General features: G+C 34.4%; 34 protein-coding genes and 1 tRNA gene (1 of these 35 cut by a window edge). 20 read left to right on the forward strand and 15 right to left on the reverse strand.

Features of this window, described 5'->3' with window-relative positions; translation table 11 throughout:
* The 3 genes from DCO46_RS05070 to DCO46_RS05080 form a co-directional block, all read right to left on the reverse strand.
* Nucleotides 1-619: the 5' portion of a glucosaminidase domain-containing protein gene (locus DCO46_RS05070; protein ID WP_116751483.1), read on the reverse strand. It extends 281 nt beyond the left edge of the window; only the first 619 of its 900 coding nucleotides appear in the window; its start codon is at nt 617-619; its stop codon lies off the left edge, out of view.
* A complete protein-coding gene (locus tag DCO46_RS05075; protein WP_116751484.1) occupies nt 612-1,520 on the reverse strand; it encodes a 1-aminocyclopropane-1-carboxylate deaminase/D-cysteine desulfhydrase in 909 nt (302 codons plus the stop codon). The genes DCO46_RS05070 and DCO46_RS05075 overlap by 8 nt, the downstream gene beginning before the upstream one ends.
* A gap of 70 nt (nt 1,521-1,590) precedes the next feature.
* Nucleotides 1,591-1,923 (reverse strand): hypothetical protein, encoded by a 333-nt coding sequence (locus DCO46_RS05080; RefSeq protein WP_116751485.1) that lies wholly within the window; start codon nt 1,921-1,923, stop codon nt 1,591-1,593.
* 116 nt (nt 1,924-2,039) lie between these two features.
* Here DCO46_RS05080 and DCO46_RS05085 point away from each other — a divergent pair, with 116 nt between their 5' ends.
* From DCO46_RS05085 to ilvA, 4 genes are all read left to right on the forward strand, one after another.
* On the forward strand, nt 2,040-2,225 hold the full coding sequence (locus DCO46_RS05085; RefSeq protein WP_073418076.1) for a DUF5522 domain-containing protein: 186 nt from the start codon (nt 2,040-2,042) through the stop codon (nt 2,223-2,225).
* Between the two features lie 378 nt (nt 2,226-2,603).
* Entirely contained in the window at nt 2,604-4,580 is a 1,977-nt protein-coding gene (locus DCO46_RS05090; RefSeq protein ID WP_116751486.1) for a urocanate hydratase, read from the forward strand.
* Nucleotides 4,581-4,626: 46 nt separating this feature from the next.
* Nucleotides 4,627-5,163 carry a DUF4136 domain-containing protein gene (locus DCO46_RS05095; protein WP_116751487.1) on the forward strand — a complete coding sequence of 179 codons (537 nt, stop codon included), beginning with the start codon at nt 4,627-4,629 and terminating at the stop codon, nt 5,161-5,163.
* A 265-nt stretch (nt 5,164-5,428) separates the two neighbouring features.
* The gene (gene ilvA / locus DCO46_RS05100) at nt 5,429-6,673 is read left to right on the forward strand and encodes a threonine ammonia-lyase IlvA (RefSeq protein ID WP_116751514.1); all 1,245 of its coding nucleotides are present in this window, start codon (nt 5,429-5,431) and stop codon (nt 6,671-6,673) included.
* A 71-nt stretch (nt 6,674-6,744) separates the two neighbouring features.
* Here the strand turns inward: ilvA and DCO46_RS05105 are convergent, their stop codons facing one another.
* Nucleotides 6,745-8,895 (reverse strand): RICIN domain-containing protein, encoded by a 2,151-nt coding sequence (locus DCO46_RS05105; protein ID WP_116751488.1) that lies wholly within the window; start codon nt 8,893-8,895, stop codon nt 6,745-6,747.
* A gap of 385 nt (nt 8,896-9,280) precedes the next feature.
* Here DCO46_RS05105 and DCO46_RS05110 point away from each other — a divergent pair, with 385 nt between their 5' ends.
* The 3 genes from DCO46_RS05110 (at nt 9,281) to DCO46_RS05120 (ending at nt 12,118) form a co-directional block, all read left to right on the forward strand.
* Nucleotides 9,281-9,688 carry a group III truncated hemoglobin gene (locus DCO46_RS05110; RefSeq protein WP_116751489.1) on the forward strand — a complete coding sequence of 136 codons (408 nt, stop codon included), beginning with the start codon at nt 9,281-9,283 and terminating at the stop codon, nt 9,686-9,688.
* Between the two features lie 89 nt (nt 9,689-9,777).
* Entirely contained in the window at nt 9,778-10,224 is a 447-nt protein-coding gene (locus tag DCO46_RS05115; RefSeq protein WP_116751515.1) for a hypothetical protein, read from the forward strand.
* 127 nt (nt 10,225-10,351) lie between these two features.
* Complete coding sequence (locus tag DCO46_RS05120) at nt 10,352-12,118, forward strand: aromatic amino acid hydroxylase (RefSeq protein ID WP_116751490.1); 1,767 nt, start codon at nt 10,352-10,354, stop codon at nt 12,116-12,118.
* A 70-nt stretch (nt 12,119-12,188) separates the two neighbouring features.
* Here DCO46_RS05120 and DCO46_RS05125 read toward each other — a convergent pair whose 3' ends face one another.
* The 5 genes from DCO46_RS05125 to DCO46_RS05145 form a co-directional block, all read right to left on the reverse strand.
* The gene (locus DCO46_RS05125; protein ID WP_116751491.1) at nt 12,189-12,818 is read right to left on the reverse strand and encodes a DUF4230 domain-containing protein; all 630 of its coding nucleotides are present in this window, start codon (nt 12,816-12,818) and stop codon (nt 12,189-12,191) included.
* A gap of 131 nt (nt 12,819-12,949) precedes the next feature.
* Nucleotides 12,950-15,265, reverse strand: a complete 2,316-nt coding sequence (locus tag DCO46_RS05130; protein WP_116751516.1) for a BamA/TamA family outer membrane protein — start codon at nt 15,263-15,265, stop codon at nt 12,950-12,952.
* Nucleotides 15,249-20,351: a translocation/assembly module TamB gene (locus DCO46_RS05135; RefSeq protein ID WP_116751492.1), complete on the reverse strand. Its 5,103-nt coding sequence runs from the start codon at nt 20,349-20,351 to the stop codon at nt 15,249-15,251. The genes DCO46_RS05130 and DCO46_RS05135 overlap by 17 nt, the downstream gene beginning before the upstream one ends.
* 176 nt (nt 20,352-20,527) lie before the next feature.
* On the reverse strand, nt 20,528-21,484 hold the full coding sequence (locus DCO46_RS05140; protein ID WP_116751493.1) for a GSCFA domain-containing protein: 957 nt from the start codon (nt 21,482-21,484) through the stop codon (nt 20,528-20,530).
* Between the two features lie 100 nt (nt 21,485-21,584).
* The gene (locus tag DCO46_RS05145; RefSeq protein WP_116751494.1) at nt 21,585-22,388 is read right to left on the reverse strand and encodes a hypothetical protein; all 804 of its coding nucleotides are present in this window, start codon (nt 22,386-22,388) and stop codon (nt 21,585-21,587) included.
* A gap of 302 nt (nt 22,389-22,690) precedes the next feature.
* On the opposite strand from DCO46_RS05145, the gene DCO46_RS05150 reads away from it, so the two are divergent.
* Nucleotides 22,691-23,689 carry a matrixin family metalloprotease gene (locus DCO46_RS05150; protein ID WP_165828836.1) on the forward strand — a complete coding sequence of 333 codons (999 nt, stop codon included), beginning with the start codon at nt 22,691-22,693 and terminating at the stop codon, nt 23,687-23,689.
* An 86-nt stretch (nt 23,690-23,775) separates the two neighbouring features.
* Here DCO46_RS05150 and DCO46_RS05155 read toward each other — a convergent pair whose 3' ends face one another.
* Nucleotides 23,776-24,567 (reverse strand): hypothetical protein, encoded by a 792-nt coding sequence (locus DCO46_RS05155; protein ID WP_116751496.1) that lies wholly within the window; start codon nt 24,565-24,567, stop codon nt 23,776-23,778.
* Nucleotides 24,568-24,697: 130 nt separating this feature from the next.
* Entirely contained in the window at nt 24,698-25,483 is a 786-nt protein-coding gene (locus tag DCO46_RS05160; RefSeq protein ID WP_116751497.1) for a hypothetical protein, read from the reverse strand.
* Nucleotides 25,484-25,867: 384 nt separating this feature from the next.
* Here DCO46_RS05160 and DCO46_RS05165 point away from each other — a divergent pair, with 384 nt between their 5' ends.
* Nucleotides 25,868-27,613 carry an ABC transporter ATP-binding protein gene (locus DCO46_RS05165; protein ID WP_116751498.1) on the forward strand — a complete coding sequence of 582 codons (1,746 nt, stop codon included), beginning with the start codon at nt 25,868-25,870 and terminating at the stop codon, nt 27,611-27,613.
* 314 nt (nt 27,614-27,927) lie between these two features.
* On the opposite strand, the gene alaS is transcribed toward DCO46_RS05165, so the two are convergent.
* Nucleotides 27,928-30,564, reverse strand: coding sequence for an alanine--tRNA ligase (alaS, locus tag DCO46_RS05170; RefSeq protein ID WP_116751499.1), 2,637 nt, complete (start codon nt 30,562-30,564; stop codon nt 27,928-27,930).
* A 272-nt stretch (nt 30,565-30,836) separates the two neighbouring features.
* Between alaS and DCO46_RS05175 the strand changes: the two genes are divergently transcribed.
* From DCO46_RS05175 to DCO46_RS05210, 8 genes are all read left to right on the forward strand, one after another.
* Nucleotides 30,837-31,814, forward strand: a complete 978-nt coding sequence (locus DCO46_RS05175) for a M23 family metallopeptidase (RefSeq protein ID WP_116751500.1) — start codon at nt 30,837-30,839, stop codon at nt 31,812-31,814.
* Between the two features lie 48 nt (nt 31,815-31,862).
* Complete coding sequence (locus DCO46_RS05180) at nt 31,863-32,195, forward strand: MerR family transcriptional regulator (RefSeq protein ID WP_116751501.1); 333 nt, start codon at nt 31,863-31,865, stop codon at nt 32,193-32,195.
* 44 nt (nt 32,196-32,239) lie between these two features.
* Entirely contained in the window at nt 32,240-32,824 is a 585-nt protein-coding gene (locus DCO46_RS05185; RefSeq protein WP_116751502.1) for a LemA family protein, read from the forward strand.
* A 70-nt stretch (nt 32,825-32,894) separates the two neighbouring features.
* Entirely contained in the window at nt 32,895-33,332 is a 438-nt protein-coding gene (locus DCO46_RS05190) for a TPM domain-containing protein (RefSeq protein WP_116751503.1), read from the forward strand.
* Between the two features lie 3 nt (nt 33,333-33,335).
* Nucleotides 33,336-34,160, forward strand: a complete 825-nt coding sequence (locus DCO46_RS05195; protein ID WP_116751504.1) for a TPM domain-containing protein — start codon at nt 33,336-33,338, stop codon at nt 34,158-34,160.
* Nucleotides 34,161-34,245: 85 nt separating this feature from the next.
* Nucleotides 34,246-34,659, forward strand: a complete 414-nt coding sequence (locus DCO46_RS05200; protein WP_116751505.1) for an RrF2 family transcriptional regulator — start codon at nt 34,246-34,248, stop codon at nt 34,657-34,659.
* 254 nt (nt 34,660-34,913) lie between these two features.
* Nucleotides 34,914-37,460, forward strand: coding sequence for a TonB-dependent receptor (locus tag DCO46_RS05205; RefSeq protein ID WP_116751506.1), 2,547 nt, complete (start codon nt 34,914-34,916; stop codon nt 37,458-37,460).
* 175 nt (nt 37,461-37,635) lie between these two features.
* Complete coding sequence (locus tag DCO46_RS05210) at nt 37,636-38,367, forward strand: DUF2490 domain-containing protein (protein WP_116751507.1); 732 nt, start codon at nt 37,636-37,638, stop codon at nt 38,365-38,367.
* Nucleotides 38,368-38,483: 116 nt separating this feature from the next.
* On the opposite strand, the gene DCO46_RS05215 is transcribed toward DCO46_RS05210, so the two are convergent.
* Nucleotides 38,484-41,237 carry an outer membrane beta-barrel protein gene (locus DCO46_RS05215; protein ID WP_116751508.1) on the reverse strand — a complete coding sequence of 918 codons (2,754 nt, stop codon included), beginning with the start codon at nt 41,235-41,237 and terminating at the stop codon, nt 38,484-38,486.
* A 336-nt stretch (nt 41,238-41,573) separates the two neighbouring features.
* Here DCO46_RS05215 and DCO46_RS05220 point away from each other — a divergent pair, with 336 nt between their 5' ends.
* Entirely contained in the window at nt 41,574-43,433 is a 1,860-nt protein-coding gene (locus DCO46_RS05220) for a hypothetical protein (protein ID WP_116751509.1), read from the forward strand.
* Nucleotides 43,434-43,514: 81 nt separating this feature from the next.
* On the opposite strand, the gene der is transcribed toward DCO46_RS05220, so the two are convergent.
* On the reverse strand, nt 43,515-44,825 hold the full coding sequence (gene der, locus DCO46_RS05225) for a ribosome biogenesis GTPase Der (protein ID WP_116751510.1): 1,311 nt from the start codon (nt 44,823-44,825) through the stop codon (nt 43,515-43,517).
* A 415-nt stretch (nt 44,826-45,240) separates the two neighbouring features.
* Nucleotides 45,241-46,122: a GTPase Era gene (gene era, locus DCO46_RS05230; protein ID WP_116751511.1), complete on the reverse strand. Its 882-nt coding sequence runs from the start codon at nt 46,120-46,122 to the stop codon at nt 45,241-45,243.
* 116 nt (nt 46,123-46,238) lie between these two features.
* On the opposite strand from era, the gene DCO46_RS05235 reads away from it, so the two are divergent.
* Both DCO46_RS05235 and DCO46_RS05240 read left to right on the forward strand, forming a co-directional pair.
* A tRNA-Met gene (locus DCO46_RS05235) sits at nt 46,239-46,311 on the forward strand.
* A gap of 273 nt (nt 46,312-46,584) precedes the next feature.
* A complete protein-coding gene (locus DCO46_RS05240) occupies nt 46,585-47,085 on the forward strand; it encodes a GNAT family N-acetyltransferase (protein WP_116751512.1) in 501 nt (166 codons plus the stop codon).
* Nucleotides 47,086-47,412: the final 327 nt, after the last annotated feature.

Here is a 47,412-nt window from a genome sequence, read left to right on the forward strand (position 1 = left end):
AACTGATTAATTTATCCGGATAATTAGGATCTGTTGCGTAACCCGCAGCGCGTAATCCTTTGGACCAGGCTTTATAATCGTCTTTTTCGTAAGTAAATAATGTGGCATACCTTTTTTTGCCAACCAAAAACAAAGCATGATCTTTGTAAGATTCTGAAGCTTCGGGATATTTTCTAAAACATTCCTGTGACGAATCATCATCATGACGAACACTTTCGCCCAGCCAGTCGCTATGACATTTTATTCCAAAATGGTTATTGGCTTCAATTGCCAGATCGCCTCTCCCTGCACCCGATTCTAAAATTCCCTGCGCCAGAATAATACTTGCAGGAATGCCATATTTCTGCATGTTGACCATTGCAATATCTTTATATTGCAAAACATAATTATTGATTAAATCGCTGGTTACAACTGTTTTTGAAGTCGATTGAATAACTTCGGTTGTATTATTTGTAGAAGGATAATTTTTACCGATGGGTTTAACCGGGGTACTTCTTTTTGTCGAAGCTGTTCTGGTTTGAACTGCTGCCGCTTTTTTAGTCGTCGCTATGGCAGGCTTACTGGAAGAGCAGCTTGCTAAAGCTAATATTACGGCAAGTAATACAATTCTTTTAATCATTTGTTTTGAGTATTGGTAATTTTTTCTGCTTCAATTTTAAATTCATTCCTTCTATTCCCTGCAGTCCACCGGTGTGAATGAGTAAAATTTTTGAATTGGCAGGAAAATAATTTTTGTGTATTAAATCTATAACGCCAAAAACCATCTTTCCTGTATAAATTGGATCTAAAGGGACTTTATTTTCTTCAAAAAAAGTATTGATAAATTCGATTAATTCTAAATTTACCTTCCCATAGCCTCCAAAATGATAGTCAGAAATTAAATTCCAGTTATCTTTTTTTGCAAAAATACGAATTTCATCGGTTAAAAAGTCACCTTTTAACGCCGGAAATCCTAAAATTTTCTGATTTGGCAATGCACTATTAATTAATCCGGAAATTGTACCACCGGTTCCAACTGCGCAGCAAACGTAATTAAAAACCGCATCTTCATCGGTTAAAATCTCTTCACAGCCTTTTACCGCCAATTCATTTGTACCGCCTTCCGGTACTAAATAAAAATCACCAAACTTTTCTTTTAATTTTTCTATAAAAGGAAATTCATTTTTAAGCCGATAATCTTCTCTTGTGACAAACACAAATTGCATTCCGTTTTCCTGAGCGAATTTAAGCGTTGGATTTTCTTCTATTTTATCAAAAAGTTCATCGCCCCGGATAATGCCAATGGTCTTAAAACCCTGTTCTTTTCCGGCAAAAGCCACAGCCGCAATATGATTGGAAAATGCTCCGCCAAAAGTCAGTAAGGTTTGTTTATTTTCGGCTTTCGCCTGAACTAAATTGTATTTTAATTTCCTGAACTTATTTCCTGAAACAAAAGGATGAATCAGGTCTTCACGCTTTATTGTCAAAGAAATATCATTTGGGAAATTGATGGAAATATGTTGATTAAAAACTGGATTCATTTTTTAAAGTTGAAAGTCGAAAGTGACAATTCTTATCTTAGTATTTTTAAAGCTTAAAGCCTATAGCATATTATTTTTTTATGTAATGTAAAAACTGAAAAAACGATCGGTTTTTCAAATAATTCATATCCGTTTCTTTGGCGTAAGCTTCTCTTTCAAAACTGATATTTCGATAGGCCAAAGCTGTGTTTTTATATTGAATTAACCGAATCAAGTATTCTAAAAAATACCAGATAAAAAACGGGATTATTAAAAGTTCTGACTGCTGTCTTAAATGTATTTTTTCGTGATTGACAAATACCATATTCTTTTTATCAAAGTCATATTTCATCAAAACAAACGGAAAAACAGCCATTCCCCTATATCCTTTCGGAATTAAATATTTGGCAACAATCAGAAACATTGGCTGTAAAATTTATAAATTTGTAGCTATAAAATTGTTCAATTTCAATAAAATCATAATCAAATATTCTTATTTTTGATTTTTAAGTTTATTAAAACGGAACCCGAAGCAGATTTATGAAAGAGCAAAGTAATGAAAATAAATTAATCGAAGGCGAAGATTTTTACTATACGCCCGAAGGTTACAAATGCTTTACTGAAAAACACCACTTAAAACGCGGTTACTGCTGTAAAAGCGGCTGTCGTCATTGCCCATACGGATTTGACAAAAGAACCGGGGAGATAAGAAAGAAAGCGAATTAGGCAATTTGAAAAATGTGTCAATTAGATAATTAAAATAAATTCCAAATTTTAAAATTCCAGATTCCAAACTAAGATCAACAATCTAAACTCTAAAATCATAAATGGATATCCATTCAAGAAAATTCAGGATTAAAATCCACAAGTCTTATCACAGGTCGGATATCCGTTATCCTTAGTTTTTTAATTAGAAAATTTGTCAATGTGCCAATGCGTTAATTTGAAAATGAGATAATTATTTCAGATCAAATTTTACATTGATCAGAATTTAAGTCCCAGCGGGACGACATAATCTAAAAAAACAAAAAATTAATCTGTTGTTAATCTAACCGCAATATCTTAGCATCTTAGATCCTCAGCACCTCAGAATCTTAAAAAAAAATGACTTTCAAAGAACAAATACAACAAGGAATTCCTTCTATACTACCTCAAAAGGCAGCATATGATCCTGCTATTAATCACGCTCCGAAACGAAAAGAAATCCTTTCGGCAGAAGAAAAAAAACTGGCTCTCAAAAATGCTCTGCGTTATTTTGATCCCAAACACCATGCTGAATTAATTCCTGAATTTTCAGAAGAATTAGAAAAATACGGGCGTATTTATATGTATCGCCTGCGTCCTGATTATAGAATGTATGCTCGTCCAATAGACGAATATCCTGGAAAATCATTACAGGCAAAAGCGATAATGCACATGATTCAGAACAATCTGGATTATGCCGTGGCGCAGCATCCGCATGAATTGATTACATATGGCGGAAACGGAGCTGTTTTCCAGAACTGGGCGCAATATTTACTGACCATGCAATATTTGTCTGAGATGACAGAGGAACAGACTTTAACCATGTATTCAGGGCATCCGATGGGATTATTTCCTTCGCACAAAGAAGCGCCGAGAGTTGTGGTTACCAACGGAATGGTAATTCCGAACTACTCAAAACCGGATGATTTGGAAAAAATGAATGCGCTTGGAGTTTCTCAATACGGACAAATGACGGCAGGAAGTTATATGTATATCGGTCCGCAGGGAATTGTACACGGAACTACGATTACGGTTTTGAATGGTTTCAGAAAAATAAAATTAAATCCTGAAGGCAATTTATTTGTGACATCAGGTCTTGGCGGTATGTCGGGTGCACAGCCAAAAGCCGGAAATATAGCCGGTTGTATTACGGTCTGCGCCGAAGTAAATCCGAAAATCACCAAAATCCGTCACGAACAAGGATGGATTAATGAAATTGTAACTTCTACAGATGAATTAGTCAAAAGAGTTAATTCGGCGAAAGCTAATAAAGAAGTGGTTTCCATCGCTTATCTAGGAAATGTGGTTGATGTCTGGGAATGTTTTGATAAAGAAAACATCAAAATTGATTTAGGTTCTGATCAGACTTCTCTTCATAATCCGTGGGCGGGAGGTTATTATCCGGTTGGAATTTCTTTTGAAGATGCCAATAAAATGATGGCAGAAAATCCGGATTTATTCAAAGAAAAAGTTCAGGAAACGTTACGCCGTCACGCAGATGCCATTAATAAACATACGGCAAAAGGAACTTACTTTTTCGATTACGGAAATGCCTTTTTACTGGAAGCTTCACGCGCCGGTGCAGCTGTAATGGCCGAAAATAATATTGATTTTAAATATCCAAGTTATGTTCAGGACATAATGGGACCAATGTGTTTTGATTATGGATTTGGGCCTTTCCGTTGGGTTTGTACTTCCGGAAAACCGGAAGATTTGCAAAAAACCGATTTAATTGCAAGTCAGGTTTTAGAGGAAATGTCGAAAACGGCTCCAAATGAAATCCAACAGCAAATGCAGGATAACATCAAATGGATTAAAGGCGCACAGGAAAATAAGCTGGTTGTAGGTTCTCAGGCGAGAATCCTTTATGCTGATGCAGAAGGAAGAATTAAAATTGCAGAAGCTTTTAATCAGGCAATTGCCAAAGGTGAAATCGGCACTGTTGTTTTAGGACGCGATCATCACGATGTTTCCGGAACTGATTCGCCTTACAGAGAGACTTCAAACATCTACGACGGTTCCCGTTTTACTGCCGATATGGCGATTCATAACGTGATCGGAGACAGCTTTAGGGGAGCAACCTGGGTATCCATTCATAACGGCGGAGGAGTTGGCTGGGGAGAGGTAATAAACGGTGGATTTGGTATGGTTCTTGATGGTTCTAAAGAGGCTTCAAACCGTTTAGCATCAATGCTTTTTTGGGATGTTAACAACGGAATTTCAAGAAGAAGCTGGGCTAGAAATGAAGGTGCTGTTTTTGCAATAAAACGTGCCATGGAAGTTCAGCCGTTATTAAAAGTAACTTTACCCAATATGGTTGACGAAAGTTTGCTTTAGGTAAAAGTTTCTTGTTTTGAAACATGAACATTTAATCCTTAAAAATATGAAAACATTCAAATTAATTCCTGTCTTTTTGCTTTTAATACTTGCCTCATGCAGTACGGTTAGTGTATATTCTGATTATGATAAAAATGTAGATTTTGCGCCTTATAAGACTTACGCTTTTTTTAAAGCCGGAATTGATAAGGTTGAAATTTCTGATTTAGACAAAAGACGTATTCTGCATGCCATAGACCAACAAATGCAGGCAAAGGGTTTTACCAAAAGTGAAAACCCGGATCTGTTAGTAAATATTTTCACGAAATCGAGAGAACAGGTAAACGTAAACCAATTTAGCGCCGGATGGGGTTATGGCTGGGGATGGGGCTGGAATCCTTACATGATGTACGGCAACCAGACTTCTGTTTCTACTTCTACTGAAGGAACTTTGTATATTGACCTGATCGATGCTAAAAAGAAAGAAATGATCTGGCAGGGTGAAGGAATTGGAAACCTAACTAAAAACGTCGATAAAAAAGACGAAAAAGTAAATGAGTTTGTATCTAAAATTTTAGCTCAATATCCGCCTGTAAAAAAATAATTTAAGTACATTTGTTTTTCAGACAAGAAAATATGACGAATTTTAATAACATTATTATCGCTATTATTAGCATTATTGCAATTCAGCAATGATGGCGAGGTGTTATATAAATAAGTAAAATATAATCTATAAACCTCCCACATCGGGAGGTTTTTTTATTTTAAAAAATAACTAAAAGCTGCCATGAATTATACAAATTAGCACAAATTGTTTTTGTCTTATTAAATAATAATTCGTGCAATTCGTGGCAAAAAGAACAAATATTATGGAATTATTCAACGAAGTACTCGCCGCAAAAAAACATTTAGAAACTGTAGTTGCCGCTACCCCACTCACTCAAAATCTCAATCTTTCGGATGAATTTGAAGCTAATATTCTTTTAAAAAGAGAAGATTTACAAATTGTCAGATCTTATAAAATCAGGGGAGCTTACAATAAAATTTCATCTCTGACTGAAAAAGAAAAAGCAAACGGAATTGTTTGTGCAAGTGCGGGGAATCATGCGCAGGGAGTGGCATATTCCTGTAACTTACTTAAAATAAACGGCAAAATTTACATGCCTAAAACAACTCCAAAACAAAAGGTAAAACAAGTACAATTGTTTGGAAAATCTTTTGTAGAAATTGTTTTAACAGGTGACACTTTTGATGATGCGTATGCTTCGGCAACGGCAGATGCCATCAAAAACCATAAAACCTTTATCCATCCTTTTGATGATATAAAAGTCATAGCCGGCCAGGGAACTGTGGGCTTAGAAATTCTTGAGACTTATAAAGATCCTGTCGATTATGTTTTTGTTCCGATTGGCGGCGGCGGACTGGCTTCAGGGTTATCTGAAGTTTTTAAACAGCTGAGTCCAAATACCAAAATAATCGGGGTAGAGCCAAAAGGAGCTCCTTCGATGAAAACTTCCATTGAGGAAAATAAAAACACGGCATTAAAAACCATTGACAAATTTGTTGACGGCGCAGCTGTTAAGCAAGTTGGCGATATGACTTTTGAAATCTGCAAACACAACCTTGAAGACATAATTCTGGTTCCCGAAGGAAAAGTCTGCACGACCATTTTACGATTGTACAATGAAGAAGCAATGGTAGTAGAGCCTGCAGGTGCACTGACAATTGCAGCTTTAGATTTTTATAAAGATAAAATAAAAGGCAAAACTGTAGTTTGTGTGGTAAGCGGTAGTAATAATGATATCGAAAGAACTGCCGAAATAAAAGAACGTTCTTTGCTTTACGAAGGGTTAATGCATTACTTCATGATTCAGTTTCCGCAGCGTCCGGGTGCTTTAAAAGAATTTGTGAATAATATTTTAGGCCCTGATGACGACATTACGTATTTTCAGTTTCACAAAAAAAACAATCGTGAAGTAGGCTCTGTGGTCGTTGGATTAGAACTGAAAAATAAAAATGACATCATGTCCATCAAACTGAATATGACTCAAAATGGTTTTGAGTTCCAGTATCTGAATGATAACCAGGATTTGTTTACACAGCTTATCGGGTAAAATAAAAAGGCTGTCTGATATTTCAGGCAGCCTTTTGTCAAATAAAATTACTAACTAATTATAAACTTGACTTATTGTTTAAGAACTTTTTTAGAATAAGTTCCTTTATCATCTTTGATATTAACGATATAAAGCCCTTTTGGTAATCTTGAGATTTCGATTTCAGACTGATTTCCTTTTGTGAAATTTATAGTCTTTTTCAATACACTTTGTCCAGTTATCGAATAGATTTCAACTTCTCCATCACCTTCATGGTTTGTATCAATTTTTAAAAAATCATTGGTTTTATTAATAAAGGCGGTCATTTCATTTTCGCTGTCCTTTTCCGGCTTTGATATACCATTTTTTGCAGTAGATTCAACTTGTACTAATTGCCATTGCTGATTTAAATTACCTGTATAAGACCAAACCTGTATATTGGCACCATTCGCAGTTGAAACATTTTCTACGTCTAATGATTTTCCGCTATTCACATTGATAATTTTATAATAGCCATCACCAAGACTCGTAACTGTCCACTTAAATTCATTAGAAGCTGAAAAAGTTTTTTGCTGTACTTTTAGTCCGTCTCCAGTTCCATTGTTTTCAACTGCCAGATACATTCCGGTCGATTTTACTATTATGTAATAATTTCCTGCTCCATCAGAAACAAACTTCCAGCGCTGGTTATTTCCGCCTCCGCCTGTTACATCATATTGCTGAATTCTGCTTCCGCTGGTAGTGGCATTATCTGCGACATCTAAACCCTTATTGCTGTTTCTTGAGATAATATTATAATATCCCGGTAAACCTGTAACAGGTGGTGTTCCCGCTCCCCAATTAAATGTAACTGCCGATGAAGCCGGAACTGCATAATTGAATGCTGATGAGCCTGAAACTACTTTTATAGTATTCGAAGATCCGCCTGTGTTGTATACTAAAAGTGCAATTGATCCGTCAGGGTTTTTAAATCCAACTGAAAGGATGCTTCCGCTGGTACTCGAAGAACCGATTCTTACCGCTCCGGGTTTTACAAATTTTGAAATTTGCCCAATGATATAAAATGCTACATTTTTACTGTAATTTGTACTATTATTAACGGTAATTGCTCCTAAACAAGTATTGCATCCGCCAGGAGTACGCGGTCCTAAAGCTGAATTATTGGCAGCATTCCATTCCAAAACTGTTTTTGACCAGTTTGTTGTACTTCCAATAACCACATTTTGCATATGCCAGCCAAAATCTCCGCTAAAACTTCCGCCGGAACCTGTATATTGTTCTGTAAAATAAACGTTTTTGTTTGTTGCATTGCGTACCGTTGACATAGCCGAGATATTTCCTAAATACAGGTGAAATGCTGCTCCATCAACATAACTACTGTTGTTCAGCACATCAATCGGATACGCTGTATTATCACAGTTATGATCGAAGGCGATGATTTTTACACCTCCATAACCTGCAGATGCCAGTTGAGGCCCAAGTTGTTGATTAATAAAGTTCTTTTGCTCTGTAGAATTCATCAGCATACTTGGTTCATTGTGCGGATTTTCAGGTTCGTTTTGCGGTGTGATTCCCCAAATCGGAATTCCCTGTGCCTGCATGGCTGCAATGTATTTTACAAAATATTTAGCATAAGCCGCATAATATTGTGTTTGCAGACTTCCGCCAATCCAGGAACCATTGGTTTTCATCCAGCGTGGCGCTGACCATGGTGTTGCTAATATTTTTATGTTTGGATTAATCAGCTGAATCTTTTTGATAATCGGAATTAAATACGTCAAATCCGGTCCGTTCAGACTAAAATTATTCATATTGGTATCGCCTGACGTTTCGTTATAGCTATAAGAAGAACTACTTAAATCTGAAGCTGCAATACTAATACGAATTACACTTGCATTTAAACCCGTGGCTGGATTGTACAAATCATTCAATAATTGATTTTGTTGTGTTGCTGCCATTCCGCTGATTACTTCGGCACTTCCTTCTGTAAGTGTGTAACCAAATCCGTCCATTGTTTGATAAGTCGTTCCTGTATTAACTGTAACTGTTGAAGGATTAGTTCCTGAATTTGTACCAAAACTTATAGTTGCCTGTTGTTGGAGTAATTTGGTCTGATCCCCGGACGTGATCCATGGAGTAACAGTCTGTGCGCTGATCCTGGTAACAAATAAAAACAATATAATGATTGGCACCATTATATTAAGTCTTAGCCGGTTTGTGGTTTTTGGGGTAGTTTTGTTCATTTTTTTTAAGTTTCTAATAATTTAATTTTTCTTTATTTTTAAGATTAATTTTATTAATTACACTCAAAATTATGTTAATTTTAATTAATATCACATTTTAATAACTTAACAAAAACACATCAAAAAAGACATAAAACCTTATAAAAACTTATCTTGTTAAAAATCAAAATGCTAATAATCAGTAAATTACATACAAATATTAACTTCTAAAAAAGTAAGTAAATTCACAGACTTCCTTACAGGTTCAATTTTAATTAAAAACTTTACTGTTTCGGACCTGATTAGGCAGAATTATAAATTAAAAATTGCTGTTAAATGATAAATATCAGAAAGCAAAACCTTAGTTATATTGTATTTTTGTGCTTCATTAATATATTTAAAGAAAATGGCAAATCGAGATATTTCTACTATAGAGGACATACAACAAATGGTGAATAGTTTTTATGCAAATATTAGAAAAGACAATCTTATTGGTCCTATTTTTAATGATAAATTGCAGGACCGCTGGGAGCCACATTTACAAAAAATGTACAATTTCTGGCAGACAATCTTATTTGATGTTCGCGCTTATTCAGGAACCCCTTTTCCGCCACACAAACAATTACCTGTTGACAAAACTCATTTTGACCGCTGGATCAGTATTTTTAATACTACAATTGATTCCCAGTTTGAAGGCCCTGTAACGGAAGAAGCCAAAATGCGCGCAACCAATATGGCATTTATGTTTAGCCATAAAATTGAGTATTTCAGAAATGCTGAAAATGAATTAAGAAATCAGTCCAATAAATCTTAAAAAATAATTGACGTAGCAGAATTGTTTTTTCTTTTAATTAAATAAATTTGATCAGCTCAATAAGCAATAAACCGATCAATAAATTATCTATGAAGAAATTAATCCTGTCTTTTTTAATCTGCCTGTCTTTTTTTAACCATTTAAATGCTCAGTCACAAGCTCCAATTTCTAATTTATATACAGGAACTGTTGACGGAAAAACGCCCGTTACTATTTATATAAAAACAGAAGAAAATCAATGTACTGCTGATTTAATGTACACAGCCATGTACCGATATAATAAATCAAATAACTGGATTCAGCTTGATATTACCCAAAATACCAAAAAAGAAAATCAATTTGTACTGGTAGAACATGGTTTTAGCGGTCTTTTAATTTTGGCTAAATCAGGAAATACTTTTACAGGTTTATGGATCAGTCCCGATACTAAAAAGCAGTTGAAGGTAGATTTAAAAGAAACTCCTATGACTAAAAAAGACATTGAAAAATACGAAAAAACAATGGAAAAAGTCAACTATAACAATAATGACTGTTAGATTTTCTTTTTTACAAAATCTACAAAAATGCAATAAAATATACTTTCGGATAAAAATATTGTGATGAATGATAAATTATAGGCACATAAATTCGTAATTTTACATTTTAATCTACAACGTTTTCGAGATGAATCCAAATATTGAAACAAATCCGTTATTAGACCGATTGCCGAAACATTTAAAGCAATTTATAAAACCTCAGGATTATAGTGATTACACACCAATTAATCAGGCGGTTTGGCGATATGTGATGCGTAAAAACGTGGATTATCTGTCAAAAGTTGCCCATCATTCTTATTTGGACGGATTAAAGAAAACCGGAATTGAAATTGATTCGATTCCGAGTATGTACGGCATGAACCGAATCCTGACAGAAATTGGCTGGGCAGCCGTTGCTGTTGACGGATTTATTCCGCCAAATGCTTTTATGGAATTTCAGGCTTATAATGTTTTGGTTATTGCATCAGACATTCGCCAGTTAGAACATATAGAGTATACTCCCGCTCCGGATATCATTCACGAAGGTGCCGGCCACGCTCCTATTATTGCAAACCCGGAATATGCTGAATATTTGCGACGCTTTGGAGAAATTGGCTGTAAAGCAATATCTTCTCATAAAGATTATCAGATGTATGAGGCAATTCGTCTGCTCTCTATTTTGAAAGAAGCAGAAGATACACCACAGGAAAAAATAGAGGAAGCCGAAAAAGCGGTTGCTGATTTACAGAATAATATGGGTGAATTGTCTGAAATGGCTCAAATTAGAAACCTGCATTGGTGGACTGTTGAATACGGTTTGATCGGAACTGTTGAAAACCCAAAAATATATGGTGCCGGGTTACTTTCATCAATTGGGGAAAGTGCTTGGTGTATGACGGATAACGTAAAAAAAATCCCGTATGATATTTCGGCAGCGAACCAGAATTTTGATATTACACAATTACAGCCTCAACTATATGTAACTCCCAATTTCTCTTATTTAAGTTTGATTTTAGAGGAATTTGCCAATAAAATGGCTTTGCGTACCGGAGGACTTTCGGGAATCAAGAAATTAATTCAGTCGAATGCTTTAGGCACTATCGAATTAAGTACAGGATTACAGGTTTCCGGTGTATTTACGAATGTAATTGAAGAAGAAGGTAAACCTGTCTATATCCAGACTACCGGAAAAACAGCTTTATCATACCGTGAGAAAGAATTGGTGGGTCACGGAACTTTAACACATCCGCATGGATTCGGAAGTCCGATTGGAAAATTAAAAGGTTTCAATCTGTCTATCGAAGATATGAGCCCAAAAGATTTACAAGCTTATAGTATTGTTGAAAATGAAACTGTAAAACTGGAATTTGAAGGCAATATTATAGTGGAAGGTGAAATCATTACCGGCTCAAGAAATCTTCACGGAGAAATTATCCTGATCAGTTTTAGAAATTGTACGGTCACTCATGGGGACGAAATTTTATTTCAGCCGGAATGGGGCAATTACGATATGGCAATCGGTAAAAAAGTCGTTTCGGCATTTTCAGGCCCGGCAGATGTCAATAGTTTTGATCTGATAAGTATTGTTCCTTCCTCTAAAACAATTAAAGCCAAACATACAGAAGAACGCGATGAATTGGAAAATTTATACGCTGCCGTTCGAAATATTGGAACTAACAACGGTTCTAAAACAGAACTGAAATCAGTTTTTGAAAAAGTAAAAAATAATCATTCCAATGATTGGTTATTAAGTATTGAAATTACAGAACTTCTCAAAGATTCGGACGAAAAACAGCTTTTACAGGAAGTCTTGGTTTATCTGGACCAACTGAAAGAAAAACGTCCTGAAATTGCCCACTTGATTTCGGGTGGTTTGGATTTGATTTTTGATAGTCCTTTGCCACAAAGCCACTAAATCACAAAGTTTTTTTATTTTATGATCAAATTGCAAACCCTCTGAACCTTTGTAACTTTGAACCTAAAAACTAAAGCTTCAAATCGGCATTAAAATCTGTATCAGATTCAATTGTTTTTCCTTTATATTGTAGTTTCCAGCCCATTGAATTTGTCAGGATTAAAATCTTGGACAATTCGCTGATTAATCTGTTTTGGGCATTGGATTTAAGTGAAGATTTTTCGATTTTTTTTGCCAGGTTCGCTTTTACCGACTTATTGATTTTATTGTAATCATCACCCGTAAAAGGATTCAGTTTACTTTGTTCGACATCATAAAACTGAATATCAGGATTTATTTTAATTTCTTCTTTTGGAATATTTAAAATTGTTATCGTTTTGTTTTTTTCATCAATATCATATTTCATCTGATGCAGATCGTACGCAACAGTAACATTGGCATTTACGACAATCAGCGCTTTTTTCTCAAAAGAAATCATATCCATTAGATATTTCTGCTGATTCTTATAGGTGATCACTTCAGAAAAATGTCCTTCGGTTACAACCAGTTTTCCAACATTTAAGATTTGCTGCTGAATTAAATTGGTATTATAATCAATTGTTGAGTCGTCGTCTTTTTTGAACCCGCAGTATTTGAAAGCGAGAACAATTAATAAAACAATAACACCAATACCTATAATTCTTTTGATCAAGTTTTGCATTCGAGTAAAATATTTAGACCAATTTACTTCTTTTTTTTGAACTTTTTTGCGACGAATTTCACTAATTATACTAATTATTTCTTTTCCTTAAATAGTAATTAACAGATGAAAAATAGTAGCAAAAAACTTTTCTAAAAAGGATATCCGATCGCAATATTCAAGATCAGGTTGTCTTTTCTCCAGGAATTACTTCCAAAATCTATATCATCGATTACCCATCTTTGACCGTCCGGAAGTGCCGGGTTCCGAAGCGGAATTGCCAAATCGGTTCTTAAAACCAAGAATGACAAATCAAAACGTAAACCTACCCCGGCCCCAACCGCAAGTTGTTTCATGAAATCTTTTGATATTTCTGCTCCCGGCTTGTTCGGATCTGCGTTAAGAAGCCAGATGTTTCCGGCATCAAAAAATATGGCACCACGAACAACGCTGAAAAGTTTTGCACGGTATTCGGTATTAAATTCCAGTTTTAAATCTGCAGACTGATCCGGTATATAATTAGAATTTGTTGTTTCCGGCACATAACTTCCAGGCCCTAATGATCTTGCCCTAAAAGCACGGATACTATTAGTTCCGCCGACTACAAACTGTTTTGAGGTTGGCAAAGTACTGGAGTTTCCATAAGCAAATCCGGCACCTACAATTATCCTGCTGGCCAGTTCGCTTTCTTTACTTAATTTTAAATAATGCCTGAAATCTGTTTTGACTTTGACATACTGGCTAAAGGGTACATCAAATATTTTTATCGTATCATTTTTCTTGATATTGGCACCTGTTGCTAAGCCTGTTATGTTTCCTGCAAGATCTAATTCTCCATTAAAATAGATGGTGTTTTTTCTTCGCTTTTGCATGGTATTGGTATACGTATAACTGTACGTTGGTCCAAAAATCAATTGCTTTTCGATTACCTTTTCTAATGCCGGATCTTGTTTGATATCTTCTAAATATTCAGGAGTTACATGATTTGGACTTACATAAGTAATATCAATAACATTTAACTGATGTTCTTTTCTAATATTTTCTTTCCATAAGTAACCAAAAGTGCCATTAAAAGAATTTAAGGCATAGAGCTGCGTTCTTTTTTGATATTCATACCTTAAAGTTGCTTTGGTTCTCGGTACAAATTCGCTGTTTCCTTTTATATTAAATGGTGATATAAACCTTGGCCAGGTCAAACTGGTTTCTGCTCCGAGTTTATATATATTTTTTCCCTTATTGGCACCGCCCAATTGAAAATCGGCACCACCAAAAACAGACACAGTAAACAATTCAGCTCCTTTAAAAAAGTTTCTGTTATTCCAGTTCACGTTAATTTCGGAACCTGTATAACTCGCTGAATTGGTTTTTCCCAAGACCTCAACCCGTATAAACTTTTTTGGCAAAAGAGTTAAGTAATAATACGAGTCTAAGGTTTTTGGTATACTGTCTGAAGGTTTAAATTCATTCTTTACAAAACTAAATGTGCCGAGGTTTACAAATCGGTTTAGTGTTAAATTATGATCTTTTCTGTTGTACAAATCTCCTTTTTTGAAATAAATCGTGCGGTCAAAAATTCTGGGCTTAAAGGTATCCGCGGTATCTATAATGGTAAAATCATGATATTGTTTGATGTCTTTTTTTCTGTAAACTACGCTGTCGTTTGACAGGGAATAATTTGGGTAAACAAATATCTTATCGATTTTATAAGCTGTCAGGGCTTTTACAGGCGCTTCATCTTTTATCACTAATCTGATGTTAACTTCATGATCGCCTTTACTGCTGTCTACTTTAGCCAGGATATAATCGGGATTGAAATAAAAGTATCCTTTTTCTTTTAGTCTCGCATCAATTCTTTCTCTTTCGGCTTTTATAACATCCAAATCATAAGGCCTTCCCACTTTTAGCAAGCTTCTTCTGTGTGATTTTCCTATAATTCTGGATATAGCCAAAGAATCATCTGGAAAAGTGACGCTTTTTATGATGTATTGTTTTTTTGGAATTACAGTATATTCTGCAGTCACCCTTTGGTTTCTCACCGTAGAATCTGCACTCACACGGGTCTTAAAATACCCGCGGTTTTCTGCAAAATTTCGCAATACAGAGGCATTATAATCCAAATCTACTTTGCTGAAAAGTACCGGCTCTTCGCCCACTTTATTTCGCAGCCAATATCTAAATCCTTTTTCTTTTTTTGGTTCGCCGGCGATATTATAAATCCATAATTTAGGTCGTAGGCCAAGGATTTTTTTATTGGGCTTTGGTCTTAATAAATCTTTCATTTCTGCTTCCAGTGCTTTTCTGTCTTTCTTTTTAATGACAGAGTCTTTTACGGTAACAGAACCTCCTGTATATAATAAATCACCTTCCGGAAGATATTTGGTATTACTGCATCCAAAAACAAAAAATAAGGACAGCAATACAAAATACGTTACATATTGATTTTTTATATGATTATGTTTTTTGTTCATTTCCTTTAATTTCATTTTCGGGTTGATTTTCTTTTTTCTCTTTATCTTCCTTTTCTTTTTGCTTTCTTTTTTCTTTGCGAAGTTTTTCCTCTCTGATCAATTCTTTTTCTTCTTCTGTACGATGAAAAAGTTCTCTGAATTTATTATAGCTCATGGTAATCACAAAGGCAACTCCGGTTTCTACCACCTGGCCTTCAACGGCAACCTGATATTGATTTTTTCTATATGCTCTCACCATATAGCGGCCATCTTTTGTAAGCTGATAATCCAATGCAACGTCTCCGGCAATATTGGTACTTTCTTCATTGGCACGTTCCTGTCCTTCTACACCAAAGCTGCTTCCGACGGTAACTTTCAATCTGTCGTCCAGTAATCTTTTAGAAACTTCAACATTCAGATCGGTTCTGTTTTCCATTGTTCCTGTTGTATAATCTTCAGTAGAATCTAAATCGAAATTTAGTTCGAAACCACTGACCAGCTGACCTGCCAGATTATTTAATTGCTGCGAAAGGATTTTGCTCACACTTTGTCTGGCTAGGGATTCTGCACTCGTGCCTCCACTTTCACTTGAAAATGGATTTTCCCCAACAAATCGGCCTAATAATAAAAGTGCAAAAACCTGTTTATTTAATTCTGCAGGATCCTGTTCTAACTGTTTAAGTTTTGTCTGGGTAACTTCTACAACATTTGATGAAACGTTATAATTTCCGTCAGGTAAATCGATTCCAAACGAAATTTCCGGTTTCAGCAATTCTCCTTTCATTTTTAATAAGGTCTCAAACGGAAGTTTTTGTTTGTAGGTATTTTTTATTGCCGAACTTTCTGCAGAAAGCTGCGTTCCCAATAAATCAATTGGTGCGGCATCTACTTTATAAATCGCTGTAATGTTTACGTTTGCCATTGTCGGCTCGCCGTTCCAGGTAATAAAACTTCCTTTCTGAAGTTCAAACTTTCTTTTGATACCGTTAAAGTTAATTTGGTAAGCTCCTTCATTGAACTCATATTTTCCGGTCAGCGTTGTTTTTCCGGACTGGTCAATTCCACCTACAAGTTCGGCTTCACCCTTCAGTTGCAGATAATCTCCATTTCCTTTATCAATAATAAGATTCAGCTCGGCTTCTTTATCGATTGTGATTCCAACATTCACATCCATACCTTTCAGCTCCGATTGATTCAACTGATTTTTCATCTCAACCGTTTGTTTCAGGTACATATTATCTTCGTTCACAAATTCTACAATCCCTTCTCTGTCAGCAATTGACGGGTCTGATTGTGGTAAGACAACAGAGAATTTTGTTTCTTTATTGATTTTGATTGTACCATCAATAACAGGACTGTCCAGATCTCCTTTGACATTTAATTTGGTATCCAAAAATAAATCCCCGTAAAACAAATCATTATCTTTTGCTTTAGAATTAATGGCTCTGAAATCATTTGCCTGAACCAGCAAATCAAAATTAAAATCCGTAAAATCAGTCGACTGGATATTTCCGTCTACAAACAATTCGTTATCATTTTCGTCCAAAAGAGAAAACTTATCAAATGAAATATTGCCATTATTAAACGAGATTTTTTCTTTCTTTATCTTAAAGTAAGAATTAAGCTTGGTAACCCTGAAAGCGGCATCATTAAAATTTAATTCTCCATTAATTTGTGGTGCAGAGGTATTTCCTGTTACTTTAAAATCTCCTGATAAATAACCACTTCCTTCGGTAATATTGTCCATACTGAAACCTTGTATGCTTTTGATGTTCAGCTTATTTATTGCCACATCAAAATCAAAAGTTCCTGCATCCAGTTTATAATCTCCGGTAAGATTTAAGTCGTTGCCTTCGTCGCTTAGTTTTACATTCGCGGCAAGCGTATTACTGGTTTTATTATCTACTTTAATTTCCAGATCCCCTACTTTTTCACCTTTAAAAGCAAAATCATCGATTTTTAAGTCTGAAGTAAAAGTTGGTTTTGTCATGACATTTTCTACTACTGCATTACCATTTATAAGGCCCTGCATTAATAATTTGTCTTTTTTGACAATATTTAAAATGGTCTCAATATTAAAATTTACAAAATCGACTTGTAGCGGCGCATTATTCCCATTTCCCTGAGACTGAATTTTTAATTCATTTCCTGCATTAGCCAGATAAAATTTATTGATATATAATCTTTTATCTCCAAACTCAACCGCATTTTCCGGATCGATAGTCCATTTTTCATAATTAAGAACAAAACTTTCGGCATCGATTTTAAAAATGTTTTTAGCATTTTCGCTCGTTAAATTTCCGGCAACATAATATTGCTGTTTTTCTTTTGCATCCTGAACTTCAAGCGCATAAGTCAGAATATTATTCTGTACCTGACCTGATAAACTCGTAAACGGAATTTTTAGCGAACCACTTTCAATAGTCGCCACCGATACCCGATACTCTAACGCATTTTCTTTTGCTTCGATATTTATTTTTCCGTCGGCAATCGTATTATCCGCATACACAATTCTCGGAATTGTTCCACTAACCTGAAGTGAATCTGTTTTGTTATTATATTTTCCTGTAATCGTAAAAGGCTCTAAACCTGTTAATTTTGGCACTAATTTCAAAAGCACAGGGTCATTATCTACTTTTAGGGTAAATGCAAGTCGCTGCTCATCTGATTCATTATTAACTTTTGGGGTATGAAGGTCAATATATTTAGAAATTGTTTTTTTGATCGCTGTCGTTAAAGTCGTCAACTTATATTTTCCTGTCACTTCTGCTCTCAAAAACTGAGACGAAATTTTGATACTGTTACTATCTTTATCAGCAAAAGCCAAAACTCTGATAGAGTCTAAAACAATCGGTTCCTCTTTTTGTAAAATCTGAATATTGGAAAGGAAAACTTTTCCGTTCAGGAAATCAGGATTACTGTTTGCAATATCAGCATCAACATTTCCGCGTAATTTCATCGGACCTGCATGAAGGTTTAATTTTTCAAGATCGGCAATATCCAGGTTCAGCTTTAATTTTACAGATGGATATTTATCTTTAGTATTACCGCTGGCCGTTAGATCAAAATTAAGATTCGGATCTTTCATACCGGATTTTACTGCAAAAGATCCGTTTTCTATATTTCCTTTTAAAGCTAAATCTTTGTAGGTATATCGGTTAAAAACTGCTTTTTGTACTAAACCGTCTACTCTTGCATCTGCCGTTTTTGGATCCAGTCCTTTTCCTTTTACTTTCGCTTTAAGTGAAATTTTTCCAATTGAATCATTTTTGATTAATCTCCCCAAATCAAAATCAGTAAAAGAAACTTTTGCGTCATATACTTCTCTTTTTTTAACACGTTGGTCAAACATTCCGTCAACGGTGGCATTTCCAAAACTGCTGTTTAGTGCTAAATTGGTTTTGAAGTTTTGAACCGAACCTTTAAATTTTCCTTTCAGATTGATCTGCGAAGGCAACTGAATATTTTTCGGGATGGTTCCGGCCGGAATAAACGAATTGATGTCTTTTGATGTGCTGGAAAGATTTTTAATCGCTAAATCATAATACGATTTTTGAGCATCTGGAAGTCCTTTTATTTTCCCCGAAAGGGAAACTTTTGTCGAACCGATTCCGTTCATTTCAAATTTCTGAATATTCAGGTCTTTTACTTTTCCATTTACCCTCGCATTCACATACAAAATAGCATTTGGATTACTTTTAAACGGATTTTGATTTTGTAAAGTCGGTACAAAGAGCAAAATATCTTTAAATCCTACTTTAGACTGATTTAAATTGGCATCTATAGCAAGTTCTCCTATATTTTTTGAAAGCGACGCAATCGATGGATAACCCGCTTTTATTTGATTTTGAAGCAGTGTTTGCGGAGTTCTCAGATACAAATCATTCAGATACGCATTTTTTGGACCGTAGAAGAAATTTGTTTTGAGCGACTGGATTTGTAAACCGCTTTTATCGTTTACTGTTAAGGTTTTTATATTTCCTGAAATTGTATCATTTCCATAGTACAATTTTTCAGCTTCAAAATTGAATTTATTTAAATCAAGATGCTTATAGTCAATCCCTTTTGACACTGCTTTCGACTGCATGTCGTCAAATTTAAACGCGATATTCTCCAGATCGACCTCATTTAATTTTACTTTCCATCCGGATTGCTTTATGGAAGTCGAGTCGAGACTTGGTGCCTGAATTTGCTTGTCTTTTGCGCCCAGACGCAGATTCCCGCTAAGGTTTTTAACTTCAAAATTCTCAAACTCCAAAAGCTGTTTGTTAAGATCAACTTCGTTTACTTCCAGGTTCAAATTTCCAAGACGTATTCCGGAGTCTAATTTTGAGTCTTTATTGTCGTATAAAATATGAATTTTAGACAAAGAGATTGTACCTAATTTTAATTTGAAATCCGGGCGTTTCGAAATGGTATCCACTGTTTTTACGGAAACTTCTGCAATTTGTTCTACCACGTCCTGATTTAAAACCAGTTTTAACCCTCTCAAATCAATATTCGGAATATTAAAGTCCATTTTATCCAGATCAAATTCCTTAAACCTGGTGTCAAAATGGGTTAGATTTACCCGAATATCATTTTTAGAATAATCATCTTTAAAATTGAATTTAATATTATCCAGATTTACTTTTACAACTGAGATCTTGAAAGGCTTGCTGTCGGGATCTGCTTTTTTAGGTTCTTTTGATTCGAATGCTTTTATAATGTAATCGAAGTTAAATTCTCCTTTTTTATTTCTGGAAATATTGGCTTTTGTATTTTCTAATGATACTGAATTGATTTCCAATTCACTGCTGATAAGTTTGAACAAATCTACATCAACCACTAAACGTTTACCGGCCAACAAAGTATCTTTTTTTTGATCTTCAAAATAAAAACCTTCAAGAACTACATCTTTAGGGAATTTTATCAGGATTTTGTCTAAGGCAACTTTGGTTTTTATCTTATTATGAAGGTAGGTTATCGCCTTATCCTTGGCGAAATTCTGAATGGACGGAATCTGAATTAAAATGGTAATAAGAAGTAAAAGTGCTATTACAGAAACCACGCACCAAAGAAGTACACGTAATGTTTTTTTAAGGAAATGAGTGGTTTTTTTATTCATACGTTAGTAAAAAAACGTTTTAATAAATTATTTTTATGTAAAAAAAATACGGCTTATACAATTTACAAAAATGTAAAAAATATACCTCAATTATTTACATAATTCCAATCATTTGTTCTAAAATTTCACTTATTTATAGGTTTTTACCTACTTAAATTTTAGCTTCAAATAAGGTTTTAAAACTGAATCTGAGGAAATTTATCCTGTAACAATCTCATTTTCTGATGAAGTAGTGACAGGAATTTTTGATGTTGTTCTGATTCCGGATTAAAACTCCGATGCTGTAGTCCCTTTTGAATTTCTCCCACTTCATTCATAATTTGAGAGGCATCTTGAGAAATGAAATTTTCACTAAAGCGTTCCCAGATATAATCAACAGCAATTTGATTAGGGTGCAGCATATCTTCCTTGTAAAAACGATAATCGCGAAGTTCGTCCATGACAATTTCGTAGGAAGGAAAATATTCTGCTTTCAGGTTAAAGTTTTCTGATTTTAGATTTGAATGCAATGCTGAAAATAAATGTGATTTGCTCAATTGGTTTTCTGCAAAACCATCTTTTATATGCCGTACAGGTGAAACTGTAAAAATAAAATTTATGTCTGGGTTTATTTGTTGAAGCATATCAATTGTATTTTTTATACTTTTTTCGATTACTTCAACTGACAATAACTCTTTAGAAAATTGTTTTTGGGGGATTTTGTGACAATTGGCTACAATTGTATTTCTTTCTGTATTTCTGTATATCCAGGAAGTTCCGTATGTGATAATAATGTGTGTTGCTGCTTTTAATTTTTCAAAAGTCTCTTTAGCAATTTTGTTTAAATTTTCGAGAAATTCTTCTTTATTGGAATTGCTCAAATCAGAATGCACTTCAAAACAATGCCAGCGTTCGTTATGAAAGAAAATATCTTTTTCAGTAAATAATTCCTGTTTTATAACCCTTGTAATCAATTTCTCAATCGAAACTGGATTGAATATAATCCCGAACGGATTTGTATTGTTTTGGAATTTAAGATAATCAAATTTATCGCCCATATTTTCTGTAAAACAGGATCCTAAGGAAATGATCTTAGAATTATAATCGACAGGATTATTATTTTTTGAAATTGGGATTTGAGTTCTGAATTGCATTGTTTTGTGTTTTACACAAATTTCGTTTATTTTCTTAAACGAAAAAACTCAAATACGTATTTGTATTTGGGTTTTATAAGTTTTAAAATTTTTATTGAAATTAATAAGTGTACTCAATTATCCTGATTGCCCTTTCGGTATAATCATAAATCATTGTTTTTATGGGATAACCTTTTGCATTATATTGATATTGCATTGTATTAGCATATGGTTCAAAAGAGATATCAGGCCCATGGATAGCAGATTCTATATGTTTTTCTAAATTATTTGCACAAGAAATATTTAGTTCAGGTTCATAGTCAAAATTTGCCTGATCTAATAACAGATTAAATCCTAAAACATTTTTAAAGGCATTGTTATTTGAATCATAATCGTAGTGTGAAGTAGTTGTGATTTCGGGTCTCGATTCCCAGTTAAAAACTGATTTCAGCAGATTGCCATTAATGACAGTAAGGATTTGATTCTTGGTGTTTTTTGATTCTTTCCCGGTTTCATTGTCAAAATAATAATTCTCTTTTTCAATTATTCCGCCTTCCTTATAAATGTAAATACACTTACTTTTATTCCCATTTTCAATTTTAACAGCAGTATTTAAACTGCCATTTTTATATGTAAAGGAAATTTCAGATGATTTTATTTCTTGTCCTCTTTCTAAACTGTAATTTACAATTTTTACGATTTTATCATCTTCATAAGAATAGTTTATTCTTTCGGATTTATTAATCACACTCACGATTTTATTTCCATCGTAAACAAAATTTATTATATCATTTTCAGAGCTTCCCGGGTAAGTCACTTTTAATGTTTTTGGTAAAACCAAATCGTTACCTTCCAGCTCTTCATTAGTACAGGAGTTTAAAATAAGCAAAGAAACTATTAAACAATAAAATAAAATCTTTTTCATATTTTTTGATTTTTAAACATACAAAAAGAAGTTTTTAAATCAAGTTAAGACTCCATCATAAGACATAATTATAACAGAATAAGGCATTTATGACTGCCCATTGATTATTAGTAGTACTATTTTAAATAATTTTGCAAATTAACCAACAGGCCAAAACAATCATGAAATGTCTTAAAGTTTTATTTCTCTTTTTTATTTTATTACTATTATCGTGTGATCAGGAGAAACAGGAAAAACAAGAACAAAGCATTAATACTCATTTCACTATATGCTCATTTGACCTGATTAACAAATCAAAAAAAATGAGTGTAAAACCAGGGGCTGCAATTATTGACTGGCCAATATGGCAACCTGGCCAAACTATTAAAATTAAATTTCTTGATGGTCGTGAAACTGAGCATGAAAAGGTAAAAAAATACGTTAGTGAATGGGCAATTTATGCAAATCTTAATTTTGTATATGTACCAATAAATGAAAATGCAGATATAAGAATTGCTTTTAATCTTGGCAGACCCGGAGCATGGTCTTTTTTAGGAATGGAATCGGCTTATGGCACAGGGAATTTCCAAAATGAACCATCAATGCGTTTAGGGCCTTTAGAGTCAAATAATGAATCGTCCATACGAAGAACAGTATTGCATGAATTTGGTCATGCACTCGGATTGATTCATGAAACAAAAAATCCTTCAGCAAATATCCAGTGGGATTTACCAAAGGTTTACAAATATTATAGTCAATGGACAAAAGAAGAGGTAGATGAATATGTTATTAATAAAGGGGAATCAACAAACTATAGTGAATATGATCCTCTTTCTATTATGCATTATTATATACCCGCGTCTATTACGACAAATGGTGTTGGTGTAAATGAGATGAATGTCTTATCAGATATTGATAAAAAATCAATCAATAAATGGTATCCTTTCCCGATAAGATCATACCTAAATGCGGGTGAAAGAATTGATTTAGCGACTCTAAGAAATTCTGTTAAATCACCTAATGGCAGATATTCGTTAGAATTTAATTCCGGTTGTTTATTTATTCTTGACACTACCAATAATCAGAAACCATGGTCAATCGGAAAACCTATATATGAGAATGCTTCCTGCTTTTTTCAATCTAATGGTGAAATTATAATTACAGGAAGAAATCCAAATGTTTCTCTTTTAAGTATAATATGGAGAAACAGAATTTCTAAAGCGTATGGATCCAAACTTTATTTAAAAGATGATGGCAGCCTGGAACTTATACATAATGGGGTTATAAAATGGTCTTCGAAATCAGCAACTAATAATCAATAAGGTTATTCTCGTTTTTAGATTGCTGTTTGTCTCTAATAAAGAAAGCCAGATGTTTTTTTTACATCTGGCTTTACATAACTATAACTTTAGTAAAAAAACTGAGTTGTATCAATCATATCTCCCATTGTTCGTACACTTTCTGTTGGAAAATCATTTTGATCATAAGTATAGGTGCCAGAATAAATACGTGCACCATCAGGTTCGTCCTCATCTAGTACCGTCAATTTTGTAATATTGTTTTGAGAATAACCAAAACCTCCGATATTCAGTAAATATTTAACTCCCAGTATATTCTTATATGGGCTATTTTTTGAATCATATTCAAAGAGAGCATTTGTAGATCTTTCCAAAAACGTAATATCATATATTTCTTTGGTAACATTCCCGTTCGTATACGTCAGCTCTCCATATACAGTATTTCTTTCTTCCTGCGTGTCTATATCCACATCTTTTTGCACAATAGAAACTGTTCCGTCAGCATTGTATGTATAAATACTTTTTGTATAAAAATACATATCAATACTCTCTATTCTCTTTTTTACAAAAATAGTTTTAAGCTTATTTCCATCATATGTCAATTCAACAGAAGAGTCAAACTCCGATCCTTTGGTGATCACATATTTGGTTATTAAATCACCTGTGTAATAATACGTTATTGTTTGAGCGTATTGATCATTTTCTTTTTTAATTTGCTTTACTATTTTTCTGCCATCGTAAGTGAATTCAGAAGTAAAAGTGCTGCTGCCTTTATAGCTTTGAACGATTTTCTTTACCAGTATAACAGAAGAATCTTCCGATGAATCCTGAGGTGTATCATCACTTGAACAAGATGTTAACAATAGTGCCACGGCACCAAAAAGAGCTATAATTTTTTTCATTTTTTAGTAAATCGAACATATCATTACTGCATGATTATGATCTGTTATTTTTTTAATTCAGTATTATCAGAACATAAAAATACCAGATGCGACAAACATCTGGTATTTTTTATGCTTTTTTAATTATTTTCTAGTAGAAAAACTCTGTCGTTCCTAAACTGTCAGATCCTGTATCTACTTCTTTAGTTGGGTATCCGGCTGCATTGTAAGTAAAAGTGCTGTTTGTCCATAAATCATCTTCTGATGTATCTGTTAAAATATTAAACTTTACACCGTTACCTTCGCCATCAATAAAAGCAATTTTATCCATTCCTACTATATTTTTCTCAGGATTGTTTTTATTATCATAAGTATATTTATGCTCTTCCCAGCTAGACTCACTTATAATTTCACTAACTTCTCCATTTACAAATTTGATTGTATTAGCAGTTCCCGGCATAGTTTGAGATTCACCATCTCCTGAGTATGACTGTGCAGTAACTGTACCATCTGCATTATAGGTATATACCTCTTTATGACCCAAGTCACCATCAGTCTCTGGTTCTACTCTTATAAATATTACTAATTTTCCTTCTGCGTTATATTTATACGTATTCACCTGATCAATTGTTCCGTCAGGATACTTGTATTCTAATTTAGTAATTAGGTCACCAGTGTAAGTATAATATTGATTTACATCTCCTGAATCGTCTACAATACTAACAATTTTATTACCATTATAAGTGTAGATTGCAGTAGTCTTGTGACCGTCAGAATCAGTGGTAATCGTTTTCTTTAGTAATACAGTTTCATTTCCATTTCCATTTCCAGGCTGTTCTTGCTGTTGCTCATCTTCTTCCGGATTGTAATCATCATTGCTTGAACAAGAAGTTAATAATAGAGACAATGCTCCAAAAAGACATAAAAATTTTTTCATTGTAGGTGGTATTTATTAGTTTTCGCAGTAAATATAAGAGATTCTAATTAAAAGAATGTAATAAAATTAACATTATTTAACACTAAAATACCTCTATAACATTTTTCACTTCTAAGTTACCTGGGATTTTTTTTTAACTACCTCAAAAACAAACCTGTAAGTTTAACACTTATTGCTTTTAGCAATCATTAGAAGTTAAAAATCACCAACTTAGCTAACAAAACTATTCTTACTTTTCATATTGAACTTTATAAATACGAAATCTCCCATTAAAATTATTTACAAAAATTTAGCTTTTTAATACTCAAAATCAACATTAGTACATTGATCTATTCACTACTTTTGCATCTTTTGCATCTCTAAAATTTTACATCGCACCACACTATGAAATTACTATATTCTTATATAATCAAGCATAAAATGTTACTGTTTTTTGCTTTGATTATGGCTACTATAAACATTTGTTTCAGTTTATCAGATTCTATTATTACAGGAAAATTAATGCAGGATTGCGGGGTTGGACTTGCCAAATACAAAGGAAATGAAATAGGTTTCATTAAATCATTATCCTTTTGGCTTGGTCTTTCGCTTGGTGCTGCTATGATTTCCAGAATTACCAAAAACTTTCAGGATTATTTTACCAACGTTGTCATACAGAGAACCGGAGCCCAAATGTATACAGACGGAATCAAAAAATCCCTCGATTTACCTTATGCCGAATTTGAAGACCAACGAAGCGGTGAAACATTAAGTAAACTGACTAAAGTGCGTTCTGATTCTGAGAAATTAATCACGCTTTCGATTTCTTTGATTTTTCAGACTATTATCGGATTCGTTTTTGTGATTCTGTATGTTTCCAGAATTGATTACCGTATTTCAATCATATTTTTAATCACGGCTCCTATTATTGCTTTGGTTAGTTCTTATCTGGGTAAAAAGATCAAAATCGTTTCTAAAAAAATTGTAAATCAGACCAATGCGCTGGCCGGTTCTACAACAGAAAGTTTACGAAATATTGAACTTGTAAAAAGTCTTGGCTTAACGTATCAGGAAGAAAAACGTTTAAATCTTAATACATTTAAAATTCTTCATCTTGAACTGGAAAAAATCCGTTTCATCAGAAGTTTAAGTTTTATACAGGGAACAACTGTTCACTTTTTAAGAACCTGTGTTGTTTTTACCCTTTACTATTTCCTGTTTGGCGGAAAAATTATTGTAGGTGATTTGCTGACAATGGTATTCTTTACTTTTTTCATTTTTGGGCCTTTACAGGAACTTGGAAACTTCATTATTGCTCTTAATGAGACTAAAGTTTCGATGGAAAATTTCAGGGTTTTACTAAACGCTCCAAAAGAATTTCGTCCTAAAACACCTAAACATGTCGGAACCATTCAGTCGTTAGTTTTTTCTAATGTAAGTTTTCAGCACAAAACTGCAAAATATAAAGCTGTTGAAAACATCACTTTTGAAATTAAACAAGGTCAGACTGTTGCTTTTGTAGGCCCATCGGGATCTGGAAAGACAACTCTAGTTAAACTATTAGTTGGTTTGTATACACCTGCAGAAGGTCAGGTTTTTTATAATGATATCGATTCAACTGACATTGATTTATTGGATTTAAGAAAACAATTAGGTTTTGTTACTCAGGATGCACAATTATTCTCTGGGACAATTCGCGAGAATTTATTGTTTGTAAAACCTAATGCAACCGACGAAGATTTGTACGATGCCCTGAAAAGAGCAAGTTGTGAGAAACTCCTAAAACGTGCCGAAGATGGCTTGAATACCACAATTGGAGAAGGTGGAATTAAAGTTTCCGGTGGTGAAAAACAGCGTTTATCAATCGCAAGAGCAATTTTAAGAAATCCGAACTTATTGATTTTTGATGAAGCAACTTCTGCTTTGGATTCGATTACAGAGGAAGAAATTAATGCTACCATCAGAAATATATCCGATAAAAACAGAATTACGGTTTTAATTGCTCACAGATTGTCTACTGTCATGCATGCTGACAGAATTTTTGTTTTAGAACAAGGGAAAATCATTGAGCAGGGAAAACACGAGGATCTAATTGTTGAAAGAGGTTTGTATTATGCTATGTGGCGTCAGCAAATTGGGGAACGAAAATAGTTGCGTGTAAAGAATCTCGCAAAGACGCAGAGTGCAAAGTTTTTTTCAATAGCGTCCAGCTTTAGCTGGATGAAAATAAAATTAAATTTATTAAGGCTTTAGCCAAACTATTACGTTTGGCTAAAGCCTTTTTTTAACCCGTACTTATCCATCCAGCTAAAGCTGGACGCTATTAAATTTTAATATAGATCTTTGTGACCCCTAAAAGAACTTAATTATTTATATTAAACACAAAACCCGACAGGTTTTAAAAACCTGTCGGGTTTGCTATATGAAAAAACTTAGTTCCTTATTATTCTTAGCACCTTAGAACCTTACTTAACAAACTCAATTGCTTTAGATAAAGCTTCTTTAATTCCATCAGCATTTTTACCTTTTCCGGATGCGAAGAAAGGCTGTCCTCCTCCGTTTCCATCAATATATTTTCCTAATTCTTTAATAACAGCGTTGGCATTTAAGCTTTTGCCTGCTACTAATTCTTTAGCGATATAACAGTGAATATTTGGTTGGCCTTCTTCTACAGAAGCTAAAAACACAAACGAATCGGGTTTTGAACTTCCTAACGCCGAAGCTAAATCTTTTGTAGAAGCCATGCTTAAATCTACTTGCTGAGCAAGGAAATTTACTCCGTTTACTTCCTGAAAACCTTTCTCTAATTCCGTTTTTAATGCACCCACTTTTTCTTTAAGCAACTGCTCTACTTGTTTTTTCAGTTTAGCATTATCATCCTGAAGTGAAGCAACAGATTTTAAAATATCCTGTGGATTTTTTAGTGTTTCTTTTATCTCTGCTAATGTATTTTCCTGGCTTAGATAGAAGTTTTTCACTGCATCACCCGTGATTGCTTCAATACGACGAATTCCGGCTGCAACAGCACCTTCAGAAATTATTTTGAAATGCCAGATATCAGCTGTGTTTTTTACGTGGATACCACCGCATAATTCTTTACTGTCACCAAACTCGATCATACGTACATTATCTCCGTATTTCTCACCAAATAAAGCCATTGCTCCTTTATCCAATGCTTCCTGAATCGGAATATTTCTGTGTTCAACTAATTGCAATTGTGCTTCAATCTGAGCATTTACAGAAGCTTCAACCTGTTTAATTTCTTCATCAGAAACTTTGCTGAAATGCGAGAAGTCAAAACGCAGGTAATTCGGGTTCACCAACGAACCTTTTTGTTCTACGTGTGTTCCTAAAATACTTCTCAGAGCCAAATGCATTAAGTGAGTAGCCGAGTGATTTTTTGAAGTTGATGTTCTTAAATCAGTATTTACTTTTGCCACAAAACCTGCTTCTACATTTTCAGGAAGCTGTTTTGCAAAATGCAAAATCAAATTATTTTCTTTCTTGGTATCAATAATTTCAATTGTTTCGTTTGCAGAAACCAATGTTCCCTTATCACCTACCTGTCCTCCTCCTTCCGGATAAAAAGGTGTATTATCTAAAACGATTTGGTACAAAATACCATCTTTCTTAGAATCAACTTTTCTGATACGGGTGATTTTTACCTCGTTTTCCGTTTTATCATAACCAACAAATGTTTCCACATTCCCCGGAATCAAAACGTTCCAGTCTTCTGTAGAAACTTCAGAAGCTGCACGGGAACGAGTTTTTTGTTTTTGTAATTCTACTTCAAATTGTTCTTCATTATAGGAGAAGCCTTTTTCTTTCAGAATTAAAGCTGTCAAATCTTTTGGAAAACCAAAAGTGTCATATAATTCAAAAACCTTCGCACCGGAAACTTCTTTTCCTGTAGTTTCTGTTACCACATTTTCCAACAATTGTAATCCCTGATCCAACGTTCTTAAGAAAGAAGCCTCTTCTTCACGAATTACATTCGTAACCAATTGTTGCTGTGATTTGATTTCAGGGAAAAATTCTCCCATTTGGTTTGCCAGAACTTCTACCAGTTTGTTGATAAAAGGTTCTTTTGTATTCAAAAATGTAAATCCGTAACGAATAGCACGACGCAAAATTCTGCGAATTACATAACCAGCACCTGTGTTTGATGGCAGCTGCCCGTCTGCAATTGCAAACGCAACAGCACGAACGTGATCTACCACAACGCGAATTGCAATATTGGTTTTGTTTTGCTCTTCACTGATGTTTTTTACTTCATCAGATGTATATTTTAAACCTGTAATTTGTTCTACTTTCTCAATAAGCGGTGTAAAAACATCAGTGTCATAATTTGATGTTTTTCCTTGTAACGCCATACACAAACGCTCAAATCCCATTCCGGTATCTACGTGCTGTGCAGGAAGTTTTTCTAATGATCCGTCAGCTTTGCGGTTGAATTCCATAAATACGTTATTCCAGATTTCAACTACCTGCGGGTGATCATTGTTTACCAGGCTTTTTCCTGTAACCAAAGCTTTTTCTGATTCGGGACGTAAATCCACGTGAATTTCAGAACAAGGTCCGCATGGTCCCTGATCCCCCATTTCCCAGAAATTGTCTTTTTTATTTCCAAGGATAATTCGGTCTTCATCAATCAAAGTTTTCCAGATATCCCAGGCTTCCTGATCAAACGGAACATTATCTTCTTTGCTTCCTTCAAAAACAGAAACATAAAGATTTTCTTTTGGAATTTTATACACTTCTGTCAAAAGCTGCCAGGCCCAATTGATGGCTTCTTTTTTGAAATAATCACCAAAAGACCAGTTTCCTAACATTTCAAACATCGTATGATGATAAGTATCAAAACCTACATCTTCAAGATCGTTATGTTTTCCCGAAACACGAAGACATTTTTGCGTATCGGCTATTCTCGGACTTTTTGGCGTTCCGTTTCCTAAAAAATATTCTTTAAACTGGGCCATTCCCGAGTTATTGAACATAAGGGTTGGATCGTCTTTAAGCACGATTGGAGCAGATGGAACGATTAAGTGTCCGTTGCTTTTAAAAAAGTCTAAAAATTGTTTACGTACGTCTTGTGATTTCATGTTTTATAATGAGATAATTTGAAAATGTGCCAATGAGATAATGTGATAATCAGAAAAATATCAAACAATAATGCGTTAATTTTAAAACTGAAAATTAAAAACTTATGTTTTTCAACAATAAATTTCCTATTTTGCGCATTATATAATTATGTAATTCCCCCAAATTATCAAATTATTTTGTTCTTGTAAAAAAGCCGTCAACAATTGAAACATTTAGCAATTTTGTTCGACTAATTGATTTTACAAGCTGCAAAAATAGCGTATTTTAAAATATGGCGAAAGTAAAATATTATTACGACTCAGAAAATCTGGCGTATACGAAAATAAAAACCAAAAAGAGGATTAAAATTGGTTATGCTATGCTGTTTTTACTGGCTTCTGCTCTATTTGGCTTTTTAATTTTTGTTCTTTTAATTAATACACCTTATTTCAAAACGCCGAAAGATCGTTTGCAATCACGTGAAATTGAAAACCTGAAACTGCAATATGCCATTCTGAATAAGAAAATGGATCAGATTAATGATGTGGCAGAAGCAATGGAAGACAGGGACAATAATATTTACAGAGTATATTTTAATAAAACAGAAATTCCGGATTCTATACGTAAATCCGGTTTTCGGGACCTGAAAAGATATAAGGATCTGGAAGGGTATAATAATACGCAGCTGGTACTGAATACAACAAAACGAATTGACAAACTTTCTAAACAATTGGCAATCCAGTCAAAATCGTTAGATGAAATATTGAAACTGGCTAAAGTAAAAGGAAATCTGTTGCTAGCAATTCCTGCCATTCAGCCAGTACGAAATGAAAATTTAAAACGTGTTGCGTCAGGGTTTGGATATCGGATCGATCCTTTCACGAAAGTGCGAAAAATGCATAACGGAATGGACTTTACGGCCAATACAGGTTCTCCTGTTTATGCTACCGGCGACGGTGTTGTAGCCAGAGCAGACAATACGGCTTCAGGTTTTGGGAACCATGTAGTCATCAGGCACGGTTTTGGATATGAAAGTCTGTACGCCCATTTGAGCAAATACAATTGCAGACCCGGACAACATGTCAAACGTGGTGATGTTATTGGATATGTTGGAAGTACAGGCAGATCAGAAGGGCCTCATTGTCATTATGAAGTTCATAAGGATGGAAAAGTCGTAAATCCGCTGAACTTCTATTACGGAAATATTTCGGCGGTAGAATATGTTGCTATTTCACAAATGGCCAACCTGGAAAACCAGTCGTTAGATTAATCGTGTAAAAAGTAGTAAGTTTGAAATAAATATAGAAAAACAAAAATCATGCATATTGAGCTTTCTAAAGATAAAAGATATTTCAGCATTGGCGAAGTTGCCAGGGCTTTTAATGTCAATGCGTCTTTGATACGTTTTTGGGACAGCGAATTTGACATCCTGAAACCCAAAAAGAATGCGAAAGGCAACAGAATGTTTACACCTGATGATATTACCAATTTACAATTGATTTATCATTTAGTTAAAGAACGTGGTTTTACACTCGAAGGAGCAAAAACCCATCTAAAAGAAGGACAAAAGAAAACATTAGATAAATTCGAAATAATACGTAAATTAGAATCCATAAAAGCAGAATTAAACGAAATCAAAAACGAATTATAACATCATTTAAAAAAAAAATTAAACCAACTTAAATCAAAACAAATATGAAAAAATGGTTAATCCCTGTAGGAATTATTGTAGTACTGGTTGCTATTATAGCTTTTTGGTCAATTGGAATTAAAAACAACGGACTGAAATACAGCCAGGCTGTTAACAAAGAGTGGGGAAATGTACAAACTGCTTACCAAAGAAGAAATGACCTTATTGGAAATTTAGTGAATACAGTAAAAGGTGCTGCTGATTTTGAAAAATCTACTTTAACTGCCGTTATTGAAGCTCGTGCAAAAGCAACTTCTGTAACTATTGATCCAAGTAATGTAACTCCTGAGCAACTGGCACAATTCAACCAGGCTCAAAGTGGTGTATCTTCATCTTTGTCAAGATTATTAGTTTCAGTTGAGCAATATCCAACATTAAAAGCAAATGAAAATTTCCTTAAACTGCAAGATGAATTAGCTAGTACTGAAAACCAAATCCTGACAGCAAGAACACGTTTTAATGAATCTGTTCAGGAATATAACGGATACATTTTATCTATTCCGAACAAATGGTTCCTTGGTGAATATAAAGAAAAACCATATTTTGAAGCTTCTACAGGCGCTGATAAGCCAGTTGAAGTAAAATTCTAAAAAAGAATTTGGATTAAAAACATCATGTTGGAAATCTAAAATCTAAGATCATAACTCTAAAATTATTTCAATGTCAAAAGTAGAAGATTTTTTATCCAAAGAAGAAGAGCAGGAAATTGTTGAAGCTATTCGCCTGGCTGAAGAAAACACTTCTGGCGAAATTAGAGTACATATCGAAAAAACATCTTCTAAAGCCCATTTTGACAGGGCTTTGGAAGTTTTTCACGAATTGGGAATGGACGAAACAAGTTTACAAAACGGTGTATTATTCTACTTTGCAGTAGATGATAAAAATTTTGTTATTTGTGGAGATAAAGGCATCAACGATCTTGTTGATGACAATTTTTGGGATTCTACCAAAGATATTATGGCCACTCAATTTAGATCCGGAAATTTTAAACAAGGAATTGTCGACGGCATTTTAAGTGCAGGACAACAATTAAAAAAATATTTTCCGTGGTCGGCTGGTGACACAAACGAATTATCAAATGAAATCTCAAAAGGATAAAAAATGAAATTTTTCCCAAACAAAACATCAAATTCTAAAGGAATTTTTCAATTATCCTTTCTGTTAATCGCTTTTTTTACTTTCAATAGTATTTCTGCGCAATTTAAAATTCCGGAAAAACCAAGTTTTCAGACTTCTGTTTATGATTATGCGAATGTCTTAAGTGCAACCGAAAAATCACAACTGGAAGAAAAACTGATTCGCTATTCTGATTCTACCACTACACAAATTGTAGTGATTACAATCGAGAGTCTTGAAAACGAAAACGTTAATCAGCTTGCTACCGACTGGGGCCAGAAATGGGGAGTCGGAGGAACCAAACAAGATGACAACGGGGTTATTATTTTACTTGCCAAAAAAGAGAAAAAAATTGCTATAAATCCCGGTTATGGTTTAGAAGACCGTTTAACGGCAGGAATTGGCGGAGAGATTATCAGAAATATTATCATTCCTGAATTTAAAGCCGGAAGTTATTATAACGGCCTTGACAAAGGAACCGATGCTTTAATTGACGTTTTTAAAGGGAAATACAAAGGTGAACGCAAACAAACCAAAGGAAAAGATTTTCCTATCCTTCCATTTATTATTATTGTCGTAATTGTGTTAATTTTGCTGTCAAGAAACAAAAGAGGCGGCGGTGGCAATTCCGGAAACAGTGGCGGTGGCCCAAGTTTGCTTGATGTAATTATTTTAAGCAGTCTTGGAAGAAGCGGTGGCGGAGGCAGTTTTGGAGGTTTTGGCGGTGGATCATCAGGCGGCGGAGGTGGTTTCGGCGGCGGATTTGGCGGCGGCGGATTCTCCGGAGGTGGCTCAAGCGGAAGCTGGTAGATTTTTTTTGTTTCAGGTTTCAAGTTTCAGGTTTCAGGTTTCTGGCATACCTTTAAGATTTTTTATAATTCATAATTCAATATAGATGTTATCACATAAAGCAAAATACGCCCTTAAGGCCTTACTTTATTTAGCAGAACAGGACGAAAATCACATTTCTAAAACAATAGAAATTGCTGATGGCGCCAACATACCTAAAAAGTTTTTAGAGCAGATTTTACTGGATCTAAAACGAGGACGTTTTGTGAGCAGTAAGCAGGGAAAATTTGGCGGATATTATCTGATAAAGTCTAAAAATGACATTACTTTAGCCGAAATTCATCGTTTATTTGACGGTGCAATTGCGCTTTTACCTTGTGCTTCGTTAAACTTTTACGAGCCCTGTTCTGATTGCAAAACCGAGTCTGAATGCAGTCTGCGTCACGGTTTGATGCTAATCAGAGACAAAACTTTGAAGGCCATGGAAGGCATCACTATAGCTTCATTAGTGAATAAATAAAAAAATATTTTCTAATTCCTAGTAAATCGATAGAATTAATATTTATATTTGCACAAAATAATTAACAAAACCATTTACAAATTTTAATCTATGAAAGTACATTTTCAACCATCAGGTGTATTAGAAAATTTTTTGCAAAGAAATCAAAACGGCGTTTCAAAAGCTGTAAACCATGTTTCGTTTAAAATGTGTTGTATGTGTTAGTAAAAAAAATTTAATTTAAATTCTACTAATCACATATACTTAATATAAAAATGAAAACATCTATACAAAACATACTTACAATACTATTCTTTTTAACCTTCTCAATCTCTTTTGCTCAAAACATAGAAGGTGTAGTTACTACAAATGAAAACATACCTTTGGCAGCAGCAAATGTTGTAATTAAAGGAACAACTTATAGCACAATAACGGACGAAAACGGAAAATTCAGCATTGATACACAAGGAAGACTTCCTTTGACACTTTTGGTTCAGTACGTTGGTTATACTACGGCAGAATATAATGTTTCTGTTTTACCGGCAACTCCGTTACAGGTATCTCTTAATGAAGAAAACAAACTTGTAGAAGTTGTTGTTTCTTCAAGACGCCGTATCGAAAAAGTTCAGGATGTGCCAATTGCTGTTTCTGTTATTACAGGAAAACAAGCGGAACAAACAGGAGCTTTTAACGTAAACCGTATCAAAGAACTTGTTCCTTCTGTTCAGCTTTATTCTTCAAACCCAAGAAATACCGGAATCAACATTAGAAGTTTAGGTTCTCCTTTCGGACTTACCAATGATGGTATTGATCCTGGTGTTGGTTTTTATGTTGACGGTGTGTATTATGCACGTCCGGCTGCAACAACTCTTGATTTTATCGATGTAGAACAAATTGAAGTTTTACGTGGCCCTCAGGGATCTTTGTTTGGTAAAAACACAACTTCGGGAGCTTTTAATATCACTACACGCAAACCAAGTTTTACTTCTGGTGCAGACTTCGAAGTTAGTTACGGTAATTATTCCTTTTTGCAGGCTAAAGCATCTGTAACAGGGGCTTTGAGTAAAAAAATAGCGGGTCGTCTTTCATTTTCAGGTACTTCTCGTGACGGTCTAATTGAAAATGTTGCTACGGGAAGATCTACAAATACCTTAAACAATCAGGGAATCAGAGGTCAGTTACTTTATAACCCGTCTGAGAATACAAATATTATATTAGCAGCAGATATTACAACACAACGTCCGGACGGATATGCGCAGGTTGTGGCAGGTGTTGCTCCAACAAAAAGAGCACCTTACCGTCAGTTTAATGCTATTATCGCTGACTTAAATTACCAATTGCCAAGTCAAAACGCATTTGACCGTAAAATTGATCAGGATACGCCTTGGCGTTCTAATCAGGACATGGGAGGTATTTCCTTAAATGTTGATACTAAAATTGGTGGTGGAACTTTAACTTCGACAACAGCATGGCGTTTTTGGAACTGGGATCCGTCAAATGACAGGGATTTTACAGGATTACAAGTTCTTGCAAAATCACAAAACCCTACAAGACAAACTCAAATAACACAAGAGGTTCGTTATGCAGGTCAGATTTCATCAAAATTTAGTGGTGTTATTGGTGCCTTTTTCATTGACCAGACATCACAAACAGACGGAACTGAAGAATCTGGTAATGCACAATGGAGATTTTCGCAAAGTTCGACTAGTCCTTTATGGGCAACTCCGGGTCTTTTTGAAGGATACGGAATCAAAACTGATGCGAATATCAGAGCATCCAGTGCTGCTGTATTTGGACAATTAGACTGGGCTGTTACAGAACGTCTGCATGTTTTACCTGGTTTGAGATATAACTTTGATAAAAAAGATGCACATTACAGCCGTACAACTTACGGAGGTCTTCAGACAACAGATCCTGCATTACTGGCTTTGAAAAAATCAGTTTACTCTGATCAGGCGTTTGATTCAGATACAGATAACACAGATTTTTCCGGAAACATAACTGTATCTTTTAAAGCTACTGACAAAATCAATGCTTATGCTACTTTTGCAAAAAGTTACAAACCGGTTGGTGTAAACGTTGCCGGACTTCCGACAAATTCTGCGGGTGCGCCTTTATTGGAGCTTGCTGTAATCGAACCGGAAGAAGTAAATCATTATGAGATTGGGGTAAAAACTTCTCCTTTTAAAAATTCAATTTTCAACCTGACATTCTTTAATACCGATATCAAAAATTTCCAGACCAACGTACAGGCTGCAGAGTTAGGTGTTAACCGTGGTTACCTTGCCAATGCAGACGAAGTTCAGGTGAGAGGTGCTGAACTTGATGCTAGTTTTGTTGTGAGTCCAAACCTGACAATAAACGGAGCTGCTACTTATACAGACGCTAAATACGTAAGATTTACAAATGCACCACTTCCGTTGGAAGAAACAGGATCTTCTGTATCTTTTAAAGATGTTTCAGGAACGGCTCTACCGGGTGCTTCAAAATGGGCAGGATCTTTAGGTGGTGAACTTTCTGATCAGGCAAGATTCTTCGGGAATGCAGGTAAAGTTTTCCTTGCAATCGATTCTTACGCCCGTTCTGAATTCTCATCAAGTCCTTCTGCTTCAAAATATTTAGTAGTTCCGGGATATGCCATTTTTAATGCACGTATCGGTTTCCGCGCCACACAAGGTTTATCTGTTCAGTTCTGGGGAAGAAACCTTTTGAACAAAGATTACTATGAGCAATTATTGCCTGCCGGAGGAAATACAGGACAATACGCAGGTGTACTGGGTGACCAGAGAACCTATGGTGTCACTTTAAAATATTCGCTATAAAAAGCAATCAGTTAATTTAATAGGCAATTAAACGAGGTACATTCCAATGTATCTCGTTTTTTTTTTGAAGTATTGAAAATCACAAATTAATTTTCAAACCAATTTAAAAATTAACCTTTCTATATTTAAGTACTTTGTGTTTGTATATATTCGCAGCCTGAATTTATACAAATAGATGAAATTCCTCAAAGTAGTATTCCTTTTAGTTTTTACAAGTCCGTTTATGTCGGCTCAGACAAAAACAGATCAGCAATCGCTAACCTGGATTCGGTACTATAATATTTTTCCTTTAACTGAAAAATGGGCACTTCATTCGGAGTTTGATAATCGAAGTTTTGTAAATCCTATTCATGAAAATCTATTTGTAATAAGAGTTCAGGGTCGTTACAGAGCAAATAAAATAATGGATTTAGGAGGCGGATTTGCTTATTTTAATGTCAATACGCAGGATCCTCATGCTGATCCGGATTTCTCGGTTCCGGAATATCGGTCCCAACAGGATATCACTTTTATTAACGATATTGCCAAAATTACTTTCCACAATCGTTTTCAGCTGGAAGAACGTTTTATTCAAAAAGCCAGTAAAACCGAATTACTCAATGATTTCTCTTTTTCATTTAGATTCAGATACAGGTTACAGTCGACATTTGATCTTTGGAAAAAAGAAAAACAAAGCCTGAAAGGCACTATTTCTGATGAAATTATGCTGAATTACGGAAAAGACAACCGAAAAAATACTTTCGATCAGAATCGTATTTATGCTGCTTTACGTTATCATTTTACTCCTAATCTTGGTTTGGAATTAGGGTATTTGAAAAGTTATCAGAGACGTTCGAGCGGAATTGATTTTTATGATCGTGATATCATTCGTTTTACGGTTTATCATCGAATTGACCGTCTTAAATAGATATTTTAAATTTCAAATTTTTAAAATTCCAAATTCCAATATATTGTGTTTTCTACTGCAGATTAATAACCTGCAGTAGAAAATCATTTTAATTATTGAAATCTCTGGCAAAAAAATTAGAAATCACCTCTTTGTTTTTTTCCTTTCTTTTCGGCTGACGCAAAATTTCCAATTTTATAAGAAAGAGAAAACATTACATATCTCTTTAAAACCGTATTTTCTTCATCACGGATAGAAGTGGCAGAGATCGTTCTTGTAGCGCTTAAATTTTGATTCAGAACATCATATACTTTTACTTTTGCATATAGCTTTTTATCAAAAAAACCATAGGACAAACTGGTATTCCACAAATAAAAATCTTTTTTGAAATCACCGGAAATATTGGAATTGTAATTGTATCCGAAATCATTTCCGAAGATTAAATTGGCAGGCCAGTACGAAGTGGTCTGCAGATTAATTCTATGTACTACGTTTGAAGTGGCATCCCTTGTATAATTTTCATATTTTGTTTCATTATAGGACAAACTGTATGATGGTGAAATGGTTAGTAACTCTCCATATTCATACGTCAGATATACTTTTGGAGTTACTGCTGTTGATTTTGCATTATAAATTTCCTCATTTGTATATCCTTTATCAAAAGAATAACTTCCGTTGATACCGAAACCATATCGGAAAACGTTAGCATCTTTCTTTATCGACTGATTCCAGTTGGCACCTACAGAAGCAATATAGGTTCCGGAAATATTGGCATATGTTGTTGTTCTTTCTCCACTTTTTTTATAAACCGAAGTCGAAACCACATCATTATTGTAATAATCTCCTTTTAAATATAAGCTGTAACCGGAACGGGTACGAAAATCAAAATTCTTAAAATCTATACTTGCCGTATTTTTTTCGATGGGATTCAGGTCAGGATTACCAATTATAGTATTTAACGGATTGTTCAGATTCAGCACAGGCATTAATTGAACAGCCGATGGAAGTGCATTTGAATAATCATATTTGAAAGTCAGGTTTTTTGATCGGCTGAACTTATAACGAAGCTGCAGATTTCCAAAAGGTAAAGCATATTTTTTGTTTAAATCTGTTTCTTTATTTAAGTACAAAGAATAATTATCGTACCCAATAACAGAAGTTTTAGAATTCATATTAAGCGTAAATTTACTTTTTTGCCAGGTAATTCCAAACTTCGGACTAATCGCACTTTGTCTCGAAGTAGTGTAATTTGAAATGGAATCATTCAAGTCAGAATAAGAATTCGTCGCTGCATTAAAATCGAATGTTTTGGCATCATTTACCGTATCTGCCCAGTCAAAATCAGACCCAAATCTAATTCTCAGCGAATCTGTAATTGGTTCAGTATATTCAACATCAAAAGAATAAGTATTGGCTTTACTGTTATTTTTACTGTTTTGATTTCTTTCGTCGTTTGGTTTATTTCCCTGATAAAAAATCGTTTCAGAAAAATTCAGTCCATTTGAATCACTTTTGGAATTATTGTTGTTAAAAACCAAACTTAGGTTACGGGATTTCTTTTTAAAAGCTTTATTAAAATTAATACTGTTCGAAAAACCGGTATTCGAGCTTTCGCCGTAAGATTCTGCCGTACTTTCGTTTAAGTCTGCACCACTTTCGTCTTCAGAAAAAGTTGAAGAAGAGGATTTACTATTAGAATGTGATTCATTTAGTTTTGGAGCCACAACAAGCCTGGTCGTCGGATTGATTTTATATTCTAATTCAAAATTAGCATTGTTGCCTGTATTTTCACTTCTGGTTTTAGAATCAGATGAAGTCAGGATATTTCCGGTAGGTAAAAAATTAATCTGATCTGATTTACTATCATTTTTATTGATCGAGTTCGAAAAATTGTAACTGCTCATGAATTCCAGATCTTCTGTCCAGTCATCAGAATAATTAATTCCGACCAGATTTGACTGGGTTATTCCTTTCCCGCCTCCGGAACTTCTGGAATTTCCTTTGCTGTTTCTTCCTCCTCCCATATTATCAAAAACCTCATCCTGGGCAAATCCGGAAGAATTAATATTATTGGATGACGCCAAAACGCTTATTTTTTGTTTGTTTTTAAAGAAATTTAAAATCAGGCTGCTTTCATATCGTTCATCAGATCCGTAGCCGCCAAGTATTTTACCAAAAAACCCTTTGTTTTTCTTTTCGTCAATCGTAATATTTATACTCGAATAATCTGAAGTTGATTCTTGTTTGGAAAGTTCTTCTTTTTTGGTTTTAAAATCAGAAACCTGAACTTTTTTGATGATATCTGCCGGAAGGTTTTTTAGGGCTATCGCACCGTCTTTATCAAAAAAGGTTTTTCCGTTTACCAAAAGCTGGGTGACTTCCCTCCCATTTACGGTAATTTTTCCATCATTATCAACATCAAATCCGGGCAGTTGTTTTAATAAAGTTTCAACATTTGAATCAGGGCGTACTTTGTATGAGGCAGCATTAAATTCGAGAGTATCTTTTTTGATGGTGATGGGAGCTGCTTCGGTTTTAATAACCACATTTTCTAAGGCATTGACACTTTCGAGCAAATACAATTTGCCAAAATCCTTGCTTTCCAAAAGACCTTTTTCTTCTTCATAATAAGGCTGATAGCCCATATAATTTACTTTTAGAAAAACAGGTTTATCGAATTTCTTGGTGTTAATACTAAAAAAGCCATTTTTGTCTGTAGTCGCATATTCAATTATGGTAGAATCTTTTACAGTTGTAAAATAAACGGTAGCCATTTCAAGAGGTAACTGTGTGTTAAGATCAACGACAGTTCCTTTGACAATAATATTATTCTGGGCATTTGCCGAATAACATAAAATAAAAAACAGTAAGTAATAATATAATCTGGTCATAAGATTGGGTTAGTTAGAACTATAAGACTAAAAAAAATGCAAAAGGTTTAATTGTATTTTTAACATTTATTTTGTTTTCTATTTTCAAAAAAGGTGCCAATAAATTATTATTATGAAACCTTCATAAAAAACAAGCTGATTTACAACAATTTAAGCATAAAAAAAGGGTAAAACACCCCGCTTAAAAACAGTATTTAGCCTAATATCTTTCTCATTAAAATACAAAAACTTTGCTATCTCGAATTTTTAAAACAAGGAGATTTTCAGAAAATCCTTAAAAGAGTATGACAGAGAAGCCGAAAACTGATTAAAGTAGGCAAATTAAACCAAATTATCATGAGAAATATTTTAAAAGGCTCCTTAAGAGGACATGTATGCGAAGACTGTATTGAGGTTATATCAGATGTTGAAGTTTTATTTTATCTTCCGTACAGAAATGAAACTCCGGCTAATTCGACTTCAAACATAAAAGAAACATTTCATTTAGTTTTAAAAGAAGAAGTAAAACAAAGAGAAAAATTGCTGATTGGCAAAGCAATGACAGACAAAAACGGAAATTTTGAATTTGAAATCAATGAACAATATTTAAGAGCTGATCTTGACATTGATTTTATTTGTGGTACAGTTCCGCCAAAACCTCCAAAACCAAAAAGAGACGAAATACTGCAGTTTCACATTACTACTATTTCTGTATATGAAGAACTTGCAAAACAGGTACAAAGCCAAAATTACAGATGGGAATATAATATTGCTTACAAATGGTGGTGCTACATAAGAGGACATTTTTTTGATGCCTGGGTTATTTGTGGCCACCTGATGAATTGCAGAACAAATGAGCCAATTGCCAATGCAAAAGTTACTGCAATGGATGCTGATTTCCTTACGGATGACAATTTGGGGTCTGCAACAACAGATTCTTACGGACATTTTAGAATTGATTATTCTTCGGCAGATTTTAAAAAGACATTTTTATCGCCGTGGATAAACATTGAAACCGATCCCAGTTTTCTTTCTTTCCAAAGTGGCCCTGATGTCTATTTCAAAGCCGAGTTATCGGGAACAAAATTGGTAGATGAAACCAAGGCAGATGCGCGTAAAAATGTGGGCTATTGCCTGTGCGTAAATTTATGTTCTGAAATATCCGTAACCGATCCGGGAGAAACTTTTCCGAGTGCGTGGACAGGAATTGGGTCTAAATTTAGCTCTTCTTACGGAACAAGTGCTCCAGATTTTGATGCTGAAGGTTACGCCAGTTCCGATAAAAATGTCTTGTTTTCAACTATAAAACTGACCGGGCAGGCCGCTTTGAGATCCGCAGCCGGAAATCCGATTGAATACCGTTTTTCTGTAAGTGATGTGACTCTTCCAAACGATGACGCAAACAATCCTCCATTGGCAGGTTTTACTAAAATAGTAGGGTTATATCCTAATTTGTTTGTCCCGGGGGTTGTTTCTAAATTAATCCGAAAAGTGTATTCTCCTATTCTTAATCAGATTTCGGTGTATAGTGACCAGTCTGATTTTGACGCCGAAGGCTGGTTCGACGTTAACCATGCGATAGAAAGAGCATTGGTCAATGCTGGTTTAACCCCGGCAGATCTGGCTTTATATAATATTATTGAAGAAGACACCTTAATCGCAATGAACACGGCAGCCTTAACCACTGCTGCGGATGTTCCCAATATTTTTAGTGCAGGACAGCCTATTCCGCCAACAAATGAAATTGGGGTTGAAAAATTTGCCATACGTTTTGAGATCAGAGAAGTAATTAACAAAGCTGCAAATCAGTTTAACAATATAAATGGCGGAAAAATATTGAATTCGGTTATTATGAATAACAACCCGATTTACAGAAGACTGGCAATTAAGGAGCTTGAAGAAACTACACTTTGTGATCCTATTAGTGGTTTGGTCACTGCAAAATATACTTTGTACCATCCGTATTTAGCTTCTGGCAAATTACATTTAAACAGCAATAGCCTTACTATAAACAGAGATATTGCTGATGGTGTAATAGATAATACAACATTGGTAAAAAGAATAAAAGATGATTCTGTACTAAATACTCCGCCTGATAATCTGACACGTTGTACTTATAGTTTAAAACTCTATTCTTCAACCAGAAAACATAATGGAGAAGATGGTGATTCTGATGGAGGCTCACCATTGGAACAACTTTTCTTTTATGATGTTTAAAATGAAAAATTTATGAAGTAAAAAAGCAACATTTCAAAGTTTGAAATGTTGCTTTTTTTATTGATTCCTAAAAGGATTTTTTTATTTCTCTCTGATATAAATATCAATCGGAACTCCTGCAAAATCCCAATTTTCTCTGATTTTATTTTCAAGATATCTCTTGTATGGTTCCTTAACATATTGAGGCATGTTGGCGAAAAACACAAACTGAGGCGTTTGGGTTGGCAACTGCATACAATATTTAATTTTTACATATTTACCTTTTGTTGCCGGTGGCGGATAAGCTTCAATTACTTTCAACATATATTCGTTGAATTTTGAAGTGGCAATTCTTTGTTTTCTGTTTTCAAAAACCTGAACTGTCGCTTCTAATGCTTTCAATAAACGTTGTTTCGTTAAAGCCGAAACGAACAAAATTGGCACATCTGTAAAAGGCATTAATTCTTTTTTGATTTTCTCTTCGTAATCTCTTGTAGACATGGTATCTTTTTCAACCAAATCCCATTTGTTTACTAAGATTACAACACCTTTACGATTTTTTTCTGCCAGCCAGAAAATACTCTGATCCTGACCTTCAAATCCACGGGTTGCATCGATAACCAATATACAAATATCTGCATGCTCAATTGCTCTTACAGAACGCATTACAGAATAAAATTCTAAATCTTCCTTCACTTTAGCTTTACGACGGATTCCCGCTGTATCCACTAAGTTAAACTCAAAACCAAAACGGTCAAATTTGGTATCAATTGCATCACGAGTTGTTCCTGCAATATCCGTTACCATGAAACGCTCTTTACCAATTAATGCATTGATAAAGCTTGATTTACCTGCATTTGGACGACCTACAACAGCAAAACGCGGTAAAACCACTTCTTCCTGAACAGGTTCTGGTTTCTCTGGGAAAGAATCAATCAAGGCATCTAATAAATCTCCTGTTCCACTTCCTGAAATACTTGCAAATGTGAAATATTCACCTAAACCAAGATTATAAAACTCAACAGCATCTTTTTCACGCATTGCGTTATCAACCTTATTTACTGCTAATAAAACCGGTTTTGTTACTTTACGAAGCAATTTAGCAACGGTTTCATCCATTGGCGTAATTCCTTCTTCAACATCAACTACAAAAATAATAACATCGGCTTCGTCGATAGCAAGCTCAACTTGTTTACGAATTTCACCTTCAAATACGTCATCACTTCCGCGAATGTATCCTCCGGTATCAATTACAGAAAACTCTTTTCCGTTCCACTCGCTTTTACCATAGTTTCTATCACGGGTAACCCCAGATACTGAATCTACAATAGCTTCTCTTCTTTGTATCAGCCTATTAAAAAGGGTTGATTTCCCTACATTAGGTCTTCCTACTATCGCAACAATGTTATTCATTTTTTTGAATTTTAGATCTCAGATTCACAATTTCAGATTTCGTTTTTGACTAGATCACAATAAATTATAAACCTAAAATGCTTTATTTTAATTTTTTGCAAAGGTAGTTAAAAAAAGTTGCTATCCCGAAGCCTCGGGATTAAGTTTCAAAGTACCTAAGTTTTTATTGTTTTTTGTTTCAAGTTTGAGGTTTCACGTTTCAAGTTTTAGAACGCAGAAAGTATAATCAAAAAATTGAAAGCTATTTATTTTTCAGGAGCTTAATCCAGCTGTCCACTATATCTTTTATGGCGAACCCCGCCATAAAAGGATGCCGTTCCCATCTGGGCTAGGGCACTCATTTTTAAAAGAATTTTTCAATTATTCCAATTTCGCATTTCAAACCTGAAACCTGAAATAAATCAACGATTAAAATTTACTGATTATAACCGAATCGTTTTAGCATATTGGCATTGCTTCTCCAGTTTTTATTCACTTTTACATAAAGTTCGATGTGAATTTGTTTTCCGAAGAATTTCTCTAAATCCAGGCGGGAATCCATTCCGACTTTTTTCAGGGCTGCACCTTTATGTCCGATGATGATTCCTTTTTGGGTTTCGCGTTCGACCATAATTACAGAACGGATTCTGATGATTTTTTCGTCTTCAAAAAATTCCTCAGTAACGATTTCAACCGCATACGGAATCTCTTTACTGTAATTCAACAGGATTTTTTCACGAATGGTTTCGTTTACAAAGAAACGTTCCGGTTTGTCTGTTAGCTGATCTTTAGGATAATAAGCCGGAGATTCTGGTAATAATTCGATGATTCTTCCAAAAACTTCCGGTACATTAAAATTCTGCAGCGCCGAGATTGGGAAAATCTCTGCATTTGGCACTTTCTCTTTCCAGAAAGCAACCTGCTCTTCTAATTGTTCCTGATTTGAATTATCGATTTTATTCAATAACAACAGAACCGGAATTTTAGCGTGAATGATTTTATTAAAAAAAGCTTCATCTTTTAAATCCTGCTCTCCTACTTCGACCATGTAAATCAAAATGTCAGCATCTTCAAAAGCCGATTTTACAAAGTTCATCATCGATTCCTGCATTTCGTAAGCCGGTTTGATGATTCCGGGTGTATCAGACAAAACCAACTGAAAGTCTTCTCCGTTTACGATTCCCAAAATTCTATGACGTGTAGTTTGTGCTTTTGATGTAATGATCGATAATCTTTCTCCAACGAAGGCGTTCATCAGGGTTGATTTTCCAACATTTGGATTTCCGATAATGTTTACGAATCCTGCTTTATGTGACATTTGCATAATATTTAAGGTGCAAAGGTAGTCATATCAACTCAATACAGAAAATAAAACATTTTTTAAAGTTTTCGTTGTTTTTCTCAAAAAACGGCGTATCTTTGCACCCGAAACATCGCGGGATAGAGCAGTAGGCAGCTCGTCGGGCTCATAACCCGAAGGTCACAGGTTCGAGTCCTGTTCCCGCTACTAAAACAAAAAGCTTCAGAGAAATCTGGAGCTTTTTTTGTTTATAGCTTTCTGATTCTCTTTGCGGGCACAGATTGCAAATCTGCGCTATCGTTGCGGATTTTTTGTCTACATTTTTTTATTTTGAAAGATGTAAATCATATAACTTTCCCGAAACAAATTAAACATTTCGAAGAGGGCGAAGTTTACTCTATTTATTTTCTGTAAATTTGACTGTATATACAAGCAAAAAATTCTGCTATTAATTTTAAATTATTTATCTCAATATAATCAATGTCTACTCTTTATCAAAGTTCAAGAATAATTATTCGAGAATTTTTATCTCAGGAACAACAAACATTTTTAGATCTTTTTAAAGATAATCAAGTTACACAATACCTTCCTGATACTTCACCAGAAAGATATGTAGAAATGTTTAATGAATTGCTTGAAAATTATGAAACGAAAAATCTTAGTCGATGGGCGATATTTGACACTACAAATAATAATTTTATAGGAATTTGTGTTGCTCGTATTTTTGCGCACAATATAAAACAAATAGAAATCGGCTATGTACTTAGTAGGGAATATTGGGGAAAAGGTATTGCTACAGAAGTATGTAAGGCAATAACACAATATAGTTTTGCAAATACAAATACGAAAGAAATTGTAGCCATAACAGATCTCGATAACACTGGCTCACAAAATGTGCTACAAAAAGCCGGATTTAAACGATTAGACAATTTGATAAGAAATGAAGAGGAACTAGCCTATTTTAAGATAGAAAGATCATAATGTCATTTATGTTGACAAAATAAAAAAATTAAATTCAATAATAAATTATATATTTAAATTGGGCAAAATTAGAAACCCTACTAAAACAAAAGCTTCAGAGAAATCTGGAGCTTTTTTTGTTTTGAGAATAATCTAAAAAACTTTCGTTCACGAGCGAGACGCTCGCGCAAGCGGTTGAAAAGATTCAAAATCAAAATTCCATTCTTTCAAATGGATAAATATTTAGGCACAATATCTTACAAAAAGAATATTTACGGGATATTTTTTTATCTTCGAAATTCAGTTTTTTTAATCCGAATGGCTTTATCTTTGAACTTCGGAAAACTA

The sequence above is a fragment of the Flavobacterium sp. HTF genome, assembly GCF_003105115.1.
Classification (GTDB): domain Bacteria; phylum Bacteroidota; class Bacteroidia; order Flavobacteriales; family Flavobacteriaceae; genus Flavobacterium.

Bases quoted from the DNA above. Each gene is read 5' to 3' on its own strand.
- DCO46_RS05075 (WP_116751484.1), bottom strand. From the start codon at position 1,520: ATGAATCCAGTTTTTAATCAACATATTTCCATCAATTTCCCAAATGAT.
- DCO46_RS05080 (WP_116751485.1), bottom strand. From the start codon at position 1,923: ATGTTTCTGATTGTTGCCAAATATTTAATTCCGAAAGGATATAGGGGA.
- DCO46_RS05085 (WP_073418076.1), top strand. From the start codon at position 2,040: ATGAAAGAGCAAAGTAATGAAAATAAATTAATCGAAGGCGAAGATTTT.
- DCO46_RS05090 (WP_116751486.1), top strand. From the start codon at position 2,604: ATGACTTTCAAAGAACAAATACAACAAGGAATTCCTTCTATACTACCT.
- DCO46_RS05095 (WP_116751487.1), top strand. From the start codon at position 4,627: ATGAAAACATTCAAATTAATTCCTGTCTTTTTGCTTTTAATACTTGCC.
- ilvA (WP_116751514.1), top strand. From the start codon at position 5,429: ATGGAATTATTCAACGAAGTACTCGCCGCAAAAAAACATTTAGAAACT.
- DCO46_RS05105 (WP_116751488.1), bottom strand. From the start codon at position 8,895: ATGAACAAAACTACCCCAAAAACCACAAACCGGCTAAGACTTAATATA.
- DCO46_RS05110 (WP_116751489.1), top strand. From the start codon at position 9,281: ATGGCAAATCGAGATATTTCTACTATAGAGGACATACAACAAATGGTG.
- DCO46_RS05115 (WP_116751515.1), top strand. From the start codon at position 9,778: ATGAAGAAATTAATCCTGTCTTTTTTAATCTGCCTGTCTTTTTTTAAC.
- DCO46_RS05120 (WP_116751490.1), top strand. From the start codon at position 10,352: ATGAATCCAAATATTGAAACAAATCCGTTATTAGACCGATTGCCGAAA.
- DCO46_RS05125 (WP_116751491.1), bottom strand. From the start codon at position 12,818: ATGCAAAACTTGATCAAAAGAATTATAGGTATTGGTGTTATTGTTTTA.
- DCO46_RS05130 (WP_116751516.1), bottom strand. From the start codon at position 15,265: ATGAACAAAAAACATAATCATATAAAAAATCAATATGTAACGTATTTT.
- DCO46_RS05135 (WP_116751492.1), bottom strand. From the start codon at position 20,351: ATGAATAAAAAAACCACTCATTTCCTTAAAAAAACATTACGTGTACTT.
- DCO46_RS05140 (WP_116751493.1), bottom strand. From the start codon at position 21,484: ATGCAATTCAGAACTCAAATCCCAATTTCAAAAAATAATAATCCTGTC.
- DCO46_RS05145 (WP_116751494.1), bottom strand. From the start codon at position 22,388: ATGAAAAAGATTTTATTTTATTGTTTAATAGTTTCTTTGCTTATTTTA.
- DCO46_RS05150 (WP_165828836.1), top strand. From the start codon at position 22,691: ATGAGTGTAAAACCAGGGGCTGCAATTATTGACTGGCCAATATGGCAA.
- DCO46_RS05155 (WP_116751496.1), bottom strand. From the start codon at position 24,567: ATGAAAAAAATTATAGCTCTTTTTGGTGCCGTGGCACTATTGTTAACA.
- DCO46_RS05160 (WP_116751497.1), bottom strand. From the start codon at position 25,483: ATGAAAAAATTTTTATGTCTTTTTGGAGCATTGTCTCTATTATTAACT.
- DCO46_RS05165 (WP_116751498.1), top strand. From the start codon at position 25,868: ATGAAATTACTATATTCTTATATAATCAAGCATAAAATGTTACTGTTT.
- alaS (WP_116751499.1), bottom strand. From the start codon at position 30,564: ATGAAATCACAAGACGTACGTAAACAATTTTTAGACTTTTTTAAAAGC.
- DCO46_RS05175 (WP_116751500.1), top strand. From the start codon at position 30,837: ATGGCGAAAGTAAAATATTATTACGACTCAGAAAATCTGGCGTATACG.
- DCO46_RS05180 (WP_116751501.1), top strand. From the start codon at position 31,863: ATGCATATTGAGCTTTCTAAAGATAAAAGATATTTCAGCATTGGCGAA.
- DCO46_RS05185 (WP_116751502.1), top strand. From the start codon at position 32,240: ATGAAAAAATGGTTAATCCCTGTAGGAATTATTGTAGTACTGGTTGCT.
- DCO46_RS05190 (WP_116751503.1), top strand. From the start codon at position 32,895: ATGTCAAAAGTAGAAGATTTTTTATCCAAAGAAGAAGAGCAGGAAATT.
- DCO46_RS05195 (WP_116751504.1), top strand. From the start codon at position 33,336: ATGAAATTTTTCCCAAACAAAACATCAAATTCTAAAGGAATTTTTCAA.
- DCO46_RS05200 (WP_116751505.1), top strand. From the start codon at position 34,246: ATGTTATCACATAAAGCAAAATACGCCCTTAAGGCCTTACTTTATTTA.
- DCO46_RS05205 (WP_116751506.1), top strand. From the start codon at position 34,914: ATGAAAACATCTATACAAAACATACTTACAATACTATTCTTTTTAACC.
- DCO46_RS05210 (WP_116751507.1), top strand. From the start codon at position 37,636: ATGAAATTCCTCAAAGTAGTATTCCTTTTAGTTTTTACAAGTCCGTTT.
- DCO46_RS05215 (WP_116751508.1), bottom strand. From the start codon at position 41,237: ATGACCAGATTATATTATTACTTACTGTTTTTTATTTTATGTTATTCG.
- DCO46_RS05220 (WP_116751509.1), top strand. From the start codon at position 41,574: ATGAGAAATATTTTAAAAGGCTCCTTAAGAGGACATGTATGCGAAGAC.
- der (WP_116751510.1), bottom strand. From the start codon at position 44,825: ATGAATAACATTGTTGCGATAGTAGGAAGACCTAATGTAGGGAAATCA.
- era (WP_116751511.1), bottom strand. From the start codon at position 46,122: ATGTCACATAAAGCAGGATTCGTAAACATTATCGGAAATCCAAATGTT.
- DCO46_RS05240 (WP_116751512.1), top strand. From the start codon at position 46,585: ATGTCTACTCTTTATCAAAGTTCAAGAATAATTATTCGAGAATTTTTA.